The sequence below is a fragment of the Streptomyces sp. NPDC044003 genome, from assembly GCF_056435185.1.
Genome location: NZ_JBWKFA010000001.1, coordinates 1,240,099 through 1,297,769 on the forward strand (window position 1 = coordinate 1,240,099; position 57,671 = coordinate 1,297,769).

46 protein-coding genes (1 of these 46 running past the window's edge) are annotated in these 57,671 nt (G+C 72.3%); 25 read left to right on the forward strand and 21 right to left on the reverse strand.

Features of this window, described 5'->3' with window-relative positions; translation table 11 throughout:
• The 4 genes from AC07AW_RS05755 to AC07AW_RS05770 all read left to right on the forward strand — a co-directional run.
• Positions 1-2,209: FG-GAP repeat domain-containing protein (locus AC07AW_RS05755; protein WP_478814186.1), on the forward strand; the 2,209-nt coding region annotated here is incomplete at its 5' end.
• Positions 2,210-2,319: 110 nt separating this feature from the next.
• Complete coding sequence (locus AC07AW_RS05760) at positions 2,320-4,605, forward strand: FG-GAP repeat domain-containing protein (protein ID WP_478814187.1); 2,286 nt, start codon at positions 2,320-2,322, stop codon at positions 4,603-4,605.
• A 94-nt stretch (positions 4,606-4,699) separates the two neighbouring features.
• Positions 4,700-6,931: an FG-GAP repeat domain-containing protein gene (locus AC07AW_RS05765; RefSeq protein ID WP_478814188.1), complete on the forward strand. Its 2,232-nt coding sequence runs from the start codon at positions 4,700-4,702 to the stop codon at positions 6,929-6,931.
• A 36-nt stretch (positions 6,932-6,967) separates the two neighbouring features.
• Entirely contained in the window at positions 6,968-9,208 is a 2,241-nt protein-coding gene (locus AC07AW_RS05770) for an FG-GAP-like repeat-containing protein (RefSeq protein ID WP_478814189.1), read from the forward strand.
• A gap of 9 nt (positions 9,209-9,217) precedes the next feature.
• Here the strand turns inward: AC07AW_RS05770 and AC07AW_RS05775 are convergent, their stop codons facing one another.
• Positions 9,218-9,628, reverse strand: a complete 411-nt coding sequence (locus AC07AW_RS05775) for an ATP-binding protein (protein ID WP_478814190.1) — start codon at positions 9,626-9,628, stop codon at positions 9,218-9,220.
• 91 nt (positions 9,629-9,719) lie between these two features.
• Here AC07AW_RS05775 and AC07AW_RS05780 point away from each other — a divergent pair, with 91 nt between their 5' ends.
• From AC07AW_RS05780 to AC07AW_RS05795, 4 genes are read left to right on the forward strand one after another with little or no spacing between them, the layout of a single operon-like run.
• The gene (locus AC07AW_RS05780) at positions 9,720-10,583 is read left to right on the forward strand and encodes a helix-turn-helix domain-containing protein (protein ID WP_478814191.1); all 864 of its coding nucleotides are present in this window, start codon (positions 9,720-9,722) and stop codon (positions 10,581-10,583) included.
• The gene (locus AC07AW_RS05785; protein ID WP_478814192.1) at positions 10,580-10,825 is read left to right on the forward strand and encodes a DUF397 domain-containing protein; all 246 of its coding nucleotides are present in this window, start codon (positions 10,580-10,582) and stop codon (positions 10,823-10,825) included. The genes AC07AW_RS05780 and AC07AW_RS05785 overlap by 4 nt, the downstream gene beginning before the upstream one ends.
• The gene (locus AC07AW_RS05790; RefSeq protein WP_478814193.1) at positions 10,822-11,454 is read left to right on the forward strand and encodes an HAD family hydrolase; all 633 of its coding nucleotides are present in this window, start codon (positions 10,822-10,824) and stop codon (positions 11,452-11,454) included. The genes AC07AW_RS05785 and AC07AW_RS05790 overlap by 4 nt, the downstream gene beginning before the upstream one ends.
• A 37-nt stretch (positions 11,455-11,491) precedes the next feature.
• Positions 11,492-12,025, forward strand: coding sequence for a VOC family protein (locus tag AC07AW_RS05795; protein WP_478814194.1), 534 nt, complete (start codon positions 11,492-11,494; stop codon positions 12,023-12,025).
• A 1,219-nt stretch (positions 12,026-13,244) separates the two neighbouring features.
• Here the strand turns inward: AC07AW_RS05795 and sigJ are convergent.
• Positions 13,245-14,129, reverse strand: coding sequence for an RNA polymerase sigma factor SigJ (gene sigJ / locus AC07AW_RS05800; protein ID WP_478814195.1), 885 nt, complete (start codon positions 14,127-14,129; stop codon positions 13,245-13,247).
• Between the two features lie 160 nt (positions 14,130-14,289).
• Between sigJ and AC07AW_RS05805 the strand changes: the two genes are divergently transcribed.
• Complete coding sequence (locus tag AC07AW_RS05805; protein ID WP_478814196.1) at positions 14,290-15,348, forward strand: LUD domain-containing protein; 1,059 nt, start codon at positions 14,290-14,292, stop codon at positions 15,346-15,348.
• 54 nt (positions 15,349-15,402) lie between these two features.
• The gene (locus tag AC07AW_RS05810) at positions 15,403-15,960 is read left to right on the forward strand and encodes a nitroreductase family protein (protein ID WP_478814197.1); all 558 of its coding nucleotides are present in this window, start codon (positions 15,403-15,405) and stop codon (positions 15,958-15,960) included.
• A gap of 72 nt (positions 15,961-16,032) precedes the next feature.
• On the opposite strand, the gene AC07AW_RS05815 is transcribed toward AC07AW_RS05810, so the two are convergent.
• Together AC07AW_RS05815 and AC07AW_RS05820 are read right to left on the reverse strand one after the other, a co-directional pair.
• The gene (locus AC07AW_RS05815) at positions 16,033-17,166 is read right to left on the reverse strand and encodes an FG-GAP-like repeat-containing protein (protein WP_478814198.1); all 1,134 of its coding nucleotides are present in this window, start codon (positions 17,164-17,166) and stop codon (positions 16,033-16,035) included.
• A gap of 107 nt (positions 17,167-17,273) precedes the next feature.
• Positions 17,274-18,620 carry an FG-GAP-like repeat-containing protein gene (locus AC07AW_RS05820; protein WP_478814199.1) on the reverse strand — a complete coding sequence of 449 codons (1,347 nt, stop codon included), beginning with the start codon at positions 18,618-18,620 and terminating at the stop codon, positions 17,274-17,276.
• A gap of 514 nt (positions 18,621-19,134) precedes the next feature.
• Between AC07AW_RS05820 and AC07AW_RS05825 the strand changes: the two genes are divergently transcribed.
• Positions 19,135-21,057: a protein kinase domain-containing protein gene (locus AC07AW_RS05825; RefSeq protein ID WP_478814200.1), complete on the forward strand. Its 1,923-nt coding sequence runs from the start codon at positions 19,135-19,137 to the stop codon at positions 21,055-21,057.
• A gap of 146 nt (positions 21,058-21,203) precedes the next feature.
• Here the strand turns inward: AC07AW_RS05825 and AC07AW_RS05830 are convergent, their stop codons facing one another.
• Positions 21,204-21,602, reverse strand: coding sequence for a Zn-ribbon domain-containing OB-fold protein (locus tag AC07AW_RS05830; RefSeq protein ID WP_478814201.1), 399 nt, complete (start codon positions 21,600-21,602; stop codon positions 21,204-21,206).
• The gene (locus tag AC07AW_RS05835) at positions 21,602-22,051 is read right to left on the reverse strand and encodes a DoxX family membrane protein (RefSeq protein WP_478814202.1); all 450 of its coding nucleotides are present in this window, start codon (positions 22,049-22,051) and stop codon (positions 21,602-21,604) included. Before AC07AW_RS05835 ends, AC07AW_RS05830 begins: the two co-directional genes overlap by 1 nt.
• Positions 22,052-22,220: 169 nt before the next feature.
• Here AC07AW_RS05835 and AC07AW_RS05840 point away from each other — a divergent pair, with 169 nt between their 5' ends.
• The 5 genes from AC07AW_RS05840 to AC07AW_RS05860 all read left to right on the forward strand — a co-directional run bounded on the left by AC07AW_RS05840 (position 22,221) and on the right by AC07AW_RS05860 (position 31,026).
• Positions 22,221-23,366, forward strand: a complete 1,146-nt coding sequence (locus AC07AW_RS05840; RefSeq protein WP_478814203.1) for a flavin-containing monooxygenase — start codon at positions 22,221-22,223, stop codon at positions 23,364-23,366.
• 238 nt (positions 23,367-23,604) lie between these two features.
• Positions 23,605-25,827: an acetate--CoA ligase family protein gene (locus tag AC07AW_RS05845; RefSeq protein ID WP_478814204.1), complete on the forward strand. Its 2,223-nt coding sequence runs from the start codon at positions 23,605-23,607 to the stop codon at positions 25,825-25,827.
• 74 nt (positions 25,828-25,901) lie between these two features.
• On the forward strand, positions 25,902-26,660 hold the full coding sequence (locus AC07AW_RS05850) for an enoyl-CoA hydratase/isomerase family protein (RefSeq protein WP_478814396.1): 759 nt from the start codon (positions 25,902-25,904) through the stop codon (positions 26,658-26,660).
• Positions 26,661-26,954: 294 nt separating this feature from the next.
• Entirely contained in the window at positions 26,955-30,365 is a 3,411-nt protein-coding gene (locus tag AC07AW_RS05855; protein WP_478814205.1) for a hypothetical protein, read from the forward strand.
• A gap of 52 nt (positions 30,366-30,417) precedes the next feature.
• A complete protein-coding gene (locus AC07AW_RS05860) occupies positions 30,418-31,026 on the forward strand; it encodes a flavin reductase family protein (protein ID WP_478814206.1) in 609 nt (202 codons plus the stop codon).
• A 418-nt stretch (positions 31,027-31,444) separates the two neighbouring features.
• On the opposite strand, the gene AC07AW_RS05865 is transcribed toward AC07AW_RS05860, so the two are convergent.
• Both AC07AW_RS05865 and AC07AW_RS05870 read right to left on the reverse strand, forming a co-directional pair.
• Positions 31,445-32,761: an MFS transporter gene (locus AC07AW_RS05865; RefSeq protein ID WP_478814207.1), complete on the reverse strand. Its 1,317-nt coding sequence runs from the start codon at positions 32,759-32,761 to the stop codon at positions 31,445-31,447.
• A gap of 125 nt (positions 32,762-32,886) precedes the next feature.
• Positions 32,887-34,140, reverse strand: a complete 1,254-nt coding sequence (locus AC07AW_RS05870; RefSeq protein ID WP_478814208.1) for an MFS transporter — start codon at positions 34,138-34,140, stop codon at positions 32,887-32,889.
• A gap of 58 nt (positions 34,141-34,198) precedes the next feature.
• Here AC07AW_RS05870 and AC07AW_RS05875 point away from each other — a divergent pair, with 58 nt between their 5' ends.
• Entirely contained in the window at positions 34,199-35,182 is a 984-nt protein-coding gene (locus tag AC07AW_RS05875) for a GlxA family transcriptional regulator (protein WP_478814209.1), read from the forward strand.
• Here the strand turns inward: AC07AW_RS05875 and AC07AW_RS05880 are convergent.
• Genes AC07AW_RS05880 through AC07AW_RS05890 form a run of 3 tightly spaced genes read right to left on the reverse strand, consistent with a single transcriptional unit; the run spans position 35,143 to position 38,390 of the window.
• Positions 35,143-36,369, reverse strand: coding sequence for an MFS transporter (locus AC07AW_RS05880; RefSeq protein WP_478814210.1), 1,227 nt, complete (start codon positions 36,367-36,369; stop codon positions 35,143-35,145). The genes AC07AW_RS05875 and AC07AW_RS05880 overlap by 40 nt on opposite strands.
• Positions 36,370-36,411: 42 nt before the next feature.
• The gene (locus AC07AW_RS05885; protein ID WP_478814211.1) at positions 36,412-37,461 is read right to left on the reverse strand and encodes a Zn-dependent alcohol dehydrogenase; all 1,050 of its coding nucleotides are present in this window, start codon (positions 37,459-37,461) and stop codon (positions 36,412-36,414) included.
• Positions 37,458-38,390, reverse strand: a complete 933-nt coding sequence (locus AC07AW_RS05890) for an SDR family NAD(P)-dependent oxidoreductase (protein ID WP_478814212.1) — start codon at positions 38,388-38,390, stop codon at positions 37,458-37,460. The genes AC07AW_RS05885 and AC07AW_RS05890 overlap by 4 nt, the downstream gene beginning before the upstream one ends.
• Positions 38,391-38,491: 101 nt before the next feature.
• Between AC07AW_RS05890 and AC07AW_RS05895 the strand changes: the two genes are divergently transcribed.
• Positions 38,492-39,418, forward strand: a complete 927-nt coding sequence (locus tag AC07AW_RS05895; RefSeq protein WP_478814213.1) for a cyclase family protein — start codon at positions 38,492-38,494, stop codon at positions 39,416-39,418.
• Between the two features lie 152 nt (positions 39,419-39,570).
• Here the strand turns inward: AC07AW_RS05895 and AC07AW_RS05900 are convergent, their stop codons facing one another.
• The 4 genes from AC07AW_RS05900 to AC07AW_RS05915 form a co-directional block, all read right to left on the reverse strand.
• Positions 39,571-40,014: an ATP-binding protein gene (locus tag AC07AW_RS05900; protein ID WP_478814214.1), complete on the reverse strand. Its 444-nt coding sequence runs from the start codon at positions 40,012-40,014 to the stop codon at positions 39,571-39,573.
• 352 nt (positions 40,015-40,366) lie between these two features.
• Entirely contained in the window at positions 40,367-41,254 is an 888-nt protein-coding gene (locus AC07AW_RS05905) for an acyl-CoA dehydrogenase family protein (protein ID WP_478814215.1), read from the reverse strand.
• A 7-nt stretch (positions 41,255-41,261) separates the two neighbouring features.
• On the reverse strand, positions 41,262-42,398 hold the full coding sequence (locus tag AC07AW_RS05910; protein WP_478814216.1) for an acyl-CoA dehydrogenase family protein: 1,137 nt from the start codon (positions 42,396-42,398) through the stop codon (positions 41,262-41,264).
• Entirely contained in the window at positions 42,398-43,588 is a 1,191-nt protein-coding gene (locus AC07AW_RS05915) for an amidohydrolase family protein (protein WP_478814217.1), read from the reverse strand. The genes AC07AW_RS05910 and AC07AW_RS05915 overlap by 1 nt, the downstream gene beginning before the upstream one ends.
• A gap of 174 nt (positions 43,589-43,762) precedes the next feature.
• Between AC07AW_RS05915 and AC07AW_RS05920 the strand changes: the two genes are divergently transcribed.
• On the forward strand, positions 43,763-45,274 hold the full coding sequence (locus AC07AW_RS05920) for a class I adenylate-forming enzyme family protein (RefSeq protein ID WP_478814218.1): 1,512 nt from the start codon (positions 43,763-43,765) through the stop codon (positions 45,272-45,274).
• Here the strand turns inward: AC07AW_RS05920 and AC07AW_RS05925 are convergent.
• Entirely contained in the window at positions 45,243-45,632 is a 390-nt protein-coding gene (locus AC07AW_RS05925) for an STAS domain-containing protein (RefSeq protein ID WP_478814219.1), read from the reverse strand. The genes AC07AW_RS05920 and AC07AW_RS05925 overlap by 32 nt on opposite strands.
• A 159-nt stretch (positions 45,633-45,791) precedes the next feature.
• On the opposite strand from AC07AW_RS05925, the gene AC07AW_RS05930 reads away from it, so the two are divergent.
• Together AC07AW_RS05930 and AC07AW_RS05935 are read left to right on the forward strand one after the other, a co-directional pair.
• Positions 45,792-46,373: a sigma-70 family RNA polymerase sigma factor gene (locus AC07AW_RS05930; RefSeq protein ID WP_351185086.1), complete on the forward strand. Its 582-nt coding sequence runs from the start codon at positions 45,792-45,794 to the stop codon at positions 46,371-46,373.
• A complete protein-coding gene (locus tag AC07AW_RS05935) occupies positions 46,370-47,614 on the forward strand; it encodes a maleylpyruvate isomerase N-terminal domain-containing protein (RefSeq protein WP_478814220.1) in 1,245 nt (414 codons plus the stop codon). The genes AC07AW_RS05930 and AC07AW_RS05935 overlap by 4 nt, the downstream gene beginning before the upstream one ends.
• A 373-nt stretch (positions 47,615-47,987) precedes the next feature.
• Here the strand turns inward: AC07AW_RS05935 and purU are convergent, their stop codons facing one another.
• Positions 47,988-48,839 carry a formyltetrahydrofolate deformylase gene (gene purU / locus AC07AW_RS05940; protein WP_478814221.1) on the reverse strand — a complete coding sequence of 284 codons (852 nt, stop codon included), beginning with the start codon at positions 48,837-48,839 and terminating at the stop codon, positions 47,988-47,990.
• Positions 48,840-48,898: 59 nt separating this feature from the next.
• On the reverse strand, positions 48,899-49,342 hold the full coding sequence (locus AC07AW_RS05945) for an SCO4402 family protein (RefSeq protein ID WP_478814222.1): 444 nt from the start codon (positions 49,340-49,342) through the stop codon (positions 48,899-48,901).
• Positions 49,343-49,533: 191 nt separating this feature from the next.
• On the opposite strand from AC07AW_RS05945, the gene AC07AW_RS05950 reads away from it, so the two are divergent.
• Entirely contained in the window at positions 49,534-50,814 is a 1,281-nt protein-coding gene (locus AC07AW_RS05950) for an ABC transporter substrate-binding protein (protein WP_478814223.1), read from the forward strand.
• Between the two features lie 54 nt (positions 50,815-50,868).
• Here the strand turns inward: AC07AW_RS05950 and AC07AW_RS05955 are convergent, their stop codons facing one another.
• Positions 50,869-52,287 (reverse strand): hypothetical protein, encoded by a 1,419-nt coding sequence (locus tag AC07AW_RS05955; protein ID WP_478814224.1) that lies wholly within the window; start codon positions 52,285-52,287, stop codon positions 50,869-50,871.
• A 130-nt stretch (positions 52,288-52,417) separates the two neighbouring features.
• The gene (locus AC07AW_RS05960) at positions 52,418-53,800 is read right to left on the reverse strand and encodes a transcriptional regulator (protein WP_478814225.1); all 1,383 of its coding nucleotides are present in this window, start codon (positions 53,798-53,800) and stop codon (positions 52,418-52,420) included.
• Positions 53,801-54,081: 281 nt separating this feature from the next.
• On the opposite strand from AC07AW_RS05960, the gene AC07AW_RS05965 reads away from it, so the two are divergent.
• The 3 genes from AC07AW_RS05965 to AC07AW_RS05975 all read left to right on the forward strand — a co-directional run bounded on the left by AC07AW_RS05965 (position 54,082) and on the right by AC07AW_RS05975 (position 57,318).
• Positions 54,082-54,747 (forward strand): bifunctional DNA primase/polymerase, encoded by a 666-nt coding sequence (locus AC07AW_RS05965; protein ID WP_478814226.1) that lies wholly within the window; start codon positions 54,082-54,084, stop codon positions 54,745-54,747.
• Positions 54,748-54,823: 76 nt separating this feature from the next.
• Positions 54,824-55,684, forward strand: coding sequence for an ABC transporter ATP-binding protein (locus AC07AW_RS05970; RefSeq protein WP_478814227.1), 861 nt, complete (start codon positions 54,824-54,826; stop codon positions 55,682-55,684).
• Positions 55,681-57,318 (forward strand): transporter, encoded by a 1,638-nt coding sequence (locus AC07AW_RS05975; RefSeq protein ID WP_478814228.1) that lies wholly within the window; start codon positions 55,681-55,683, stop codon positions 57,316-57,318. The genes AC07AW_RS05970 and AC07AW_RS05975 overlap by 4 nt, the downstream gene beginning before the upstream one ends.
• Here AC07AW_RS05975 and AC07AW_RS05980 read toward each other — a convergent pair.
• Positions 57,305-57,671, reverse strand: partial view of an aminoglycoside phosphotransferase family protein gene (locus tag AC07AW_RS05980; protein WP_478814229.1) — the 3' portion only. It continues 698 nt past the right edge of the window; the window shows 367 of its 1,065 coding nt (coding positions 699-1,065); the start codon falls outside the window, past its right edge; it ends in the stop codon at positions 57,305-57,307. The genes AC07AW_RS05975 and AC07AW_RS05980 overlap by 14 nt on opposite strands.

The following is a 57,671-nucleotide window of genomic DNA, read 5'->3' on the forward strand; positions in this document are numbered from 1 at the left end:
GGTCGCCGCCGCACCGCAGACCGTCGCCACCGTCGCGGCCGCGTCGGAGGCCGGTGATCCGATCGTCCTCACCCCGGGTGCCGAGGTGACGCAGCTCGGCACCACCGGATATCTGGCGGTCACGGGGCACGATGTCGAGGCGGAGTCCGGACCGTGGTACGAAAAGGTCTGGTACCGGTACTCCGGCGGCAGCTCGGTCCTCCAGGACAGGTCGAGCTACGGCAGCGTGCTCGACGCGGCGGCCCCGTCCGACATCGTCGCGACGTACCGGTACGACAGAGGGCAGATCACGCTGCGTGACATGGCCGCGCCCGCGGGCACTCCTCCGGTTCTGATCGACCTGACCGCCATCCAGCCCACGTCCATCACCGCGGTCGCCGCGGTCGGCGCCACCGTCGTCGCCCGGCGCTATGACGGCGACGGGAAGCAGACCCCCCTCCTCGTGAGCAAGACCGGCGGCACGCAGACCGCCCGGACGATCAACGGCCTTCCGACGGGGCTGACCGATTTCCGCGTGGAGACCGCCGACAAGGACGGCATCGCGCTCATCTCCTACACGTCCGCCGCGGGCAGCGGCCTGGCCCTGGTGGACACCCGCACCGCGGCCGCGACCGAGACGTACGCCCGGCCGACCGGCCAGAACGGCTGGGACAAGCCCTCCTTCTCGGCCACGCGCGTCTCCTGGTGGGAGCACACCGCCACCACCTCGGCCCTCGTCGTCGCCGACCGCGCGACGAAGGAGACACAGCGCTTCGACTTCCCCGACCAGTCGCGGAGGACCACGCTGTCGGCGCCCCTCGGCGACTGGGTCCTCTACGGCACCTACAACGCGCCGGGATTCAGTTCCCCGTCCGACCGGCTGGCGCCGCTCACCGCGCGGTCCCTGAAGGGCGGGGAGACCGTCAAGCTCCTCGACCGCGTGACGAGCGCCCCCGTGACCGGGCCCGACGGCACCCTGTACGTGCAGGGCGGGACCGTCGAGCACGGCGAGGGGCTGTACCGGATCACGCTCGGGCCGGACGGTGTCCCCTCGGTCCGGCAGGCGTTCGACAGCGGCCGGTCGACCGCCCTCACCCTCACCAAGACCGGGTTCGGCTCGTCCGTCGTGCTGGACCCGCAGGTGGACGGTCCCCAGTTCACCTGGACCTTCTCGCACCCGAACTTCGCCTACGACGTGACGCTCACGAACAAGGCGAACGGACAGAAGAAGGTCTTCCGGGGCACCTGGGGGCGGCTCGAAACACTCCAGATCATCTGGTACGGCAACTTCGACCCCGCCGAGGGGGGACTGACCGGCCCCTGGACCCCCGGCGCGTACACCTGGGAGCTCAACGCCGTCCCCTCGGACGGCATCGGCCCGAACGTGCACGCCACCGGCGACTTCACGCTCTCGTACACCCACCGGGCGCACGACTACAGCGGCAACGGCACCCCGGACCTGTTCGCGCGGGACGCCGCCGGCAAACTGTGGCGCGCCGACAGCCAACTCGCGTACACCACGTGGGGGTACGAGCCCCTGCCGAACGGTGCCCCCGTGGCCGTCGGTACGGGTTGGAACATCTACGACCAGATCGAATCGGTCGGCGACGTCGCGGGCACGGGCGTGGCGGACACCATCGCCCGTGACAAGACCGGCGTCCTCTGGCTCCACCAGGGCACGGGCGTCGGCGAGAAGCCCTTCCGCGACCGGGTGAAGGTCGGCGGCGGCTGGCAGATATACAACCAGCTCGCGGGCGGCGGCGACCTGACCGGGGACGGCCGCGCCGACCTCGTCGCCCGCGACAAGGCCGGCGACCTCTACCTCTACAAGGGCACCGGCAACGCCGCCGCGCCCTTCGCGCCCCGCAAGAAGATCGGCTACGGCTGGGGCATCTACAACCAGCTCACCGCCGTCGGGAACACCGCCGGAGGCCCGGCCGGAGACCTGCTCGCCCGCGACTCCGCCGGCGTCCTCTGGCTCTACCTCGGCAAGGGCGACGGCACCTTCGCGTCCCGCGTGAAGGTCGGCGCCGGCTGGAACGCGTACAGCCAAATCGTCGGCATCGGCGACGTCGACAAGGACGGGCATGCCGACCTGTACGTCTACGGCCCGAACAAGACCGCGTACTACTACGCCGGTACGGGCCTCTGGAGCATGCCCTTCGTGGCCCGCCGGGCCTCCGGCCTGCTCCTGAACGCGGGCACCACGACCTACAACCACGTGTCCTGACGGAACCGGCCGGGTGAACCGGAGGCAATGCAACCCTTCGGCCTGCTCGCGTGTCTCACAGAACGGTACGCACGCATGTGCGTGCCGTTCGATGCTGAGGAGAAACACTCGTGACTTCACGCACGGCACGGCGCCGGCTCTCCACCGCGATCACCGCAGTACTCGCCGTCACGGCGGGTACTGCGCTGGTGTCCGCGCCCTCCGCGGGCGCGGCCACGGCAGTCGCCCCGGCCGCCGTCAGAGCGGCCGGGGACACGGCGAACGCGGAGGCCGTGGCCGAGCTGCCGGTCGGATCGGAGATCACGAGCGCGGGACCGGGCGGGTATCTCACGTCCACCGAGCAGTACAACTCCGAGGGCTATATCTCGTACGACTACTACTGGCGCCGCCCGGACGGCACTTCCACGCTCGTGGTGGCCGCCTGGGGCAACGGGGGCGCGCTGCCCAACACCGCCGTGTCCGACATCGTGCCGGTCCCCCAGAACTACGACAACCGCATCATCCGGCTCCGCGACATGTCCGCGCCGGCCGGGACCGCGCCCGTCGTCTTCGACCTGAACGCACTGTCGACCCCGACCGCCCGGTACTCGTACGTCGCCACGATCGGCTCGAAGCTCCTGGTCCAGGTGACGCCCACGAGCGGCGCGAAGGAGCTCCGCCTCCTCACCAAGCCCGGCGAGACCGGCACGAAGATCACCGGCCTGCCCGCCGACATCGACACCGTCGACAACGTGCGCGCCACCGACGGCACCGCGCTCCTCGCCTACCGGAGCACCACCAGCGGCACGTACGGCGTCGTCACCGTCGACCTGGCGACGGCCACCGCCGGTACCGCCCACACGGCGGTCCCGTCCGGCTGGAACAGCTCGGTCGCCGTCGTCGACGCGACGCACACGGCCTGGTGGCAGGACAACACCACCCTCGTGGTCGCCGACACCACCGGCGGCTCCCCGAAGCCGATCGCCCTCGACCGGGCCGAGGCCCCGACCGTCGGCCTCCTCGGCGACTGGGTCGCCTACGGCACGGCGACCGGCGTCGGCGGCGGCACGGCCGGCGACCCGCAGCTTCCGCTCACCGCGCGCCCGATCGCCGGCGGCGACCCGGTGAAGCTGCTCGACCGCGTGTCGACCGTCGTCCCGGGCCCCAACAACACCCTGCTCGCCCGCGGCGGGACCGTCGAACACGGCGAGGGCATCTACAAGGTCGCCCCGGGCGCCGACGGCAAGCCGACCGCCACGCTCGTCTCCTCCACCGGCGAGGACACCGCGCTCACGTTCAAGAAGACCAACGTCGGCCCCGTCGTCGACCTCGACCCGATGAACAACCGGGTCCGGCTGTCGTGGGAGCTCTCGCACAAGGGCTACACGTTCGACGTGAGCCTGATCCACAAGGCGACCGGCAAGCGGTACCGCTACAGCATGGAGTCGAGCTACGGCAAGGACTTCAACTTCCTCTGGCGCGGGAACTTCTCCTACTCGGAGGCCGACCCCGGCGAGAACGCCTACAACGGCGACTATCGCTGGGAGCTCAACGCCAAGCCGACGAACGGCATCGGCGGCGACCTCCACGAGACCGGCGACTTCACCGTCACCCGCTCCCCCAAGGTCCACGACTACACGAACAACGGCTCGCCGGACCTCCTCGGCCGCGACTCCCACGGCACCCTGTTCCGGCTCGACACCGTCTACGACGCGTGGAAGGCGAAGGTCGCCCCGGCGGAGTACCCGACCTACATCGGCTCGGGCTGGAACTACCCGCAGATGGAGTCCGTCGGCGACGTCGCGGGCACCAACGCGCCCGACGTCATCGGCGTCGACTCGGCCGGTGTCCTGTGGCTGCACCCCGGGACCGGCGACTGGCGGAACCCGCTCGGCACCCGCGTCAAGGTCGGCGGCGGCTGGCAGATCTACAACAAGCTCGCCGGAGGCTCCGACCTGACCGGCGACGGCCGCGCGGACCTCGTCGCCACCGACAAGGCGGGCGACCTGTACCTCTACAAGGGCACGGGCAACACCGCCGCCCCCTTCGCGGCCCGCAAGAAGATCGGCTACGGCTGGGGCATCTACAACCAGCTCACCGCCACCGGCAACCTCGCCGGAGGCACCGCCGGAGACCTCGTCGCCCGCGACTCCGCCGGCGTCCTCTGGCTCTACCTCGGCAAGGGCGACGGCACCTTCGCCTCCCGCGTGAAGGTCGGCGCCGGCTGGAACCAGTACAGCCAGATCGTCGGCGTCGGCGACGCGAACATGGACGGCCGCAACGACCTTTACGTCTTCGGCCCCGACAACACCTCCTACGTCTACAACGGCACCGGCGGCTGGAGCGCACCCTTCGCCACCCGCGTCCCCACGGACGCCTTCACCAACACCAGCATCAAGTACACCAACATCCTCTGACGCACCCTCCGTACAACCATTCGGGCCCCCCACGGGTCAGGTACGGGCACGGTGGATCATCCACCGTGCCCGTACCGCCGAGGAGGGTCACACCTTGAGCACCGCCCGCACGTCCCGGCTGCGCCTCGCCGCAGCCGTCGCCGCCGCGCTCGCCGTCACCACCGCCGGACTGACCGCACCGGCCTTCGCGGCGCCCTCGAACACCCCCGCCGCCGTGGCCGCCGAGCAGCAGGACGTCCTCACCGTCCCGGCCGGCACGAGCGTCGTCACCAGTGGCCCCACCGGCTACCTGACGGTCCACATAGAGGGCGAGACGCCCGTCTTCACTTGGACGCGGCACGAGGACGGCGCCCGGACCAGGCTTCCCGGGCAGCGGTACGGGGGCAGCCCCGGCACGGACATCGTCGTCCGGATCGAGGGGACCACTTACACGTACGTCGACATGTCCACGGGCGCCGAGGTGGCGTCCTACGACACCAGCACACTCGGCCCCGGGACCTTCAGCCCGCTCCGCTACATGGGGACCACGTTCGTCGCGTCCACCTACGTGAACAACGCCCGCGAGGTGCACCTGTTCAGCAAGGAGCAGGGCGTCACGGTCGACCGAAAGCTCACCGACATACCCGCCGGTGCCACCTACATGCGGTTCGACACCAGCGGCCCGGGCACCCTCGTCGTCCGCTACCGCACCACGACGAACGGCGTGTACGACAACCACATCGCGCTCGTGGACGTCGCCACCGCGAAGGTCTTCGAGACGTACGACACGCAGGCGACGGACGCCGCCTCCGCCTCGGCCCTGTCGGCGACGCACCTGGCCTGGATCGAATGGCCTTCCTCCACCATGGCGACGCTCGCGGTGGCCCGCCGGGGCACCACGGAGATCACGCGCACCCCGCTGGGCGAGGCGAACTCCAGCTCCATGTCCGTCAAACTCGTCGGCGACTGGGTCGCCTACGCCCGGCTCAACGGCGCCACTGCCACCTCCCCCAGCCCGCTCTACTCCCTCACCGCCCGCTCGCTCACCGACCCGCAGCGCACGGTCAAGCTCCTGGACGACGTCGCGAACGCCACCAAGAGCGCCGACGGCAGTGTGTACGCCACCGGCGGCACCGTCGAGCAGGGCGAGGGTGTCTACCGGATCGCCCCCGGGGCCGACGGCGTCCCGGCCGCCACGATGGTGGCGAGCACGGGTGTGCCGACCGCGCTCGACGCGAAGGTCCGCACAGCCTCCTCGGCGGTCGACTTCGCCGCCGGCGCAGACGCTTACGTCGTGGGGGAGTTCAGCAGGGCTGCGAACGCAACCGTCGTCTGGACCCACAACACCACGGGCAGGTCCTTCACCGCGGAGTTCGGGCGGGGCTCGAAGGGTGGCTCGGTGTTCTTCACCGGGATGCTCGACGACAAGACCTCCGCGCCGCTCGGCGACTACACCTGGAAGCTGACCGCCAAGCCCACCAACGGCATCGGGCCGTCGCAGGAACTGACCGGCACGCTCAAGGTCACGGCCAAGCCCGCCCCGCACGACTTCTCGGACAGCGGCGTCCCGGACATCCTCGTCCGGGACAGCGCGGGCCGGATCATCAACTACGACGCCCGCCAGACGCTGTACGAGACCGGGCAGCACGGCGACCCCGCGAAGCGGTCCACGGTGGTCATGGGCACCGGCTGGCAGATCTACGACCGCGTCCTCGCCCCCGGGAACTTCGACGCCTCCCCGCAGGCCGACGTCGTCACCCGGGACCGCGACGGCCGCCTCTGGCTGCACTCGGGCACCGGCCAGGCCCTCGCCCCCCGCAAGCAGATCGGCACCGGCTGGGGCATCTACCGCCACCTCACCGGCGGCAGCGACCTCACCGGCGACGGCCGGGTCGACCTCCTCGCCACCGACAACGCCGGCGTCCTGTGGCTCTACCAGGGCACGGGCGATTCCAGCGCCCCCTACAAGGCCCGCAAGAAGATCGGCACCAACTGGGGCATCTACAACCGCATCACGGGCACCGGCGACATCGCCGGAGGCCCCGCCGGAGACCTCGTCGCCCGCGACACGGCTGGTGTCCTCTGGCTCTACCTCGGCAAGGGCGACGGCACCTTCGCGCCCCGCGTCAAGATCAGCTCCGGCTGGGACCAGTACATCGACATCGTCGGAGTCGGCGACGTCAACCGGGACGGCCGCCCCGACCTGGTCGTCCAGGGCGGCACGGGCGGCACGCCCGAGACCCTCGCCTTCTACCGGGGCACTGGCAATTGGCGAGCCCCCTTCGGCTCCCGTAAGGGGGTCTACAACCCCGAGCCGCTCGGCACGGGCGCCGTGACCCTGTTCTGACCGTCCGAACCGTTCGCACCTCAGGAAGGCACCACCTTGCTTCACCCACGTACGACCCGGTTCGGACTCGCCGCGGCCGTCACCGCCGTACTCGCCGTCACCACCACCGCCGGGCTCGCGACCCCGGCCTTCGCCGCCGCGCCGACCGCCCCCGTACAGGCCGTCATGGGTGAGCAAGACACCCTGCTCACGCTCCCGGCCGGCTCGAAGCTCATCAGCGCCGGCCGTTCCGGCATGCTGAGCGTCACCGACGGGCAGGCCCTCACCTACCGCTGGACGCGCTTCTCCGACGGCGTCACCACCACACTGTCCGGCAGTCGTGCGGGGGCACAGGGCACGGACACCGTCGTCACGCAGAACGGGAGCGCGTACACGCTCACCGACATGAGCGGGGCCTCGGAGCCCGTCGCGATCGACACCTCCGCCTTCAACACGGCCGCCACCCCGTACACCCTCAACAGGGTCGTCGGTTCCACCCTCGTCATGACGACGAGCGTGGCCGGTGTCCTGGAGTTCCACCTGGTCTCCAAGGAGGACGGCCAGGTCGTCAACCGCAAGGTCGTCCTGCCCGGGGGCGCACAACCGTACAAGGCGTACACCAACGGCCCCGGCACCCTCACGCTCCACTACACGGTCAACGGGGTCGGGCCGGAGCACGTGTGTGTGGTGGACCCGGCCACCGGGGCGGTCACCGAGACGTACGACACGCCGACATCCACGGCCTCCGTATGGTCCACCGTCGTGGCCCCGACACACGTGGCCTGGATGGAGACGCCCTATGGCGGGGGCTCGATCCTCGCCGTCGTCCGCCGGGGCACCACGGAGGTCGAACGGACGCTGCTGGATCCCTACGGCAGCACGGACGAAGTCCTGCTCCGGCAGGTCGGCGACTGGGTGACGTACGACCGGGACGGCGGCGGCACCGCCACCTGGACCGACACGCTCCACCCCCTCACCGCCCGCTCCCTGAAGACCGGCGAGACGGTCAGGCTCCTCGACCACGTCCAGTCCAGCACCGTCGACGCCGACGGCAACCTGCTCGTCCTCGGCGGCACGGTCGAGCACGGCGAGGGCCTCTACCGCATCGCCCCCGGCGGCGACGCCACCCCGGCCGCGACCCTGGTGACGAGCGCCGGGCGGCCCACCGTCCTCACGGTGGAGAAGGAAACCCTCCCGCCGAGCGGCGTCGTCGACTTCGACAGCAACGGCGGTGTGATGAAGGCGTCGTGGTCGTTCAGCCGGTTCAACGCGACCGTGAGCCTGAACATCACCCACACCGCGTCCGGCCAGACCGGCGGCCGCGTCTACCTCTTCCCGAGTCCGGGGGTGACCGACTTCCCGTTCGCATGGAAGGGAACCTTCTACAACGGCCTCCCGGCGTACAACGGCGACTACACCTGGAAGATGACGGCGAAGCCCGCCAACGGCATCGGCCCGAGCATCGTCCGTACCGGCGCCTTCACCCTCACCCGCGCGCCGAGGCCGCACGACTTCGACGACAACGGCTCGCCGGATCTCCTCGCCCGGGACGAGACCGGCCATCTGCGCTCGTACGACGTCCAGCAGATCGAGAGCTCCCCCACGACCGGGAGGAAGCCGGACCCGGTGGACCTCGGTACGGGCTGGTCCACGTTCGACCGGATCACGGCCACCGGCGACATCGCCGGCACGACCGCCGGAGACGTCGTCACCCGCGACAAGACCGGCGTGCTCTGGCTCCACCAGGGCAACGGCAAGGGTCTCGGCCCGCGTACGAAGATCGGCGGCGGCTGGCAGATCTACAACAAGCTCACCGCCGGCTCCGACCTCACCGGCGACGGCCGCCCGGACCTCCTCGCCACCGACAAGGCCGGCGACCTGTACCTCTACAAGGCCACGGGCAACACCGCTGCGCCCTTCGCCCCGCGCAAGAAGATCGGCTTCGGCTGGGGCATCTACAACCAGCTGACCGCCACGGGCAACCTCGCGGGCGGCGCCGCCGGAGACCTCGTCGCCCGCGACAGCGCAGGCGTCCTCTGGCTGTACCTCGGCAAGGGCGACGGCACCTTCGCGTCCCGCGTGAAGGTCGGCGCCGGCTGGAACCCGTACAACAGCCTCGTCCGCGTCGGCGACGTCGACCAGGACGGCAAGAACGACCTCATCGCGTACGAGACGGACGGCAGCTTCTACAGCACCCTGTACGTGTACAACGGCACGGGCGACTGGCGGGCCCCCTTCAAGCCCCGCCGGGCGCTGTACAACCCCGGTCTGGGCGACGGCGCGGTCGAACTCTTCTGACCCGACGGTCTACGGCCGGTCCGTCGGCACGGTCGCCCAGACCGTCTTGCCGACGGACCGGTCCCTCACACCCCACGCCGTGGCGAGGGCGGCGACGAGCAGCAGCCCGTAGCCGCCCTCGTCCGGTTCCCGGGCCGGCACCGGCCGCCGCTCCCCGCGCGCGTCGGACAGCTCGACCCGTACGTGGTCGTCGCCCCGCTCCATCCGCACCTCGAAGTCCCGCCCCGGCACCCACCCGTGCTGGACGGCGTTGTTGGCGAGCTCGGCGACGACCAGGGCGGTGGCATCGGCCGCCGTTCCCGTGACGCCCCAGTCGTGGAGCTGCTGCACGGCGAGTAACCGCGCCAGGCGTGCGCCCCGGCGCGTTGCCGAGAGCCGGAGCGTGAACTCACCGGTTGGGGTGGCGGTTTCGGATTTCATGCCCCCGAGCCTGGGCCCCCGGCCGTACGCTGACCAGCAGCGACGCCACGACGCTGGGTAACTGTACGGGTACGCCAAGAGGGCGGTACGGATGTCGGGGAACGAGGAGGAGCGGCCGGAACGGCCCTCCGAGGTGGACGGTACGGCGCACCTTTTCCGGGCGCTGGGCAAACAGATGAAGGCCCTGCGCAGGAACGCGGGCCTGAGCCAGGCGGAGCTGGCCTCGATCACACATTGCAGTGAAGATTTGATCTCCTCGATCGAGCGGGGTGTACGAGTCCCCCAGCCGGACTTTCTGGTCATGGTCGACCCGCTGCTGGGGGCGGGCGGGGTGCTGGCGGCTGCGGCGGATGATGTTCGGGAGGCGTTGGCGCGGGCGCGGGTACGGCACCCGGACTGGTTCCGGAGTTTCGCCAAGGCGGAGGCGGAGGCGGTGGCCTTGCATTACTACGAGGTGCAGGCCGTCCCAGGCTTGTTGCAGACACACGCGTACGCGCGGGCCGTCATGCGACACCGTCGACCCGTCTGGGACGAGGAGACGATCGACAAGTGGGTAGCAGACCGCATGGCTCGGCAGACACTCCTCGACAAGTGGCCGCCGACGACGGTCAGCTTCGTCCTTGAGGAGGTCGTCCTGCGCCGTCCCACCGGGGGCCTGCGGATCCATCGCGAACAGCTCCGACACATCGCTGACGTCGCGGGCCGCCGCACGGTTCATCTCCAGGTAATGCCACTGACGAAGGATGACCACCCCTCCCTCGACGGCGCCTTCACACTCCTGACCCCCAAGGGGCGACGAGAGGTCGCGTATACCGAGATCTACGGGCACCCTCGGCTGATCACCGACCCAGAAGAGGTGCGCGTGTACACCGAGCGCTATGGGATCCTGCGGTCACAGGCACTCTCGCCCCACGAGTCCCTGGAGTTGATCGAAAAGATGCTGGGAGAGCTATGAGCACCGCGGATCTGGCCTGGTTCAAAAGCAGCTACAGCAGCGGCGAAGGCGGCAACTGCATCGAGGTCGCCTACAACTGGCGCAAGTCCAGCTACAGCAGCAGCGAAGGTGGCGAGTGCGTCGAGGTCGCCGCCCACCCCACCCTCGTCCACATCCGCGACTCCAAGAACCCCCACGGCCCCCAGCTCGCCGTATCCCCCTCCTCCTGGGCCGCGTTCCTGGACGTAGCATCCCGGGCGTGACCTCCATAAAGTTCGTTCTCTTCGACGTCGACGGCACCCTCATGGACGCCGTCGAGAATCAGCGCCGTGTCTGGCACAAGTGGGCCGCGCGGTACGGGCTCGACGGCGCCGAGGTGTACGCCACGGCGCTGCGGACGCGGCCCGTGGAGACCTTCGCGGCCGTCGTGCCGGGCGAGGACCCGGACGAGTGCCTCGCCCTGCTGCACGCGCTGGAGGACGAGGACGTCCGTACGGGTTCGTACACGGCCTTCGAGGGGGCGGCGGAACTGCTCGCCGGCCTCCCCGCCGACCGGTGGGCGCTCGTCACGTCGAACTACGAGCACCGGGTGCGGGGACGGTTCGAGCGGACCGGTCTCCGCTTCCCGGGGCTCATCATCGACGCGGCCTCCGTCGCCGAGGGGAAGCCGTCGCCCGTCCCGTACCTCACCGCCGCCAGGAAGCTGGGCGCGGACCCGGCGGAGTGCCTGGTGATCGAGGACGCGCCGTCCGGGGTCCGGTCGGGTCTGGACGCCGGGATGACGGTCTGGACCGTCAACACCCCGGCCCCGCACCCGGACGCCCACCGCCACTTCCCGACCCTCGCGGAGGCGGCGCCGCACATCGCGGGCGCCCTCGCCCAGGGCGTGTAGGTCGGGAACTGGCCTACACGCCGCCTAGTTTCGCTCCATGAACGCCAACGAACCGGTCAAGGCCGTCCCGGACGGCTACACCACCGTCACGCCCTGGATCATCGGAAGCGACACCGCGGGGCTCATCGACTACGTGGAGCGGGCCTTCGGCGCCGAGGATCTGGGGCGGTTCGTCCTGGAGGACGGCACCATCGGCCACGCCGAGCTGAGGATCGGGAACGGGCGGCTGATGGCCTTCGACAGCCCGCCCGGCTGGGCACCGACGCCCGCATTCATCCGACTGTACGTGGAGGACGCGGAGGCCGTTCACCGGCGTGCGGTCGAGGCCGGCGGGACCTCCGTCACGGAGGTCACTCACCTGTTCTTCGGTGACAAGGTCGGGCGCGTGCGCGACCCCTTCGGCAACCTGTGGTGGATCCAGACCCACATCGAGGACGTCGACGCGGAGGAGATGGGCCGACGGATGACGGACCCCGTGTTCACCCGTGCCATGGAGTACGTGTCGGGGGCGCTGTACGACCCGGAGCGGCGGGAGCCGCCGGCGGCCCCCAGCAGGCCATCGCCCGCATGACCGTCCAGGCCGAGGCGCTCGGGCGCAGCGTCGCCGATCTGCTGTCCGCCCCCTGGTCACAGTCGACATAGGGCCATGCGCGGTGCGGGTCGGGTTCTCGGGGTGGGCCTGCTTCGTGGGCCTCGGGTGGGACCGCCCTCTTTCCGAGAGTCGCTCCTTCCGGCGGCGCGTCAAGGGCGCCTACGGCGTCGCTTCGCGATGGGCTGCGCCCACCCTTGACCCGCCACCTCCAGGAGCGAAAGACCTCTCGGAGGGCGGTCCGGGGGCCGGGGTCCCCGGAGAGGCCCGGGCAGTATCCGGGGCCGGTGCCCGGCCGCCGGGCCGGTGGGTGGGGGCTGGGTTCGCGGCAGGGGTGGACGGGACCAGTTCCCTCGGCTCTTGGTGCGCGGTCGTTGAATGGGGCGACCCGGCCGGGCTCAGCGGCTGACGGCCGTCTCTCGGCCGGGATTCAGGCCCCGCCGGTCACTCCCGGTGGGGGTTGGGCGGGTCTCGGGCGAGGAAACGCTCGACAACTCCCGCCAAGGAGGCCGAGATGCCCGATATGCCGCTTCTTCCTTTCCGGTTACCGCGAGTAGGCAGACGTTATTCACGTACCAACCCTCCCCACCCCCGACTACGCTCCCCCTACCCCGGGTGCTGACAAGCTCGGGGAACAGACCGGCGGCCGTGTCTGCCTAGCTCCTGCTCGGAGCGGGGTCCGTCTCATGGCGGGCGGCCGCCGGCACCCTTCCCCCCCACCGGGAATGACCAGCGGGGCCTGAAGCCCGGCCCCAAGACGGCCGCCGGCCGCAGAGCCCGGCCGGGCCGCCCCATTCAACTGCCGCGCACCCACAGACGAGGCAAACGGTCCCACCCACCCCCGCCACAAACCCAGCCCCACCCCACCGGCCCGCCGGCCGCCCTCCGGCCCCGGACACTGCCCGGCCCCCCGCGCGGCCCCGCCCCCGGCCGCCCTCCGAGTGTGAAAAGGCGGCCTCCGCCGCCGGGTCAAGGGTGGAGCGCAGCGGAATCGGCGAAGCCGACGCGACGAAGGAGCGCCCTTGACGCGGTGGTGGAGGCCGCCACACTCGGAAAGAGGGCGGCCGCACCAGAAGCCCGCGAAGCCGGGGCACTCCGAGAGCCTCAAGACCCACACCCTCGCCGCCGGGCACTCCGAGAGCCTCAAGACCCACACCCTCGCCGCCGGATCACACCGAGGGCGGCCTCAAGACCCGCACCCTCAGCCGACCCTCCACGGCCGCAGCTTCTCCGGGTTCCGTACCGCCCAGATGCGCCTGATCCGCTCCCCCGCGATCTCGAACGCGAACACGGTCACGAGGTCGCCGTCCTGCCACGCCACCAGGCCGGGCACGCCGTTGACCGTGCGCTCCTGGAAGGTCGTACGGCCGTCCCACAGGCGGGCGATCTCGGCGTAGGCGTGGGCGATCCTCTCGCCGCCCACGATCGGGCGCGGGTGGGTGACGGCGAGTCCGCCGCCGTCGGCGGTCGCGACGGCGGCGGGGTCGAGCAGGCCGACCAGGGCCTCGATGTCCTTCGCCTCCCACGCCGTCCTGAACCGCCTCACGACGCCCTCCTGTCCGGCGCTCGGGCCCGCCGGGCTCTGTGCCGTGCGGACGCGGCGGCGGGCGGAGGAGGCCAGTTGGCGGCAGGCGGCCGGGGTGCGGCCGACGATCTCGGCGACCTCGCCGAAGGGGTAGCGGAAGACGTCGTGGAGGACGAACGCGACGCGCTCGGCCGGGGTCATGGCGTCCAGGATGACGAGGAAGGCCATCGTCACGGACTCGTCGAGGGTGATCCGGTCGGCGGGGTCGTTCCCGCCGGCGCCCGCGGTGGGTTCGGGCAGCGGTTCGGGGATCCAGTCGCCCACGTACGTCTCGCGCCTGACCCGCGCCGAGCCGAGCAGGTTCAGGCAGATGCGGCCGGCGACGGTCATCAGCCAGGCGCCGGGCTGCTCGATGGCCTGCTGTTCGCGGGCGGACAGGGCGTACCAGCGGGCGTACGTCTCCTGCACGACGTCCTCGGCGTCCGCGAGGGAGCCGAGGAGTCGATAGCCGAGGTTGATCAGCCGACGCCGCTCGCTCATGATCTCGGCTCCCGTGGTCATGGTCGGCCGTCTCCCTCGCTCGTGTGTGTGCCTCCACCCATACGACAGGACAGCGCACCGGAATGTGAGGCCGTCGCGTCGCCTCACATTCCGGGGGGCTGCGTTGTCTTCCCGGTGTCGCCCTGCCGAGGGCGGCAACCGGACGGAGAGGGGAACCCCGATGAACGACTTCCAGGCCATCGCGGACCGCGTCGAGATCGAGGCGCTGCGCGGCGAGTTCACCGACGCGGCGATGATGCGCGACCGGCCCCGGCTGGCCGCGCTGTTCACGCCGGACGGTGCCCTGCGCATGCCGAACATCCCCGTCGAGCAGATCGGCCGCGAGGAGATCCTCGCCGGGGGCGAGCGGCTGCAGGCCCAGTGGGACTTCTTCGTGCAGAACACCCACCCCGGCACGATCACGCTCGACGGCGACACGGCGACCGGCCGCGCGTACATCCAGGAGATCGCGCGCGCCCTCGACGGGCGTCAGGGGCTGAACTACGCGGTCTACCACGACCGTTACCGGCGGACGGAGGAAGGCTGGAGGTTTGCGGAGCGGGTGTACGAGGTGAGGTATCTGGACACCTCCCCGCTGACGGGCGCGGCGCCGCAGGGCTCCGCTCCGGCCGTGTCCTTCGCCGACGCGGCGGCGGACGAGCGGCTGGAGCGGGTGGCCGCCGCGCTGCGTGCCAACGGCTTCGCGGCCGAGGTACTCGACGACGTCGCGGAGGCACGGGCCCGTATCAAGGGTCTGATCCCGGAGGGCTCCAGTGTGCTCACCGGAGCCAGTGAGACCCTCCGGCTCTCCGGCATCGACGAGGACCTCAACGACGGCGGCCGGTACGACGCCGTCAGGCCGCGCATCCGGTCGATCGACCGTGCGACCGGCGCCGACGAGATCCGCAGGCTGGCCGCCTGCCCCGACTTCGTCGTCAACAGCGTCGCCGCCGTCACCGAGAGCGGGTCGCTCGTTCTCGCCTCAGGCAGCGGCAGCCAGCTCCCGGCCAACGCGGGCGGCGCCGCGCACGCGGTGTGGATCGTGGGCGCGCAGAAGGTGGTGCCGGACCTGAGCGCGGCCCTGCGCCGGATCGAGGAGTACGTACTCCCGCTGGAGAACTCCCGTTGCCAGGCGGTGTACGGGATGGACAGCGCGGTCAACCGGCTGCTCGTCCTCAACGCGGAACCGCGCCCGGGGCGGGGCACGGTGCTGCTCCTGCGGGAGGCGATCGGGTACTAGGACGGCTGGTGCGGCGCTGGAATAGGCCTGTACGGCGCCCGGTTGCAGCGGAACATGCGACGTGATCAGGAACCGTCCGGCGGCGGCATACATCCTCTGCTGGCCGGACGGTTCAGCCCCTACCGGTTCGACCCGTCGGCCGTCGTCGACGACGAGTCCCTGCGTCTGCTGCTCGAAGCGGCGCGGTGGGCGCCGTCCGCCGGGAACTCCCAGCCGTGGGGCTTCTTCGCGAGCCGGCCGGGCGAGCCGGACCACGAGCGGGTGGTCCGGCACCTGGCGCCCAGCTCGGCCCGGTGGGCGACGGACGCGGGGCTGCTGGTCGTCACGCTGACGCGCCGGTACGTCGACGACACGGAGCTGCTGTACTCCGAGTTCGCGGACTACGACCTGGGCCAGGCGATCGCCCACATGACCCTCCAGGCGGAGGCCCTGGGCCTGGCCTCCCACCAGTTCCGGGCCTTCGACATGGAGGCCCTCACCAAGGAGCTGAGTCCGAACCCGGGATGGGCGATCGTCTCGATGATCGCCCTGGGGAAGGCCGCCGGGGAGGCACCGGAGGGCCGGGACCGGCGCAGCGTGGCGGAGCTGCTGTCGGGTCCTTGGTCGCTGTAGGCGCAGGGGGCACAGGGGTGCCGAGCGCGAGAAGCCGCCCGAGTGGGCGGCTTCTCGTGGGTGGGCGGCCGGTCAGACGAGGTGGCTCATGCCGCCCCAGCCCTGGCCGATCTTGACGCCCGCCTTGAGGCTGTTGCTCATGCTGGCGTAGTGGTACAGGTCGCCGCTGCTCGTGAGGGTGGCGACCACGTCGGCGCGGCCGTCGCTGTCGATGTCCGCGAGGGTGAGCTTGTCGATGCCGCCCCAGTTCTGGCCGATCTGGATCGCGGAGGCGATGCCCGTGCTGGTGCCGACGTAGAGGTTCAGATCGGCGGTCGAGTTGACCTGCGCCACCAGGTCGGCGCGGCCGTCGCCGTTGAAGTCGCCGGCGGCCAGCTTGGACATGCCGGACCAGCCGGAACCGATCTGCTTGGTGTACGTCACGTCCGTGCCCGTACCCGAGTACAGGCGCAGGGTGGCGTCGTCCTTGCGGACCGCCGCGATGTCCGCCTTGCCGTCACCGGTGAAGTCGCCCGCCACGAAGTCCGACATCGCGTTCCAGCCGGTACCGATCACGGTGTGGGACTTGAAGCCGCCACCGCCGTTGCCGAGGTAGAGGTGCAGCTCGCCGGTCGCGGCGGCACGGGCGATCAGGTCGCTGTCGCCGTCGTTGTTGAAGTCCGCGGCCCTGACCTTGTCCATGCCGCCCCAGCCCGGGCCGACCTCGGACGAGGCGAAGCCGCCTTCGCCGTTGCCGGCGTACAGGCGCAGCTTGTCGTCGGCCGCGCTCACGCCGAGAAGGTCGTCGTTGCCGTCGCCGGTGAAGTCGTGGTCGCGCTGGACGGCCGGCTGGGTCGGGTACGGGTCCTGGTGGTCGGAGCCGAGGCCGGCGGCCGGGCCGCACGTGGGCCAGGCGCTTTCTCCCCGGGCGGCGAGGACCTTCTCGCCGATGAGGATCTGCTCCGTCTTGGAGGCCTGGTGGGGGTACGCGGCGTAGGCGCCGCCGCCGTAGGCGTCCCAGGTGGACTTCAGGAACTGCAGTCCGCCGTAGTAGCCGTTGCCGGTGTTGATGGCCCAGTTGCCGCCGGCCTCGCACTGGGCGACCTTGTCCCAGGTGGCGACGGACGCGGCGGAGGCGGGGGCCGCGGCGGCGAGGGGGATCAGGGTGCCGAGGGCGGAGGCGGCGAGGAGCGTCAGGGCGGAGCGGCGCAGGGCGTGCGAGGTCATGGCGGGGCGGTCCTTGGTCTCGGAGTGGGAGGGCGGGGCGGGGCGGGGGTGGGGGGCCTGGGGCCGTTCCTGGAAGGACGGGCCCCGGGCCCCCGCTCGGATGCCGCTCAGATGAGGTGGCTCATGCCGCCCCAGCCCTGGCCGACCTTCACGCCCGCCTTGAGGCTGTTGCTCTGGCTCTTGTAGAGGTAGAGGTCGCCGGTGCTCTCGATGGTGGCGACGACGTCGGCGCGGCCGTCGCTGTCGATGTCGGCGAGGGTGAGCTTGTCGATGCCGCCCCAGTTCTGGCCGATCTGGATGGCGGAGCCGACACCGGTGCTGGTGCCGACGTACAGCTGCAGGTTGGCGGCGGCGTCCTGGGCCACCAGGTCGGCGCGGCCGTCGCCGTTGAAGTCGCCGGCGGCCAGCTTGGACATGCCGGACCAGCCCGAGCCGATCTGCTTGGTGTACGTCACGTCCGTGCCCGTACCCGAGTACAGGCGCAGGGTGGCGTCGTCCTTGCGGACCGCCGCGATGTCCGCCTTGCCGTCACCGGTGAAGTCGCCCGCCACGAAGTCCGACATGGCGTTCCAGCCGGTACCGATCTGGGTCGGGCTCTTGAAGCCGCCGTTGCCGTTGCCGAGGTAGAGGTACAGGTTGCCGGTCGAGGTCTGCCGGGCGACCAGGTCGCCGTCACCGTCGTTGTTGAAGTCCGCGGCCTTGATCTTGTCCATGCCGCCCCAGCCCGGGCCGACCTCGTGCGAGGCGAAATCACCGTCGCCGTTGCCGGCGTACATGCGCAGCTTGTCGTCGCTCGCGCTCACGCCGAGAAGGTCGTCGTTGAGGTCACCGGTGAAGTCGCGCTCGCCCTTGCTGTACGAGGCCGGGGTCGCGCCGAGCGGCGAGACGTAGGCGCTGATGCGCTGGCTGATGCCGCTGGGCGTGGAACCCACCTGCTTCTGGGAGGCGCTCACCGTGACGTCGGCGACCTTGCCGCCCCAGTTGCCGTGGGTGGTCAGGATCGAGCCGTCCGCGTTGACGGCGGTGACCATGCCGACGTGCTGGGCCCAGCCGCCCGAGTACTCGAAGACCACGGCGTCGCCGACCTGGGGCTGGTACGAGGCCGAGGTGTGCAGCGTGCCGTTCGCCTGACCGTAGGAGTAGAAGGAGGAAGCCGCCGCGGACGTCCCGTTGACGTTGAAGTCCGAGTTCTTCCAGACCCACTTGACGAAGTCCGCGCACCAGGCCTCCGCCTGGGTGCCGCTGGAGGTGTTGCAGCTCGTCAGGAAGCCCGTGCCGCCCAGGGAGTTGGTCGAGCAGGCGTTGTCGCCGACCTGGGCCCGGGCCAGGGCGGCGGCCTCCGCGGTGGTGTCGGCGAAGGCGGGGACCGTGGCGAGGCTCAGGGTGCAGCCCATGGCGGCGAGGGTGACACCGGTGGCGGAGAGGGTACGGCGAGCGCGAAGCGACATGGACATGACAGATCCTCGGGGGTCAGGTGTTACCGGGAAGACGGAGGTCGTGAGACCGGCGCGGTTCGCATGACTGCTGCCCTGCAGGAGCAGCGGTCAGGGCGAACCCGGACGGAAGGAGATGGGGCGCCGAACGGAGCCGAACGGAGTCGGAGCGTTCGGGTGGCCCGAACCGGTCTGCATCCCGCGGTGGCGCGTTCCCGGTCCTTGCCCGCCGGTCGGTGTTCCCTGCCGGCGATCACTACTTTCGTCGCTGGTCAGAGGCATGGGAAGAGCTTCCGGGTGGACCGAAGGAGCCTTGGACCTTTCCGTCCACCACCCGACCGAGCGAGCCCTTCAGGCCATCGCCCGGAAGGTGCCACGCGTCGCGAGGTCCCGGCGCTCTCTCCGCCTCAACCACCGTTACACAACAAGAACTTGAGCTCCATTCAGGTTGCAAACCCGCTCGGCTACTGTGTGGCCCATGCAGGGGGAATCGGAAGACCAGTCCGCTCCGGACAGTTTGAGCGGCAGTGGGGCAATGCCCCTCGAGCCGGGCGACCCGCGGCAGATCGGGGCGTTCAGACTGCTCGGCGTGCTCGGGTCCGGCGGGATGGGGCGGGTGTATCTCGGCGCCGTGCCCGGGAAGTTCGCGGCGGTGAAGCGCGTCCTTCCCGTGCTCGCCGAGGACGCCGACTTCCTCAGCCACTTCGGGCACGAGCTCGACAACCTGGCCCGGCTGCCCGCCGGCGCCAACACCAAGCTCCTCGCGAGCGACCGCACGGCGAAGCCGCCGTGGTTCGCGACCGAGTTCATCCCCGGGATCACCCTCAACGAGGCCATCCGGCTCAACGGCGGCCCGCTGGCCGGCGGCGCCCTGTGGCGGCTGCTGCGGGAGGCGGCGGCCGGGCTGCGGGTGGTGCACGGCTCCGACATGGTGCACCGCGACCTCAAGCCGTCGAACGTGATGCTGACCGGCGACGGCCTCTCGCTCATCGACTTCGGCGTGGCCCGCGCGGCCGACCAGAGCCGGCTGACGAAGACCGGCATGGTCATCGGCACCCCCGCCTACATGGCGCCCGAGCAGGCCGTCGCCGACCGCGACCTGACGGGTGCCGCCGATGTGTTCGGCCTCGGCAGCCTCCTGCTGTACGCGGCGAACGGACGGCCTCCGTTCGGGGACGGTTCCGGGCCCGACCTGCTCTACCGGGTCGTCCACGGCGAGCCCGACTTCGGGCGCCTCACCGAGGGCGACCCCGAGCTGGCGGAGCTCGTACGGAAGTGTCTCGCCAAGGATCCGGCGGACCGGCCGACGGCCGACGAGCTCGTCGCGCTCGCCGAGGAGGGCGCGGCGGGCGCCGTCTGGCCGGCGGCCGTCGCCGAGCGGATCGCCGAGCGGGCCGTCTTCGCCGCCGGTGCTCCCACCGCCGAGCAGCTCGCGGAGCTGGAGCGGACCGACCCGACGCAGGACGTGGCGACGGCCTCGCTGACCCCGCAGGTCCCGAAGGAGCCCGTGACGGCCGGGCCCGACGCGGTCGCCCTCACGGGCGCGGCCGCCCCTGACAAGCGGCGCCGCAACCGGCTCGTCATGATCGCCGTGCCCGTCGTCGTCGCGACCGGCACCACCCTGACCGTCGCCCTGAGCCCGTACGTCGGCCGGCTGGGCGCGACCCCGGAGGCGTCGCCGTCCACGGTGGCCTCGCAGCCCGCCTCCGTACCGACGTCGAGCGGGACGGGGACGCCGTCCGCCAAGCCCTCCGCCAAGCCGTCGGCCAAGCCGCCGGCCGGGTCGACGGCCCCGCCCGCGGACGGCTCCGGCGGCGGCGCGGGCGGCACCGGCACCCTGCCCGGCGGCTCCGGCTCCGGCGGGGGCGGGTCCGTGACGGGGGGCGCTTCCGTGACGGGCGGCGGGTCGAACTCCTCCACGTCCTCGGGCGGTTCCGGCTCCGGCTCGGGTTCCGGTTCCGGTTCCTCCGGCGGTTCGACGACCGGGCCGGCCCCGAAGCCGACGACGAACGCGCCCGCGCCCCCGCCGCCCACCGGTGGCTCGACGCCCTCGGGGACGTACTCCCTGAAGAACGCGTCCGACGGCAAGTGTCTGGGCGAGTACAACGCGGGCTTCGGTGTCTTCGCCAACACGTACGACTGCGGTTCAGCGGACAGCAGCGGCAAGCCCATCTGGTACAGCTGGACGTACCAGGCCGGCGCGAACGGCACCTTCCGGCTGGTCAACCGGCAGAGCGGCCACTGCCTCCAGCCGAACGGGAACCCCGGCGCCACCGCAGCCCCCTGCGACGGCTCCAGCGGGCAGTCGTGGCGCATCCAGGCGACGACGGCCAACGGGCGGACGTTCAAGAACATGGGCAACGGCCAGTGCATGGTGGCCGGGCCCCCGTTCATGATGTCGGCCACCTGCGACCCGGGCGACCTCCGTCAGCTCTGGCGGAACGTCTCGCCCATCTGAGTCCGGACCGAGGAAGGGTCCGGACCGAGGAAGGGTCCGGGCGGAGGAAGGGTCCGGGCGGAGGAAGGGTCCGGACCCGAGACGGGTCCGGACCTGAGACGGGTCCGGACCTGAGACGGGTCCGGACCTGAGACGGGTCCGGGAGCCTAAGACCGGTCCGGGCCGAAGACGGGGACGGTGACGTCCCCGTCCCTCCGGAATCCCACCCGCACGTCCATCCCGATCCGGAGGTCCTCCTCCGCCACCCCCACGATCTCCGTCATCATCCGCGGCCCCTCGGCGAGGTCGACGACGGCCGCGACGTACGGGACGCGGTCGCCGAAGGGCGGGAGGTCGTTCCGGTGGACGATCGACCAGGTGTAGAGGGTGGCGCGGCCGCTCGCCGGCTCCCAGCGGACGTCCTCGCTCCAGCAGTACGGGCAGAACTCGCGCGGGTAGTGGTGGGCTCGGTCGCAGGCGGCGCAGTGGCGCAGCAGCAGCCGGCCTTCGGCGGTGGCGTCCCAGTAGGGGCGGGTGAAGGCGTCGATGTCGGGCGTCGCGGTCATCAGAAGAGTCCGATCGCGGAGTCGAGGGACCAGGTCTGCCAGGAGACGGCGAGGAGGGCGACGAGGGAGATGAGCGCCATCATCGCGTTCTGCCCCTGTTCGGCCCAGTCGTGGATCATCAGGACGAGGTAGAGGAGGTTGAGGAGGAGGCCGCCGACGAGGGCTATCGGGGTGAGGAAGCCGGTGATCAGGCCGAGGCCGAGGGCGAGTTCGGCGTAGACGACGACATACGCCATGAGCCGGGGGCGGGGGGCGACGACGGTGTCGAAGCCGTTCTTCACGGCCGGCCACTTGTGCTTGCCGGCCACGTCCGCGGCCCAGGCGATGCCGGTGCCGCGTTCGAACCAGCCCTTCTTGTCCTTGTGGCGCCAGCTCTCCAGCCACCACAGGCCGAGGCCGATGCGGAGGACGGCGAGCCATTCGGCGCCGGTGAGCCAGACGGTCTGCATACGGACCCTCCCCATGAACTGGATCTGACGGTACGTCAGTTCAGCGCAGACCGGCCCCGGCCGCAAGGGGTGAGCTGCACGCCCGAGCGGGTCCGCGTGACCGATTCGCAACCGAAATCCCCTCTCGCCCGAGACCCACTGCGTGTACACGTCATTACGCTCAGCATTCATGGCCATCACACCCCCCGCACCTCCCGTCCACCCCGTGTACGTCATCGGCGGCGGACCCGGCGGGCTCGCCGTCGCCGCCGCGCTGCGCGCGCGGGGCGTCCGGGCCGTCGTCCTGGAGAAGTCCGACGCCGTCGGCGCCTCCTGGCGCGCGCACTACGACCGGCTGCGGCTGCACACCACCCGGCGCCTCTCCGCCCTCCCCGGCCTGAAGATGCCCCGTTCCTTCGGCCGCTGGGTCGCCCGCGCGGACGTCGTCCGGTACCTGGAGACGTACGCGGAGAAGCACGAGCTGGAGGTCGTGACCGGGGTCGAGGTCCACCGCGTCGAGCGGGCGGGCGCGGAGTGGGTCCTGCACGCCACCGGCGGGCGCCGGCTCACCGGGCGCGCGGTGGTGGTGGCCACCGGGTACAACCACACCCCGCACCTGCCCGAGTGGCCCGGCCGCGATACGTACGGGGGCGAGCTGAGCCACGCCCGGACCTACCGCAACCCGGAGCCGTACGCCGGGAAGGACGTCCTCGTCGTCGGCATCGGCAACACCGGCGCGGAGATAGCCGCCGACCTCGCCGGGGGCGGCGCCGCGCGGGTGCGGCTCGCGGTCAGGACGGTCCCGCACATCGTGCGCCGTACGACCCTCGGCTGGCCCGCCCAGCGCAACGGCATCCTGGTGCGGCGGCTGCCGGTGGCGCTGGTCGACCGGCTGGGCGCGCTGTCCGCCCGGTTCGCCGTGCCGGACCTCACGGCGTACGGGCTGCCCCGCCCCGACAAGGGGCTCGCCACCCGGCAGCGGGAGGGCGCGATCCCGGTCCAGGACGTCGGCCTGATCGACGCGGTACGGGCCGGGAAGGTCGAGATCGTCGCCGCGGTGAAGGCCTTCGAGGACGGCGAGGTGGTCCTCGCGGACGGCAGCCGGATCGCCCCGGACGCGGTGATCGCGGCGACCGGCTACCGCCGCGCCCTGGAACCGCTCCTCGGCCACCTGGACGTACTCGACGGCCGCGGGCTGCCGGTGGTGCACGGGTCCCGGAGCCCGCGCGAGACGCCCGGCCTGTACTTCACGGGCTTCACGAACCCGATCAGCGGGATGTTCCGGGAGCTGGCGCTGGACGCGGAGCGGATCGCGCGGCGGATCGCGCGCCGCTGACCACGCGGCGCATCGCCCGCCGCTGACCGCGCGGCGGATCGCGAAGCAGGACGCCGGAAGGCGGAGAACGGCGATGCGGGAAGCCGGGCCACGGCGAGGCCGGGGCCGGGGCCGGATCAGGACGGTTGACCTGCACGGCTCGTACTACCTTCCGCACACCCATTCCTGACTAGGCGTCAGTTCTGTAATCTGACTGAGCGTCAGGTGTATACGGATGGGTGAAGGGCGGGCGACACACATGCTTGGATCGACACACGGCACCTTCACCACCGATCTCCGCGCCCGCGTGGTCGCCTGCGGAGAGACGCCCGGGGGTGCCGTGCACGGCGTCACCGCCGTCGCCGGCGACCTGGACGTCAGCGGGCGGCCGCTGCACCTGCCCGTCCCCGACCTCGACCGGTTCTTCCGGCCCGAGTCCGTCGCGGTGATCGGCGCCTCCGACGCCGAGGGGCGGCCCAACACCGGCATCACCCGGCAGCTGCTCGCCTGGGCCGAGCGGGTCGGCGCCCGGCTCGTGCCCGTGCACCCGACCCGTACGAGCGTGTTCGGGATCGACTGCGTACCGTCCGTCGGCGCGCTCGCCGAACCCGTCGACCTCGCCGTCCTCCTCGTCGCCGACCCGCTGCCCGTGATCGAGGAACTCGCCGAGACCAAGGTGCGGTTCGCCGTCGCCTTCGCCTCCGGCTTCGCCGAGACCGGAGAGGCCGGCGCCGCCGCGCAGGAACGCCTCGCCGCCGCCGTACGCCGCTCCGGGCTCCGGCTCCTCGGCCCCAACACCAACCTCAACGCCTTCGAGCGCTTCCGCGACGACCTCGAAGGCCCCGCCGTCGCCCTCATCACCCAGTCCGGCCACCAGGGGCGGCCCGTCTTCACCCTCCAGGAGCTCGGCGTCCGCCTCTCCCACTGGGCACCCACCGGCAACGAGGCCGACCTGGAGACCGCCGACTTCCTCTCGTACTTCGCCGGGCGGCCCGAGGTCGGGGCCATCGCCTGTTACGTGGAGGGGCTGAAGGACGGCAGGTCCTTCCTCCTCGCCGCCGACCGGGCCGCGCGCCAGGGCGTCCCGGTCGTCGCCGTGAAGGTCGGCCGCACCGAGACCGGCGCCAGGACCGCCGCCTCCCACACCGGCAAACTCACCGGCGCGGACCGGGTCGTCGACGCGGCGATGCGGCAGTACGGGGTGATCCGGGTCGACGGGCTCGACCAGCTCCAGGACACCTCGGCCCTCCTCGCCCGCGCACGCCGGCCGCTCGCCGACGGCGTCGTCGTCTACTCCATCTCCGGCGGTACGGGGGCCCACTTCGCCGACCTGGCCACAGCGGCGGGACTCGAACTCCCCACCCTCCACCAGGCCAAGCAGGACGAACTCCACCAGTGGATCCCGGAGTACCTGAACGTCGCCAACCCCGTCGACAACGGCGGGCACCCGGTCGGCGACTGGCGCGGCCGGAAGATCATCGACGCGATCCTCGCCGACCCGTCGGTGGGGGTCCTGATCTGTCCCATCACCGGGCCCTTCCCCCCGATGAGCGACAAGCTCGCCCAGGACCTCGTCGACGCGGCCGAGGCCAGCGACAAGCTGGTGTGCGTGGTCTGGGGGTCCCCGGTCGGCACCGAGGCGGCCTACCGCGAGACCCTCCTCGGCTCCTCCCGCGTCGCCACCTTCCGTACGTTCTCCAACTGCATCGGGGCCGTGAAGGCCTACCTCGACCACCACCGCTTCACCGCCGCCTACCGCTCCCCCTTCGACGAGGCCCCCCGCACCCCCTCCCCCTCCCTCCGCAAGGCCCAGGCCCTCATGCGGCCCGGCCGGCGGCTCAGCGAGCACGCGGCGAAGCAGCTGCTCCGGGCGTACGGGATACGGGTGCCGCGCGAGCAGCTCGTCACCAGCGCGGCGGCCGCCGTGCGGGCCGCGGGGCTCGTCGGCTACCCGGTGGTGATGAAGGCCTCCGGCGCCCAGCTCGCGCACAAGACGGAACTGGGCCTGGTGAAGGTCGGCCTGACCTCGGCCAGCCAGGTACGGGACGCCTACCGCGAGCTCACCGACATCGCCCGCTTCGAGGAGATCGACCTCGACGGCATCCTCGTCTGCCAGATGGTCGGGCGCGGGGTCGAGATGGTGGTGGGCGTGACCCACGACGAACTCTTCGGCCCGACGGTCACGGTGGGCCTCGGCGGGGTCCTGGTGGAGGTCCTGAACGACACCGCCGTCCGCGTCCCGCCCTTCGGCGAGCGCGAGGCCCGCTCGATGCTCGCCGAACTGCGCGGCCGGGCCCTGCTCGACGGCGTACGGGGCGCCCCGCCGGCCGACGTCGACGCGCTCGTCGAGGTCGTGCTCCGGGTCCAGCGGATGGCCCTCGAACTCGACGGCGACCTCGCCGAACTGGACATCAACCCGCTGATGGTGCTGCCGCGCGGGCAGGGGGCGGTGGCCCTGGACGCGCTGGCGGTCTGCCGATAGGAGAGCCCGTGCCGGATGTGCTGCACACCGTCGAGAACGGTGTCTCGTGGATCACCCTCAACCGCCCGGAAGCCATGAACGCGGTCACCTGGGACCAGCGGGAACGGATCATCGCCCTCCTCGCGGAGGCCTCCGCCGACCCGGACGTGCGCTGCGTGGTGGTCACGGCCACCGGACGCGGCTTCTGCGCGGGCGCGGACCTGCGGGGCGCGCCGTCCGCCGGCGAGCGAAGCGAGATGGGGGTCCCCCCGGCCGGAGGCCGGGGGAGGGTGGCGGGGGACGTGTCCCGGATGATCCGGCTCGGCGCACAGCGCTTCATCGGAGCCGTACTGGACTGCGAGAAGCCGGTGATCGCGGCGGTGAACGGCACGGCGGCCGGGATCGGGGCGCACCTCGCGTTCGCCTGCGACCTGGTGCTCGCGGCGGACTCGGCGCGCTTCATCGAGGTGTTCGTACGACGGGGCCTGGTGCCCGACGGCGGCGGCGCGTATCTGCTGCCCCGGCTGATCGGGCCGCAGCGGGCGAAGGAGTTGATGTTCTTCGGCGACGCGCTGCCGGCGGCGGAGGCGCTCGGGATGGGCCTGGTGAACCGGGTCGTCCCCGCGGACGAGCTGTCGAAGACGGCCAGGGAATGGGCCGAACGCCTCGCCAAGGGACCGACCCGGGCCTTGGCCCTGACGAAGCAGCTGGTGAACACGTCGCTCGACGTGGACCGTTCGGTCGCCTTCGCGGCGGAGGCGACGGCCCAGGAGATCAACATGACGACGAGGGACGCGCAGGAGGGGGTGGCGAGCTTCGTGGAGCGTCGGGAGGCGCGGTACGAGGGGCGGTAGGTACGAGGGGCGGTAGGTACGAGGGGCGGTAGGTACGAGGGGCGGTAGCGGAGGCTGTCGTACCGGAGCCCTAGGGTGTGCCGTGCATATGCCAAACACCGCTCCGGGGGGAACGGAATGCCCAACCCCGCGCGCTCGCGCAACAGATCACGAAGATCCGGAAGATCCCTTCTTCTGGTTCCCACCCTGCTGACGGCCCTCCTGGGCCCCCTGCTCCCGACGGGCACGGCGCTCGCGGCATCGGCGGCGCCCCCGTCGGGGTCCTCGGCGGCGCCCCCGTCGGTGTCCTCGTCGGTGTCCGAGCCCACGACGGCTCCGGCGCCGGAACCCACGGCGGACCCGACACCCACGCCGACACCGACCCCGACACCGGACCCGACGGCCGATCCCTGCCCCGCCCTGCCCCTCGCCCCGCTGAACGGCCCCGGCGACGCGGCCCGCCCGATCGTGGTGGACCCGAGCGGCCACGCCTGCTTCACGGTCACCGTGGAGAAGCCGGGCCTGCACCAGGTGCTCGTGGAAGGCGGGATCTCGTCCATCGCGTTCCTCTCCGGCGGGACGCGGGTCGCCTGCCCCGAGCTGACCAGCAGCCCCTGCGAGCTCGCCGCCGGGACGTACACGCTCGACCTCCGTGGCGGCTCGACGAGCGCCCAGGTCGCGGTCGTCCCGCTGATGGCGGGCCCCGGCTGCTCCGACCCCGCCGACACCGCTTTCGGTACGGCCCCGGTGACCGGCACCTCCTCCGGTGACCTCGGCATGGTCTGCCACCCCTTCACCGCCACTCAGGGCGAGCTGATCCACGCGACCCTCGGGCCGCGCGCGTCGGCCAACGTCAACGGGTGGATCACCGACGGCACGGGCAAGCCGCTCTGCGGCGTCAACCACGACTGCGTCCTGCCCGCCGGGGTCGGCGGCTACCGCGTCCTCGCGCACCTCGACCCCAACGCCGGCATCTACCCCGTCCCGTACACCCTGACGGTCCGGCAGCTCTCCCACCCGGCGGGATGCGCGGTCGTGGGCGTGACGCCCTACGGTTCCGCGCCCGCCGAGGTCTCGCCCCCGGCCGAGTGCAAGACCTTCACGCCGGCCGCGACGGGCGCGTACGTACTGGAGAGCCTCCCGGCGTCCGGCGGCACCGGCGGGATCGGCATCTACGGGCCGACCGAACGGATCTGCCAGTACCTGGTCTCCTGCGCGCTCACCGCGGGCGTCACGTACACCCTGGTCACCGGCGACACCGTGCGGATCCTCGACCGGACCTCCGCCGCGGAGGGCTGCGAGGACGTGTCGCTCGGCCAGACCCATCGAGGCGCTTTCACCGCGCCCACCGAGATCGACTGCGTGCGCCTGCCCGTGCCGCAGGGCGCCCACGTGGCGATCCTGGCGAGCACCTCCGCCGACGGCGTGAAGCCCGACTTCGAGGTCATCGACGCCACCGGCACCCCCCTCTGCTGGGCCCAGACGGTGCTGACCTCGGGCACCTGCGCCCTCAGCGGCACGGCCCCCTACCACGCCATCGTGGACAGGGCATACGCGAGCGCGCGCACCGGCTCCTACGAACTCGTCGTCCGCCGCACGGACACGCCGAGCGACTGCCGGGCCTTCCCCGCGGGCGACTTCGGCGCGGACTCGGGCCGAGCGGCCTTGAGCACCGGCGCCGACGCCTTCGCCGACTGCCTGACGATCCCCGCGGACGACCACTCCGCGCGCGAGCTGATGACCCTCGCCCGCGTGTCGGGCAGCGGGGCCCTCGACGTCAGCGTCCTCGACGAGCACGGCGAGCAGGCCTGCGCCCACCAGGCGTACGGGGACGACCAGCTCGACTGCGTCCTGGCTCCCGGCCTCTCGTACACGGTCCTCGTCCGGGGCGATGGCAGGCCCGCCGAGTACACCCTCACCCGCCGGGACGTCACCGGCACCGCACGCGGCTGTGTCGAGACCCCCGCCACGGCGGTGGGCACCCCCGCCACGGCCGGTGTCCCGGCCGAGCCCGGCACGCTCCTGTGCCACCGGGTGACCACGGCCGACGCGCGGGACACCCTGCACCTGAACGCCCGGTACACGGCGGCGGGGCGCGCGACCGGGTTCGGGGTGTACGACGCGAACGGCGAGGCCGCATGCGAGGACTTCGCCTCGGGCTGCTCCGTCACCGGGTCCACCGGCTACCAGGCGATCGTCGAGGTCGGCGCGGGCGACACCACCGCCCCCGCCTACGGCCTCGACGCGCTGCGCATCGGCACCGCCGCGGGGCCCGCGCCCGAGTGCGTCAGGGTCCTGGACGTCACCTACGGCTTCGGCCCGCTCGCCGGCACGCTGAGCGAGCAGAAGCCGGCGCTCTGCGTGGTGCTCCCGACGGCGTCGAACGACTGGCTCAAGCTGTCGTTCACGCCCGCGCTCGAACTCTCGAAGTCGCCGACGCCGTGGCTGTACGACGGGACGGCCGGCCAGAGCGTCTGCGACCGGGCCAGTAGCTACTACAGCTGCGGCGTGCCGTCCGAGGACGGCTACGGCGGCGTGGCCCGGCCGACCACGCTCGTGATCGGGCTGCCGTCGGTTCCCTCGCAGGCCCCGACCGACGTACGGGCGACGGCGTACTGCCCGTACGGCTGCGGCACCGTGACCCGCGCGGTCACCGCCGTCACCCCCGGCACCGTCGGCGCCGGGAAGATCACGATGAAGGTGACCGGAGCCGCGCTGCACGAGAAGGACGTGGTCGAGGTCTCCGGCGGCGGCTACCTCGCCCGGTCGACGACGGTCTCCGTCGCGCCCGACCGGCGGAGCATGGACGTCTCCCTGGACCTGACGAGCGCCCCGCGCACCGCGCTGAGCCTGAGCGTGCTCACGCACGACGGCGTGCGGTACTCCCGCGGCACCGTCACCGTCGTCGCGCCCCTCCGCGCCACCGCCGCCCCCGTCGTGAGCGGCACCGCCGTCATCGGCGGGAAGGTGACGGCGCAGGCCGGGACGTGGTCGCCGACGCCGGAGTCGTACGCGTACCAGTGGCGGGCCGACGGCGTCGCCATCGCCGGAGCCACCGCCTCCACGTACACGATCCCCTCCACGCTCCAGGGCAAGCAGCTGTCCGTGGCCGTGACCGCGGGCAAGGCCGGGCACCCGGCCTTCACCGCGACCAGTGCCGCCGTGGTGGTGAAGGGCGTCGCGCCCAAGCCCACCCAGGTGCCGTCCGTCTCCGGGACCGTGCGGGTCGGGAACAAGGTGACGGCGGTCGTCGGGACCTGGTCGCCGGCACCGACCTCGTACGCCTACCAGTGGCGTGCCGACGGTGTGGCGATCGCGGGTGCGACGGGGGCCTCGTACGTGCCCACCGCGTCCGTCCTCGGCAAGAAGCTGACCCTGACGGTGACGGCGCTGCGGACCGGGCACCTGAACGGGGCGTACACGACGGGCTGGTACGTCGTCGGCGTGGGTCTCGCGCCGAAGGCGACGGTCGCTCCGTACGTCACGGGCACGGTCCGGGTCGGGCGGACGCTCACCCTGAACCGGGGTACGTGGACGCCGGCGCCGACCTCGTACGCCTACCAGTGGTACGCGAACGGGCGGGCGATCAGCGGGGCGACGAAGTCGTGGTTCACGCTGACGAAGTACCAGCGCGGGATGAAGATCACCGTCCGGGTGACGGCCTACCGGACCGGGCACACGGCGGGTGTGGCCTGGACCCGGGCGACGGTGGCGGTCGCCGGATAGGCCGATGGCCGTCGTTCCCGAGGGCTTCCCATCTGACGCACCGTCAGTTTCAATGGACGGTGTGATGGGACACGCGGGGATGGCGGCCACCGTCGTCCGACACCTGAGAGCGGCCGGTTCGCCGACGGCCGTCGAACCACTGCCCCGGCCGGCCCTGCGCGCGGTACGGGAAGACGAGCGAGCCCCCGTCGACCCCGGCGAGTTCCGCCGCGTCCTCGGGCACTTCGCCAGCGGCGTCACGATCGTGACGGCCCTCGACGCGAACGGGCCGGCGGGCTTCGCCTGCCAGTCCTTCGCCTCGCTCTCCCTCGACCCGCCCCTGGTCGCCTTCATGGTCGCCCGGACGTCGACGACCTGGCCCCGGATCGCGGCTGCCGGGACCTTCTGCGTCAACGTGCTGGGTGCCGACCAGGGCGAACTGTGCCGGTCGTTCGCGGTGAGCGGCGCCGACAAGTTCGCGGGGGTGGAGTGGACCCCGGCCCCGGCCACGGGCTCCCCACGCCTGTCGGGGGCGCCCGCGTGGATCGACTGCGCGATCACGGCGGTGCACACGGGCGGCGACCACCTGATCGTGGTGGGCCGGGTCGAGTCCCTGGGGGCGGAGCAGGAGAGCGACCCGCTCCTCTTCCACCGGGGGCGGTTCGGCCGCTTCAGCGCGTAGCGGGCTCCGCCCGTTGTGGGCACGCGCTCCGCCGGGTCGGCGCCCACCCCCACCCCGTTGTGGGCAATCGTTCCGCTGGGGCGGAACGGGTGGGCACAACGGACCCGCGCCCTGCCGGCGCCAGAGGCTTCCGCGCCCCGACCCGCACCACGATGTGCGCCGCCCCAGGGGTGCGGGTCCAGGCTCGGAACGCGGAGGCGCCGCTGAAGGGCGCCGTCCCGTGTGCCCACCCGTCCCGCCCCAGCGGGACGATTGCCCACACGGCGGGTGGGCAGGGCGCCGCCCAGCCGGGCGCGGCCCACACGGCGGGGGGCGGAGGGCACCGCCCCGCAGACGCGCAGCCACACGGGGGTGGGCTACGGGGCGATGGCCCGCACGGGGCTGAGGCCCGAAGCGCGGGCCCGCACGGGCGCGGAGGTCACGTCGTCGGCAAGAGGCTCGGCTCCGTGCGGGGGCGGCTGATGACCAGCGCCATCAGCGCCGCCGCCGCGCACAGCGCGCCCGAGGCGTACCAGACGACGTCGTACGTGCCGAAGACGTCGCGGGCCACGCCGCCCGCGAAGGCGACGGCCGCCGCCCCGACCTGGTGGGACGCGAGGACCCAGCCGAAGACGATCGCCGAGTCCTCGCCGTAGTGCTCGCGGCACAGGGCGATCGTCGGCGGCACCGTCGCCACCCAGTCCAGGCCGTAGAAGACGATGAAGAAGAGCATCGGCGGGTGCACCGAGGGCGCCAGGAGCATGGGGAGGAACAGCAGCGAGACTCCCCTCAGCGCGTAGTAGACCGCCAGCAGGCGCCGCGGCGAGAAGCGGTCCGTGAACCAGCCCGACGCGATCGTGCCGACGACGTCGAAGACGCCGATCACCGCCAGGAGGCCCGCCGCCGCCGTGACCGGCATGCCGTGGTCGTGCGCCGCCGGGACGAAGTGCGTCTTGACCAGGCCGTTCGTCGACGCTCCGCAGATCGCGAACGAGCCCGCCAGGAGCCAGAAAGGGCCCGTGCGCGCCGCGCGGAGGAGGACCGTGACCGCGCGCCGCGCCGCGCCCGTGACCGGGGCCGGCTTCGCCGCGTACTCCCCGCCGTACGGGGCAAGCCCGACGTCCGCCGGGTGGTCCCGGAGCAGCAGCCAGACGAAGGGGACCACCGCGAGGGCCGCCAAGGCCACCGTGACGGCGGCCGGGCGCCAGCCGTGGTGCTCCACCAGCCAGGAGAGCAGGGGGAGGAAGATGAGCTGGCCCGAGGCGCCGGCCGCCGTGAGGATGCCCGTGACCAGGCCCTTCCGCGCCACGAACCAGCGGTTCGTGACCGTCGCCGCGAAGGCCAGCGCCATCGAGCCGCTGCCGAGGCCGACGAGGACGCCCCAGTAGAGGACGAGTTGCCAGGCCGCCGTCATCCAGACGGTGAGGAGCGAGCCCACCGAGATGATCGTCAGGGCAACCGCCACCACTCTGCGGATGCCGAAGCGGTCCATCAGCGCGGCAGCGAACGGCGCCGTCAGGCCGTACAGGGCGAGGTTCACCGAGACGGCGAAGCCGATCGTGCCCCGCGACCAGTGGAACTCCTCGTGCAGCGGCTCGATCAGCAGGCCCGGCAGGGAGGCGAAGGCCGCGGCGCCGATGATCGTGACGAACGTGACCGCCGCGACGAACCACGCACGGTGGACGCGGCGGCGGGGTGACTTCTCGGGCGTACGGGTCTCGGGCGTACGGGCTGGGGGCTCGGTTGTCTGGGCCATGCCATCGAGCATCCCGGTCCGTCCCCTCCCCCGACCATTGGCCCGAATGACAAGTTTCCAAAGGATCGGGACACAAGGATCGGGACACAGGGATCGGGACACAAGGATCGGGACACGCACTCTCGCTAGGCGCGCGGCAGCGTTCTGATCGGTTTCGCCAGCAGCAGCGCCGTCACCACGAGCACCGCGATCCCCGCCCCCGTCAGCAGCACCTCCTCCGTGCCGACCACCGCCGCCACCGGCCCCGACAGGGTGCGGCCCACGCCCATCATCAGGAGCGAGCCGGCCACGTCGTACGCGTGCATCCGGTTCAGGGCCTCCTGCGGCACATGCGTCTGGACCGAGGTGGACCACATCACCAGCCAGAAGGCGAAGGCCGCCCCGCCGATGAACTGGCCCGCGCCGAGGGCCGCCACCGGCGCGCCCGTGCCGAGCAGGACGAGGTTCACCGGGAGGCCGAGGAGCGCCACCGCGCCCGCCGCGAGGGGGCGGGGCGGGCGCAGCCGGATCGCGAGGAGGCCGCCGACGGCGCTGCCGGCGCCGTTGACGGCCATGAGCACGCCGTACGCGGCCGAGCCGTGGTCCTCAGTGACCAGGCTCGCCGTGAGCGGCACCATCGGTCCGGCCACGGTCAGTCCGTACACCGTCCAGATGGAGATGACACCCCACAGCCAGTTCCGGGCGCGGAACTCCCGCCAGCCGCCGACGAGTTCGGCGGCGAGGGAGTCGCGCCGGGCGGTGTCGGACGGGATCGGGGTGAGGCGTATCAGCAGGAAGCAGACGGCGCTGACGGCGAAGGTGACGCCGTTGACGGCGAAGGCCGCGCCCGCGCTCCACACGGCGACCAGCAGGCCCGCGGCGGCCGGTCCCGCCATGGTCATGAGGGCCTCGACGACCCGCAGGACGGCGTTGGCGCGCTGCACGTCGGGGGCGATGCGCGGGATGGTGGAGGCGACGCCCGGCTGGAAGAGCGCGGCGCCGATCCCGCTGAGCACGGACAGGGCGTACACGGCCCAGAGCGGTGGACCGCCGAGCGTGAAGGAGACGGCGAGGACGGCCGCGCCGGGCAGCCGGAGCAGGTCGGCGATGATCATCATGCGGCGGGCGGTGAACCGGTCGGCGAGGACGCCGCCGAAGAGCACGAAGACCGCGAAGGCGGCGGTCCAGCCGCCGAGCGCGTAGCCGACGGTGGAGCCGGGGTGGCCGGCTCCGAGGAGTCCGGCGGCGAAGGCGACCGGGACCATGCCCTCGCCGAAGACGGCGACGCCCCGGGCGACGAAGAAGAGCCGGAAGTTACGGTTCCACAGCGCGGGCGGCGCGACCGGGTCGGGAATCCGCTCCGGGGCCTCAGACTTGTACGTGTTGTCCGTCACGGACACGTACTCGTACCAGTCATATGGTCTGGACCACCACCGAATTACGGAGGGAGCACCGCCCGTGCCGTCGTCGCCGCACCGCGTCGCCGTTCTCGCCCTGCCCGGCATCCTCCCCTTCGAGCTGGGCATTCCGCACCGCATCTTCGGCCGCGCCAAGGATCCCGGGGGACGCCCGCTGTACGAGATCGTGACCTGCGCCCCGGCCGCCGGTCCCGTGCGGACGGACGCCGACTTCTCGATCCACGTCGAGCACGGCCCGGAGGCGCTCGCCACCGCCGACACGGTCGTCGTTCCCGCCTCGTACGAGCTCGGTCCGGTCTACGACGAGGGCAGGCTCCCCGAGGAGCTGGCGGCGGCGCTCGCGCACATCCGGCCGGGTACGCGTCTCGTCTCCATCTGCACCGGCGGGTACGTGCTGGCCGCGGCCGGCTTCCTCGACGGGCGCCCGGCCACCACCCACTGGGCGCACGCCGAGCACTTCCAGCGCCTCTTCCCGAGCATCCTCGTCGACGCGGACGTCCTCTTCATCGACGACGGCGACGTCCTCACCTCGGCCGGCGTGGCCGCCGGGATCGACCTGTGCCTTCACATCGTGCGCCGCGACCACGGGACGGCCGTCGCCAACGACGTCGCCCGCAAGACCGTCGTACCGCCGCACCGGGACGGCGGCCAGGCCCAGTACATCGAGCGGCCCCTGCCGGACGCCGGCACCCACACCACGACCTCCGCACGGGCCTGGGCGCTGGCCCACCTCCACGAGCCGATCCAGCTGCGGGACCTGGCGGAGAAGGAGGCGATGAGCGTACGGACGTTCACGCGCCGCTTCCGCGACGAGGTCGGCATCAGCCCCGGCCAGTGGCTCACCCAGCAGCGCGTCGAACGCGCCCGGCACCTCCTGGAGTCCACCGGCCTGCCCGTCGACCGGGTCGCCCAGGACGCGGGCTTCGGCACGGCGCAGTCGCTGCGGGTGCATCTGATGACGGCGATCGGGGTGACGCCGACGTCCTACCGGCGGACCTTCCGCACGGGGGCGGCCTCGGCCTGAACGCCCGCGTCCGGTACGCCGGGGGTACGCAGGGGCAGCCGCCGCTCCCCCACCGCGCCGATCGCCGTGAGCAGCACGGTCAGGCCCACCCCCCAGAGGATCGCCGTCGACGGGGCCACCACCTTGAGCAGCCCGCCGGCGAGGGTGCCGCTGGCCGCGTAACCGGCGCCCACCGCCGCGTACATGACCGAGTATCCGGCGGCGAGCGCGGACGGCGGCAGGGTCTGCCGAAGGGCCAGGTTCCGGGTGAGGCTCGCGGGGGCCTGCAGCAGCCCGGCGGCGACCAGGGCGACCGCGATCGCCGCCGTCCAGGGCAGTACGGCGACCAGCGCGACGCCCGCGGCGACCGCGAGTATCAGGACCAGGGACTGGAGGGCCAGCGGGCCGGGCCAGCTCCCCCGGAGGCCGTACACGAAGGCGCCGACCGCCGAGCCGATCGAGAACCCGGCGAGCAGCGGGCCCGCCCAGCCGATGCCGATCCCGCGCTGTTCCAGCAGCGCGGGCAGGATCAGTTCGGCGAGTGCGAGCAGGGTGAGACCGGCGGCCCCGAGGACGTACACCGGCCAGGCCCGCAGCAGCGCCCGCCGCAGGGAGGCCTCCTTCTCCTGCGGCCCGGCGGCCCAGCCGGCCGGCAGCAGCCACATCCCGCCCACCGCGAGCCCCATCAGGGCGCCTTGCAGCAGCAGCGGCACGGCAGGGTCGACGCCGAGCGCAAGCCCCGTGGTGAGCGCGGGCGCAGCCGCCCAGAGGCCGAAGGTCAGCATCGACTCCATGCTCATCGCCTGGGTGACGGCCCGCTCCGGGACGAGGCTGGTGAGCATGGCCCGCAGTGCGCCGGGCACTGCGGCGGGCCCCGCGCCGGCGAGCAGCGCGAGGGCGGCGAGGACGACGGGGTGGGCGCCGGGCGCGAGCCCGAGCCCGGCGAACCCGGCGGCGCCGGCCGCGATCCCGACGACGAGCTGCGGCCGTGCCCGTTCGGGCTTCAGCCGCATGCCGAGGACGGGCGCGGCGACGATCTCCCCGAGGACGTACACGGCGGCGAGGACGGCCCCGAGCGTGTAGCCCCCGGGGCGCTCGCGCACGAGGAACACGAGCGCGAGCGGCGCCATGGCGACGGGCAGCCGGCCGGTGACCATGACGGCGGACCAGGCGAGGACGGGACGGGTGGCGAGCTCGCGGTAGGGCATGGCCACGACCGTAGCCCGCCGCCGGTCCTGGTTCCGTACAGCTCAGAACGTGAGCACCCCCCGCGCCACCTTCCCCCGTTCCGCGTCCTCCACGGCCCGCGCGAACTCCTCCACCGGGTACGTCGCCGTCACCAGCTCGTCGAGGAGCAGGGTCCCCGAGCGGTAGAGCTCCGCGTACAGGGCGATGTCCTTCTGCGGCCGTGAGGAGCCGTACCGGCAGCCCAGGATCGACTTGTCCAGGAACATCGCGGCCGGCAGGAAGCTCGCCTCCGCCTTCGGCGCGGTCATGCCGAGCAGGACCGCCTGGCCGTGCCGGTCGAGGAGGTCGATCGCGGTCCGGACGAGGCCCGTGTGGCCGACGCACTCGAAGACGTGGTCGGCGCCGGTGGGCAGGATGTCGCGTACGCCCTCGGCGGAGGCGAGGAAGTGCGTCGCCCCGAACTGCCGGGCCACCGCCTCCTTCTCCGGGTTCGTGTCCACGGCGACGATCGTCAGCGCGCCCGCGATCCGGGCGCCCTGGAGGACGTTGAGGCCGATGCCGCCGGTGCCGATGACGACGACGGTGTCGCCGCGGCCGACCTTCGCCCGGTTGAGTACGGCTCCGACGCCGGTGAGGACTCCGCAGCCCATGAGGGCGGCTGAGGTCAGCGGGATGTCCTGCGGAATCTTCACGGCCTGGACGGCCTTGACGACGGTCCGCTCGGCGAAGGACGAGTTCGAGGCGAACTGGAACAGCGGCTGCCCGTCGCGGGAGAACGGCTGCCCCGGCATCCCGATGGCCTTCCGGCACATGGTCGGCCGGCCCCGGTCGCAGTCGGCGCAGGCGCCGCAGTTCGCGAGCGTGGACAGGGCGACGTGGTCGCCGGGGACGACATGGGTGACCCCCGGGCCCACGGCCTCGACGACTCCGGCGCCCTCGTGGCCGAGGACGACGGGCGGGGGGAACGGGATGGTCCCGTCGATGACGGACAGGTCGCTGTGGCAGAGCCCGGCGGCGGCGATCGCCACGAGCACCTCGCCGGGACCGGGGTCCCGCACCTCCAGGTCGTCGACGACCCGGACCTGCTTCCCGTCGAAGACGACGCCTCTCATGATCCGTTCTCCTTACGGGAGTTCGGGCGGTCGCCGGCGGCCGCCGCCCTGGCCATCTCCTCCAGCTGCGCCAGCATCGGCATCGGGTCCGTCCCGACCGTCCCCGGCAGGAAGTCCGCGATGCGTTCGGGGGTCCAGCCGCCGCCCTCCGCGTACCCGGCGCGCAGCTCCCTCGGCTGTGCCCAGACCGCGATCTTGGGCCCGGCGATCGTGTACACCTGGCCGGTGATCCTCTCCTCGCGGGCCCGCTCGCTCAGCAGGTAGACGACGAGCGCCGCCACGTCCTCCGGTTCCCCGATCTCCTTGAGCTCCATGGGGACGTTCGCGGACATCCGGGTGCGGGCCACCGGTGCGACGGCGTTCGCGGTGACGCCGTACTTGTGGAGGCCGAGGGCCGCGCTCCGTACGAGCGAGATGATCCCGCCCTTCGCCGCCGAGTAGTTGGCCTGGGCGACGGAGCCCTGGTGGTTGCCGCTGGTGAAGCCGATGAGCGTCCCCGTGCCCTGCTTGCGCATGACGGCCGACGCGGCCCGGAAGACGGTGAAGGTGCCCTTCAGGTGGGTGGCGACGACGGGGTCCCACTCCTCCTCGGACATGTTGAAGAGCATCCGCTCGCGCAGGATGCCGGCGACGCAGACGACCCCGTCGATCCGCCCGTACGCGGTGAGGGCGGTCTCGACGACCCTCGCCCCGCCCGCCATGGTGGAGATGTCGTCCGCGACGGCGATCGCCGTCCCGCCCGCGGCCTCGATCTCCTTCACCACCTCCGCCACGACCTCCGAGGTCGGCTCGCCGCCCTCGATCGACACCCCGTAGTCGTTGACGACGACCTTCGCGCCCTCCGCCGCGCACGCGAGGGCGACGGCGCGGCCGATGCCGCGCCCCGCCCCCGTCACGGCGACGACCTTGCCAGCCAAGAAGTTCCCCACGCCCGGCCCCTTCCCGCACTTTCTGACGGTCCGTTAGATTCGTTCGTCGTCAGGATTCTACGGTCCGTCAGATACCGGAAAACAAGACCCCGGAGGCCCCGATGTCTCTCCCCGCCGCCTTCCACGAGATCGCCAAGCGCGTCAACAACTGGGGCCGTTGGGGCCAGGACGACGAGATCGGCACGCTCAACCTGGTCACCGACGAGGTCGTGCGCAAGGCCGTCGCCACCGTCCGCGCCGGCCTGCGCGTCCCGCTCGCCGTCGACCTCGAGCAGGACGGCGTACAGACCGGCATGATCCCCGGCCGGGTCAATCCGCTCCACGTCATGGTCCAGGTCAACCAGGAGCTCTTCGGCCCCGGCACGGTCGCCACCAGCGACGACGCCGTGACCCTCGGCCTCCAGGCCGGCACCCACTGGGACGCCCTGACGCACGTCTCCCACTCGGGCCGCATCTACAACGGCCGCCCCGCCGCCACCATCACCCCGCACGGCCGCTCCGAGTTCAGCGGCATCCACACGGCCCGCCACATCGTCAGCCGCGGGGTGCTCCTGGACGTGGCGGCGGCGAAGGGGGTGGACCGGCTGCCGGGGGACCACGCCGTCACCCCCGAAGACCTCGACGAGGCAGCGGAATTCGGCGGGGTGATCGTACGGTCCGGGGACATCGTCCTCGTACGGACCGGGCAGATCCAGGCGTACCTGGCCGGGGACAAGCACGGCTACGCGTTCCCGTCACCGGGCCTCTCGGTCCGTACGCCGGAGTGGTTCCACGCCCACGATGTCGCGGCCGTCGCCAACGACACGCTCACCTTCGAGATCTTCCCGCCCGAGATCGAGGACCTCTGGCTGCCCGTGCACGCCCTCGACCTCGTCGAGATGGGCATGCTCCAGGGGCAGAACTGGAATCTGGAGGCTCTGTCCACAGCCTGTGCACAGGAAAGGCGCTACGCCTTCCTGCTCTCCGCCATGCCGGAACCCTTCGTCGGCGGCACAGGCACGCCGGTGGCCCCGGTCGCGATCCTCTGAACCCCCCGCGGGCGGCGGCGCGCTCGCACGCGCCCCGAGCACGGCACGGACCGCCGCCGCCCGAACGCGACCCGCACACGCCGAGGGCCACGGCCCTCGGCTCCCCTCGCCACGAATCGCTCACCCCAGGGTGGGCAAAACGGAACGAATCGTCAACAGCGCACCCGACCGGGCGACAGCGTCGACACCGCCGTCGACACGGGCGCGACCCGGTCCACCTCGCACCAGATGCTCTTGCCGACACCCTCCGGCTGCCAGCCCCAGCGGTCCGCGAGGCCGTCCACCAGCTCCAGGCCGCGCCCGTTGGTGTCGTCGCCCTCCGCGTGCCGGGGCTGCGGCGGGCGGTCGCTCGTGTCGGCGACCTCGACCCGCACCCCGCCGCCCTCCACGGCGAACAGCATCCGCAGCACGGCCGGGCAGCCCGTGTGCACCACGGCGTTGGTCACGAGCTCGGAGATGAGCAGCACCAGCGTCTCGGCGAGCGGCTCGTCATCCCCTATGCCCGACCCGGCGAGCCGCGACCGGGCCCACCTCCGGGCTCGTCCCACCTCTGCCGGGTCCGGCCCGACCTCCAACTGAACCTGAAGCACCTGCACCGCTCACACCATCCGAACCGGCGGACACACCTTTACGGAACGTGATTCCCTTGTGGGACAGCATGGTTGACGTACAGTCACCGCAACAAGCGCTTCGGGCATATTCCAGCGCGAAGGAGTACGCATGGTCCATACTGTGCGACGCACGCTGCGGGTAGTCGAACGCCGGGCGCGAGCGGCGGGCATTCCCGGCCACGGAGCCGCCGCAGGGGCGACACCGGGACGATCCGGGCCAACGAGCACTCGCATCCCACGGAGCGTACCGGAGGCGGAGGCCGACTCCGGGCCGTGACGGCCCCGCCGAAGGACACAACCCGATATCAACATTCCGTGACGTGTCGCACGCGCAGCGCTACAGTCCCCCGGCCACCGTCTCCTCGGCCTGAGCGGCGGTCATCCCCAGCTCGGCCCGCACCCAGGCACGCTTCAGATGCAGATGAACGTCGGCCTCCCAGGTGAACCCCATCCCCCCGTGCACCTGAAGACAGTCCCGCGCGTTGCCGACGGCCGCGTCGTCGGCGAGCAGCTTGGCCCCGGCGATCTCGACGGGGTCGCCGGTGACGGCGGCGGCCCACACGGCGGCCCGAGCGAGCTCGACCCGCACGAGCATCCCGGCACAGAGATGCTTGACGGCCTGAAACCCCCCGACGACCTGCCCGAACTGCTCCCGGGTGCGTGCGTAGGAGACCGCCATGTCGATGGTGGCCTGAGCGCTGCCGACCTGCTCGGCGGCGGTGAGAAGGACTTCGGTTGTGGGCAGGCGTTCCGCAGGGCGGAACAGGTGGGCACAACCCCCGGTGCCGGGCACCCGATGGAGCGGCGTCAGCGGATCGACCGACCGCACCGGCACGGCACCGCCCACATCGCCCAGCACCACATCGGCCTCGTCCAGCCAGGGAACCAGCCCCTCCGACACCTGGGTCACCACGACAGCCCCCTCCGCCGCGCCCCGCACGGACCCCGCCGCCAGATGCGTGGAGACCAGCGGCCCCGGCAGCAGCACCCTCCCCGCCTCCTCGAAGACGAGGACCGCCTCGGGCAGCCCGAGCCCGACACCTCCCTCCGCCTCCGGGAGGCACAACGCGAAGAACCCGGCGTCGCCGAGCTCCCGCCACAGCTCCCGGTCGACACGAGGCGCGGAGACCGCCGCCCGCAGCGCCTCCCGGTCGAAGAGCCGCGCGAGCAGTTCCCGTACCCCGCGCCGCAGCGCCCGCTGGTCCTCCGTGAGTCGGAAGTCCACGACAGATTCACCGCCCCTTCGGCAGGCCGAGGATGCGCTCGGCGACGATGTTGCGCTGGATCTGGGAGGTGCCGGCCGCGATGGTGTACGAGAGCGAGGACAGCCGGTCGAGGGTCCAGTCGCGGCCGAGGTCGAGCGCGTCGGGACCGAGGACGGCGGCGGCCGCGTCGTACAGCTCCTGGCGGGCGTGCGAGTAGTGCAGTTTGAAGACGGAGCCGCCGGCGCCGGGGACCCCGCCGGTCGCCTGGGCCTCGCTGACGTTGGCCTGCGTGAGCCGCCACAGTGCCCGGAACTCGGCGGAGAGCCTGCCGAGCCGGCGCCGCAGGACGGGGTCGTCCCAGGTGCCGTTCTTGCGGGCGGTGCGGGCGAGTTCGCCGAGGAGGCGGCGGCAGGCGACGACCTCGCCGACGAAGGCGGTGCCGCGCTCGAAGGACAGGGTCACCATGGTGACCCGCCAGCCGTCGTTCTCCTCGCCCACCCGGTTGGCCACCGGCACCCGCACCTCGTCGAGGAAGACCTCGGCGAACTCGGTGGACCCGGCGAGGGTGCGCAGCGGCCGTACGGTGATGCCGGGGGCGTCCATGGGCATGGCGAGCCAGGTGATGCCGCGGTGCTTCGAGGCGGCCTCGGGGTCGGTGCGTACGAGCAGCTCGCACCAGTCGGCGACCTCGGCGTGCGAGGTCCAGATCTTCTGGCCGGTGACGACGTACGCGTCTCCGTCCCGTACGGCCCGGGTGCGGAGGGAGGCGAGGTCGGACCCGGCGTCGGGTTCGCTGAAGCCCTGGCACCAGACCTCGTCGCCGCGCAGGATCGGCGGCAGCCACCGCTCGCGCTGCGCGGCCGTGCCCTCGGCGGCGATGGTGGGTCCGGCGTGGAGGAGGCCGACGAAGTTGGCGCCGACGTAGGGCGCGCCGGCGAGTTCGGTCTCCTCCAGGAAGATGAGGCGCTGGGTCGGGGAGGCGTCCCCGTGGGTGTCGGCGTACCCGGCGTCGTACAGGCGGCGCTGCCAGCCGCAGTCGTAGGCGCGGCGGGCGGGCCAGTCGAGCGGGTCGGGGCGTTCGGGGAGGCCTGGCAGGGTGGCGGCGAGCCATTCCCGCAGGCGGGCGCGGTATTCCTCCTCCTCGTCGGTGCAGGAGAGGTCCATCAGACGATCCCGAGATCCAGCATGCGGATGGCGTTGCCGCGCATGAGTTTGTAGATCGTCTCGTCGTCGAGGCCCTGGACGTGGTCGAGGGCGACGTCCTTGGTGTGGGGGAAGGTCGAGTCGACGTGCGGGTAGTCGGTCTCGAAGGTGGCGTTGTCGCGGCCGACGACGTCGAGCGAGGCGATGCCGTGCTTGTCGCGGAAGAAGCAGCAGAAGATCTGCCGGTAGTAGTACGTGGACGGGGGTTCGGGGATCAGGTCGCGCACCCCGCCCCAGGCCCGGTGCTCCTCCCAGACGTCGTCGGCGCGTTCGAGGGCGTACGGGATCCAGCCCATCTGGCCTTCGCTGTAGGCGAGCTTGAGCCGGGGGAACTTGACGAGGACGCCGGAGAACAGGAAGTCCATCATCGAGGCCATGGCGTTGTTGAAGCTCAGCGAGGCCTGGACGGCGGGCGGGGCGTCGGGGGACGCGGCCGGCATTTGGCTACTGGATCCAATATGCATGTTCACCACCGTCCCGGTCTCCTGGCAGACGGCGAAGAAGGGGTCCCAGTAGCCGGAGTGGATCGACGGCAGCCCGAGGTGGGTGGGGATCTCGGAGAAGGTCACGGCCTTCACCCCCCGCGCGGCGTTGCGCCGGATCTCGGCGACGGCGAGGTCGATGTCCCAGAGCGGGATGATGCAGAGCGGGATGAGCCGGCCGCCGCTGTCGCCGCACCACTCCTCGACCATCCAGTCGTTGTAGGCGCGCACGCAGGCGAGGGCGACCTCCTTGTCGTGGGCCTCGGCGAAGGTCTGCCCGCAGAAGCGGGGGAAGGTGGGGAAGCAGAGGGAGGCCTCGACGTGGTTGAGGTCCATGTCGGCGAGGCGGGCCTTCGGATCCCAGCAGCCGCGGCGCATCTCCTCCCTCGTGATCCCCTCCAGCGTCATGTCGTCACGGTCGAAGCCGACGGCGGCGATGTTCCGCTTGTACGGGAACTTGAGGTCCTCGTAGATCCACCAGTCGGTGGGCGGGCCTTCGGGGTCCATCGTGATCTGGTACTTGCCGGCGACGTAGGCGAGCTCGCCGATGCCGGCCGTGAGGGGCTGCGGCCCGCGGTCGCGGTACTTCTTCGGGAGCCAGGTCTCGAAGAGGTGGGCAGGCTCGATCACGTGGTCGTCGACGCTGATGATGCGGGGCAGTTCCGTCATGGAGCCTCTCCCGGATTCGGCGGACCGTTCCCGGCCCGTTTCTGATGACCCGTCAGATCTGACGGCATAAGGCTATCCGCGCACCCCTGGACCGACAAGCGCCGGACCTCTACGCTCACCGCACGATCTGACGGAACGTCAGCCAGGCGGAGTACGGACGAGAGGAGTACGGTCATGAACGAGACCGCGCACACGCTCGGCGGGTCCCGGACGCTCTGGGAGCTCGTCGAGCGCCGCGCCGCCCTCACCCCCGACCGGCCCGTCCTCCTCCAGGGCGACCGCGTCCTCACCTTCGGCGGACTCCGCGAGCGCGCCGAGCGCTGCGCCGCCGGTCTCTACGGGAGGGGCGTGCGTCCCGGCACCGTCGTCGCCTGGCAGCTGCCCACCCGCATCGAGACCGCCGTGCTCTCCTTCGCGCTCGCCCGCATCGGCGCCGTGCAGTCCCCGGTGATCCCCTTCTACCGGGACAAGGAGGTCGGCTTCGCGCTCCGCGAGTCGAAGGCGGAGTTCTTCGCGGTCCCCGGAATCTGGCGTGGATTCGACCATGCGGAGATGGCGCGGAGACTCGGCGCGCGCGGGATCCTCGAAGCCTACGAGGACCTGCCGGACGGCGACCCGGCCGTCCTGCCGCCGCCGCCCTCCTCCGGCACCGACGTCCGCTGGATCTACTGGACCTCCGGCACCACCTCCGACCCCAAGGGCGTCCTGCACACCGACCGCTCGCTCCTCGCCGGCGGCTCCTGCCTCGCCCACGCCCTGCAGCTCACGGCCGAGGACATCGGCTCGATGGCCTTCCCGTACGCGCACATCGCCGGGCCCGACTACACGGTGATGCTCCTGCTGTACGGGTTCCCCGCCGTGATGTTCGAGCACTTCGCGCTGCCGGAGGCCCTCGACGAGTACAACCGGCACGGCGTCACCGTCGCCGGCGGCTCCACCGCCTTCTACTCGATGTTCCTCGCCGAGCAGCGCAAACAGCCCGGGAAGCCCGTCATCCCCACCCTCCGCCTGCTCGCGGGCGGCGGGGCGCCCAAGCCGCCCGAGATCTACCACGCGGTACGGAAGGAGCTGGGCTGCCAGCTCACCCACGGATACGGCATGACCGAGGTCCCCATGATCACGATGGGCGCCCCCGACGACACCGTCGAGAACCTCGCCTCCACCGAAGGCCGCCCGCCCGCCGGCATGGAGATCCGGATCACCGGCGACGGCGAGGTCCGGCTCCGCGGCGAGGCCGTCTGCCGAGGCTATCTCGACCCGGCGCAGACGGCCGCCGCCTTCGACGAGGACGGCTTCCTCATCACCGGCGACGTCGGGCACCTCACGGCCGGCGGCCACCTCGTCCTGACGGGCCGCATCAAGGACATCATCATCCGAAAGGGAGAGAACATCTCGGCCAAGGAGATCGAGGACCTCCTCCACACGCACCCGGACGTGGGCGACGCCGCCGTCATAGGCCTCCCCGACGCCGAGCGCGGCGAACGCGTCTGCGCCGTCGTCGAACAGCCCCCGGACGCCGCCCCGCTCGCCCTTCCGCAGGTCACGGCCTTTCTGCGGGAGGCCGGACTCTCCGTCCACAAGCTGCCCGAACAGCTGGAGGTGGTGGACGCCCTCCCCCGGAACGAGACCCTGCGCAAGGTGCTGAAGTACAAGCTCAGGGAGCGCTTCGGCGCGGCGCCCCGGTGACCTCCGCCAGGGCCTCCGGCACGTCCTCGTACACGTCGAACAGGCGCCGCACGCCCAGCGCGGAGAGCACCCGGCCGACGTGACCGCCGTCCCGGTCCTCCGCGTCCACGGGCAGGATCAGGCGGAGCCGGCCGCCGCAGGAACGGAGCAGACGGCGGGACGCGATGAGCACGCCGACACCGCTGGAGTCGCAGAAGCGCACGGCCGACAGGTCGATCACCAGGTCGTGGCGGCCGCCCGCGACGGCGTCGTGGACGCGGCGGCGTATCAGGGGGGAGGTGACCAGGTCCAGTTCCCCCCGGACGCGGAATACCGTCCAGGGGCCGTGCTCGTCCTCGTCGACCTCGATCGTCGTCACGGACGCCGCCTGCCCCACGAGCAGGCGCCGAAACCCCCGTCGTCAGGGATGACGCTTTCCTTACCATCCGCGTCCGCGTCAAGGGCGCACTTGCGGCAAACAGGAGTGCGTTGTCCGAGCGGCGCATTACTTTGGAGGAGAACCGGGACGGAGGCCCTCATGGCGATGGACACACCACCGCGCTGGGACCGCAGAATGCAGCAGCGGCTGGCGCGCGGGGAGGCCGCCGCCCTCGGCGAGTTCTACGACCGGTTCGCCGCCCTCGTCCACAGCCTCGCCCACCGGGTCCTCGACGACGACGCGGCGGCCGACCAGGTCACCCGCGAGGTCTTCGGCTACATCTGGGAGAACCCCGACTCCTACGACCCGAAGCAGGGCAACATGCGCTCGTGGGTCGCCAAGCTGACCCAGCGGCAGGCCGTGCACCGGCTGCGGCAGGCCGAGACCCTGGCGTACGCGGAGACGGGCCTCGGCTCCGCCGAGGAGCTGGAGCAGAAGGTCCACCGGGCCTCGGTCGCCGCCCGCGCCGACTACATCGTGACCTCCATGCCCGCCCCGCTGCGAGCCGCACTCGAACTGGCGTACTTCCAGCGGCGCGACTACCGGCAGACCGCCGCCGACCTCGGCGTCACCGAGGACGAGGCCCGCCGGCGCCTCCGGCTCGGACTCCAGCTGCTCTCCTCCGCGAACACCCGACCGCTCGAAGGGTCCTCGCCGCCCGGCTACGGACGGACGCCGTGACCGGGGCGAACGACGACGCGGACGACGTCGCACGCGCCCCCTGGATACCGGGACCGCGCCTGTCGGCCGACGACCACGCGGACCTGACGGCACGGCTGCCGGAGGCGGCGGAGCCGGAGGTGGAGGAACCGGAGGTACCGGTCCTCACCCACAACGTGCTCAAGTCCCTGCTCGGGGCCTGGGCGCTTTCGGCGTGCTCCACCGGCGAGACCAAGGCCGTCGAGAACCACCTCACCGCATGCGCGCCCTGCGCCGACGAGGCCCTCCGGCTCCGCGACGCCGTCGCGCTCCTCCACGAGGACCGGGACCTGGACCTCGACCCGCTGCTCCGCTCCCGGGTCCTGGAGAACTGCCTGGGCCGCCGCCCCGCCCGTATCCCCGTCCCCGACTGGGTCACGCCGTACGACGCGGAGACCGCCCGGCTCGACGCGCTCCTCCGGGACATCGGCGAGTCCGAGTGGCACACGCCGGTACGGCTCAAGTGGTACGAGGAGGACCACGTGGTGCGCCGCAAGGCGACCGTCGCGTCGGTCATCGGCCACCTCCTGGCGGTGGACGGCCTGGTGTCGGCGGCGCTCGGCCTGGACGACCCGCTGGGCGCGGGGGTCCCGGAGCTCTCCCCGACGGAGCGCACGGAAGCGTTCTGGTCGGCACTGGACCGGCCTCCGAACCGGTCCCTGCGGGGGCCGTGGCGGGACCAGTCGCACACGCTGATCCGGACGGTCGCCTTCGCGGGGAGGGGCGTGGCGGACCTGACGGTGAGCTACAAGGACTTCGCCCTCCCCCTCCGCGACTCCCTCCTGGAGCGGGCCTTCGAGTGCTGGCTGCACGCGGACGACATCGCGACGGCGGTGGCCTACCCGTACGCGCCGCCCAGCGGGGCGCACCTGCACGGGATGATCGACCTCGCGGCGCGGCAGCTGCCGGCGGCCCTCGCCGACCGCCGCCGCACGGGCCTGGCCGGCCCCGCCAAGGAGCTCGTCGCGGCGGGCGCGCCGGGCCGCTCGCTCCACCTGGAGGTGGAGGGCGCGGGCGGCGGCCACTGGTACATCTCCCTGGACTCGCCGGCGGCGCTCGGCTCACCGGAACGGGCGGTGGCGCAGGTGGCGATGGACGGGGTCGAGTTCTGCCAGCTGGTGGCGGGGCACATCACGCCGGAGGAGGCGGCGGCGGGTCAGGACGGCGACCGGGAGGCGATCCGGGACGTGCTGTCGGCGGCGGCGTCCTTGAGCAGGCTGTAGGCCGCCGGGCTGGGCGGCGCCCACCGCCGTGCGGGCCCGCGCCCGCGCTGGGCGGTGCCCCCGCCCACCCCCGTGTGGGGCCCGCGCCCGCGCTGGGCGGTGCCCCCGCCCACCTCCGTGTGGGCAATCGTCCCGCAGGGCGGGACGGGTGGGCACACGGGACGGCGCCCTCAGCGGCGCCTCCGCCTTCCGCGCCTGGACCCGCACCACCAGCGACGGTGCACATCGTGGTGCGGGTCAGGGCGCGGAAGCCTCTGGCGCCGGCAGGGCGCGGGTCCGTTGTGCCCACCCGTTCCGCCCCAGCGGAACGAATGCCCACAACGGGGGTGGGCACCGCCCCGGCGGAACGCATGCCCACAACGGGGGCGGACCCTTACGCGAAGACCACCGTGCGGCGGCCGTTCAGGAGGATTCGGCGTTCCGCGTGCCACTTGACCGCCCGTGCGAGCGCCTGGCATTCGACGTCGCGACCGATCGCCACCAGCTGGTCCGGGGTCACCTCGTGCCCCACCCGCTCGACCTCCTGCTCGATGATCGGGCCCTCGTCGAGGTCGGCCGTCACGTAGTGCGCGGTCGCGCCGATGAGCTTCACGCCGCGCGCGTGCGCCTGGTGGTAGGGCTTGGCGCCCTTGAAGCTGGGGAGGAAGGAGTGGTGGATGTTGATGATCCGGCCGGAGAGCTGCTTGCACAGGTCGTCCGACAGGACCTGCATGTAGCGGGCGAGGACGACCAGCTCGACGTTCTCCGAGTGGACGAGGTCCAGGAGTTCCGCCTCGGCGTCGGCCTTCGTCTCCTTCGTCACGGGGATGTGCCGGAACGGGATCCCGTACGAGCCCACCAGCTCCTCGAAGTCCCGGTGGTTGGAGACGACCGCGACGATCTCGACCGGCAGCGCCCCGATCCGGGACCGGAACAGCAGGTCGTTCAGGCAGTGGCCGAACTTCGAGACCATGAGCACGACCCGCATCGGCTGGTCGGCGCGGTTGATCTGCCAGTCCATCGCGTAGGCGTCGCCGACGGCGGCGAAGCTCGCCCGGAGTTTGTCGACCGTCACCGGGGCCTCGGCCGAGAAGTGGACCCGCATGAAGAAGAGGCCGGTGTCGCGGTCTCCGAACTGCTGGCTGTCCTCGATGTTGCAGCCGGTGATGAAGAGATAGCTCGACACGGCGTGCACGATGCCCTGCTTGTCGGGGCACGAGAGGGTGAGGACGTACTGGTCGGTCATCCCGTCAGCCTGCCACAAGCGCCCCGCCGGGAGGATCGCCGTCCGGCAGGCGGAACGCCTCAGGACCGCGTCATGATACGGAGCACGTCGAGGGAGCGCGGGGGCGTGTCGGGGTCCTCGCCGTCGGCCTGGGCGAGGCGGACGTGGGCCTCGCGGGCGGCGCGTACGGCCTCCGGCCAGCCCGGGTGCTGCATGTACACGGAGACGGGGGCGTCCGGGCCCACCTGGTGCATGATCCGCAGCACCCGGAGGACGGCGACGTCGACGAGGGTGGCCTCGCCGGAGTCCCGGAAGATCGAGCCCACGTACTTCTCGGCGGACCAGCTGTCGAGCCAGGTGTCCTCGACGAGGCGGTAGACGGCGTCGGTGACGTCGCCGTACCCGTCCTGGCCGGCCAGCCAGGTCGTCTCGTGGAATCCGGGGTCGGAGAGCATGTGCAGCGCCGAGCGCACGTTGCTGCGCCAGCGCCACCAGGGCATGTCGTTGAGCGGCATGCCGCCCATGGTGGAGGAGCGACGGCCGCGACGGGAAGAGTTAACCGAACCGGAGACTGGACTGGACACGTTTCGATCGTACGTTCCCTTGTCCGGTAAGCGGACTCGCCCCCTCCTCATGCGGCCGCCGCCCCCGTAATTCACCTTCGCGTCACCCACCGTTGAACCGCGCTCACTCCCGCGTTACCCGTGGGGCGGAAATGTGCATGCCCATGACCGGTAGGCGACTGACCTCACTCCTCGCGTACGTCACGACCGCGGCGACCGGAGCGTCGCTGCTCACCGGGTGTGGCGTGCTCCCTGGGGCCACGGGGGGCTCCAGGGAGCCCGTCACGGTGATGACCTGGGCTCCCGACCAGACCCGAGCGACCAACATGCCCGGAATGCCCGCAATGGCACAGACCTTCGCCCGTTGGGTCAACTCCCAGGGCGGCATCAACGGGCACGAACTGCGCGTCCTCACCTGCAACGAGCAGAACACCAGCGCCGGCGCCGCCGCCTGCGCCCGCCGGGCCGTCCACGAGAAGGCGGTCGCCGTCGTCGGCTCGTACAGCCAGAACGGCCGCGCCTTCATGGCCCCCCTGGAAGCCGCGGACATCCCGTACATCGGCGGCTACGGCATCGCGGAGGACGAGTTCACGAGCACGCTCTCGTACCCCGTCAACGGCGGGGTGGCCTCGCTCGTCGCCGGGCACGGCATGCAGCTCGCCGACTCCTGCGAGAAGGTCTCCCTCGTCCGCCCCGACACCACCGCCGGGGACAAGCTCCCCGACTTCCTCAACTCCGGCCTGCGCAACGCGAGTCACCGGAGCGCCGTCGACATCCCGGCCCTGGAGGACGCCGCCGAGTACACCGAGCAGGCGGGCCGCGCCCGCACCCGGGCCGGCGGCGAGAAGGGCTGCGTGACCGCCGTCCTCGGCGAGCGCACCCAGACCTTCTTCGACTCCTTCCGCCGGCTCCCCGCGCAGCAGGAGGAGGCGAAGAAGCGCGACGCCGTCCGCATCTCCTCGGTCCTCGGCAGCGTCGACCAGCCCGTCATCGACCGCACCGGCGGCCCCCACAGCCCCTTCGAGGGCGCGTTCGTCACCGGCTGGTACCCGGCGGCGGGCGACAAGAGCTGGGCGCCGATGCGCAAGGTCATCCAGGAGCACGCCTTCGCCGACAACCGGGTCGACCCGGCCGACACCGGCGTGCAGACCACCTGGATCGCGTACACGGTCCTCAAGGAGGTGATCGAGTCCCTCGACGAGGACACGATCACGGCCGGCCAGATCACCCGCGCCCTCGACCGGGGCGAGCGGATCGACACCGGCGGCCTCACGCCCAGCCTGCGCTGGAAGTACGAGGACCTGCTCGGCGCCCCCGGCTTCACCCGGATCGTCAACCACGAGGTGACGTTCCAGGTGGTGCGCGAGGGACGGCTCGTGGCGCAGAAGCCCGGTTTCGTCGACGTCGGCGAGACCGTCCTCAGCGCCCCGTAAGCCGGCTCAGGCCTGAGTCTGCTCAGGCCTGGTTCTGCTCAGGCCGAAGCCTGCTCAGAGCTGCGTCCAGCTCCGCTTCTCGAGTCCGTACTTCACGGCGGTCGGGTTCCACAGCCCGGCCGCCGTCTTCTTGGCGGCGCTCGCCTCACCGCTCTTCGCGTCGCCCGCGGCCTTCTGGCTGGTCGAGCGGGCGTGGCCGCCCTTGCAGGCCTTCTTGTTCTTCATCTGGTCGGCCCAGGCCGCGTAGTGGTCGTCGGCGGCGGCCGAGGCCTGCCAGGCCTTGGTGAGCGCCGCCGTCAGCGCCGCGTTGTCCGGGATCTTGTCGACCGACAGCGCCTCGAGCTTGGTGATCAGCCCGCGGCGCTGCTCGGCGGCGCCCCGCAGATCGGTCGCGGCCTTGTCGAGGTTCTTGCACTGGTTGATGGACGCGACCGAGCTGATCACCGTCTCACGGCTGCTGCTGCTGGTCGCGAGCAGCTTGCTGAGCTCCTGCGCCTGCGGCTCCGCCGGGTCGGCCGGCTTCTCCGAGGGCTCCGCCGAGGCGGACGGCGCGGCGGAGCTCGCCGCCACGTTCTGGCCGCCCCCCTTGGGGTCCTTCTCCTCGTCCCCGCCGCTGAGCAGCGCCCCGGCGCCGAGGCCGACGACCGCGCAGCCGATCACGACGGCGGCGATCAGCGCGAGCGGCGACTTGCGGCGCGGCGCGGGCTCGTCGTCGTAGTAGGCGTCCTCGTAGCCGTACTGCTGCTGCGGGGGCTGCGGCGGCTGGTGGTGGTGGTGCTGGGTCTGCTGCTGGTACGGGGCGGGGCCGGGCTGCTGGAAGCCCTGGGGCGGCCGCGGGGCCTCCGTACGGAACAGGTTGTCGAACTCGGCGGGCGGCTGCCGCTCACCGGGCGTCTCCGCCGGTACGGGGGCCATGTACTGGGTCGCGTCCGAGGCGCCGGCGGGACCGGGCCCCTGGTGCGCGAGCGGGCCCGTGCCGAGGAACTGGGTGTCGGAGCCCCCGCCCTGCTGCGGCGGCATCGGGGCGATGAACTGGGTCGCGTCGGAGGCGCCGGCCGGCGGCGGGTAGCCGTACCCCTGCTGCTGCGGGGCGGCCGGAGCGCCGGGGCCGGGGTAGCCGTACCCCGGCTGCGGGGCGGCCTGCGCGGGCGGCATCCCGCCCGGCTGCGGCGGCATCCCCTGCACCGGCGGCATCCCGCCGGGGACCGGCGCGATGTGCTGGGTCGCCTGCATGTCGGCGGCGGCCGGGGCACCGGGGCCCGGGTAGCCGTAGCCGGGCTGCGGCGCGGCCTGCTGCGGCGGTATCGGCGGCAGGTACTGGGTGGACTGCATGTCGGCGGCGCCCTGCGGCGCCTCCGGGGGCAGCGGCTGCGCGGGCGGCAGCGGCTGCCCGCCCTGCTGACCAGCGGGACCCCAGGCGCCGCCCCACGGCTGACCGCCGCCATGCTCCGGACCCTGTCCGTTCTGCGTCACCGGGACTCCCACTGATGGACCAACCTACGGAATCGTCGGCTCACGCTACCGGGTGCCGACTGGGCTCCGCACACACGTGTGAGACCGGTTACACAACCCGTTGACGAAACGCCCCCGGGCGTCCACGTCCCTAGGCGGCATACAGCTCCATCCGCGCGCCGAACTCCCGCACCACCGGCTCCCCCGCGTACGGCTCCAGGCGCTCCCTCAGATCGTCCAGGTACTCCGCGCCCCGCGACGACCGCAGCGTGCCGAGCAGTTCGAGCGCCTGCGTGCCCGTCCGGCAGGCCTGCTCCACCTCCCGCTGCTGGACCTGCGCCGAGGCGAGCAGCGCGAGGCCGATCGCGCGCCGCCGCGCCCGTGTCTCCGGGTGCCCGGCGATGGACTCCTCGGCCGCCCGCGCCGCCGCCTCCGCCTGCCCCAGGTCCCGGTGGCAGTGCGCGAGTTCGTCGGCGAGGTAGGCCGCGTCGAAGTGGGCGATCCACGCCGGGTCGTCGCCCGCCTCCGGATCGGCCTGGTCGAGCGCTCGTACGGCGCGGCCCGCCGCCGCCTCGAAGGCCCGCGCGTCGCCCATCAGCGCGTGGCCGCGCGCCTCCGCCGCGAGGAACATCGCCTCCGCGCGCGGCGGCACCTTCCCGCGCGCGCCCTCCTGGGCCGCCCGCGCCAACTGGGCGATCTCCCGCGGGTTGCCGAGCTGCGCGGCGAGGTGGCTCATCGAGGCGGCGAGGACATAGCCGCCGTACCCCCGGTCCCCCGCCGCCTGCGCGAGCCGCAGCGCCTGGATGTAGTACCGCTGCGCGAGCCCCGGTTCGCCGGTGTCCACCGCCATGTACCCGGCGAGCTCGGTCAGTCGGGAGACCGCCGCGAACAGCTGCCGGCCGACCGCCTCCCGGTACGAGCCCGACAGCATCCCCGACACCACGCTGTTGAGGTAGTGCACGACCACCGGCCGCACATGGCCGCTGCCGAAGCGCCGGTCGAGGTCGACGAGCGCGGCCGTCATCTCCCGTACGGCCGCCACGTCCGCGACCCCGACACGGGCCCCCGCCATCCGCGCCACGTGCGCGTCGGGCCCTGTGATCAGCCAGTCCCTGCTGGGCTCGACGAGCGCGGAGGCCGCGACGGTCGAACCGTTCAGGAAGTCCCGGCGCCCCACGTCGCTGCGCCACAGCTCGCAGACCTGCTCGATCGCCCCGGGCACGGTCGGCGCGAACTGGAGCCCCACCCCGGCGGCGAGGTTCCGGCCGTTGGCCATGCCGACCTCGTCGATCGTGACCGTACGGCCCAGCTTGCGGCCCAGCGCCTCCGCGATGATCCCGGGCGCCCGGCCGCGCGGCTGCTGACCGCGCAGCCAGCGCGCCACGGACGTCTTGTCGTAGCGCAGGTCGAGGCCGCGCTCCGCGCCGACCATGTTGACCCTGCGGGCGAGGCCGGCGTTGGAGCAGCCGGCCTCCTGGATGAGCGCCTGGAGCCGTTCGTTGAGCTGACGCGGAACGAGTGGCCTGGCTGCCATGAGTACCCCCTGAGGCCGTGCGGTGATCACAAGAGAACTGATCAATGCCCGGCGAATATGCGGTCAATGCAGATGTGAACACGCGAAACCGGACACGTCGGCCGCGACCCTGCCGCCGGCGCCCCCCACCTGTCCGTACCCACCCCCCGCTCCCCGGCCCTCCGCGCGCCCCCGCCAGTGCACCCATGCGCCCCGCGTGCAGGATCGATGCGTCAACACACCCTCCGTCACGCCCGTAACCCCAGGTGGCGGGGGAAGTTGTGCTCACCGTGGAAGAGACCATGGGAGTCACGGAAGCCGCACAGATCCCCAAGCAGCGGGGCGAGCAGCTGCTGGACAGCGCCGTGCGGTACGCGGAAGAGCGGCACTGGGACGTGTTTCCCGGGACCTGGCTGGAAGTCGTCGAGGGCAAGGAGCGCTGCTCCTGCGGCGCGGACGCGTGCGCCGTGCCCGGCGGTCACGCGGTCAGGCCGGACTGGTCGACCCAGGCGACCGGCAGCGGCGTCGGGGCGCGGCGGATGTGGTCGAAGACCCCGAAGGCCTCGATCCTGCTGCCGACCGGCCGTACCTTCGACGCGATCGAGGTGCCGGAGACGGCCGGCTTCCTGGCGCTCGCCCGCATGGAGCGCATGGAGCTGACGCTCGGCCCCGTGACCTGCACCCCGGACCGCCGGATGTACTTCTTCGTGCTGCCCGGCGCCGCCACCAAGGTGCCGGACCTGGTCCGCAAGCTCGGCTGGGCCCCGGCCTCCATCGACCTCGTCACGCGCGGCGAGGGCCACTACGTGGCGGCCCCGCCCACCCGGATCGGCGGCTTCGGCGCGGTGCAGTGGGCGCGGCGCCCCACCCCGGCGAACCGCTGGCTGCCGGACGCGGAGGAGCTGGTCAGCGCCCTCGCGTACGCGTGTGGCCGGGAAGCGGCGGAGGCGAGGGGCCGCGCGCAATGACCCGGCGGCCTGGCGCGGCCCGGTCGTAGGGTGGCCCCCGTAAGTAGTACGGGGACCATCGAAGGGTTGACGGACCATGCCTGACCAGGCATTTGACGGAGCGTTCGACACGGCGGGCGCCGCACCGGGGGACGGTGCGGTGCCCGCCGTGCGTGTCGAGGGGCTGTGGAAGCGTTTCGGACAGCAGATCGCGGTGAACGGGATCGATCTCGTCCTGCCCGCCGGACGGTTCATCGGGCTCGTGGGGCCCAACGGCGCGGGCAAGACCACGACCCTGTCCATGATCACCGGCCTGCTGCGGCCCGACCACGGGCGGATCCTCGTCGCCGGGCACGACGTGTGGGCCGACCCGGAGTCGGTCGCGCAGGTCAAGGCACGCATCGGCATCCTGCCGGAGGGCCTGCGGCTCTTCGAGCGCCTCTCGGGCCGTGAACTCCTCGCCTACAGCGGCCGGCTCCGCGGTCTGCCCGGCGCCGAGGTCGACAAGCGGGCCGCGCAGCTCCTCGACGTCCTCGACCTGACCGGCTCGCAGAACAAGCTGGTCGTCGACTACTCGACCGGCATGCGGAAGAAGATCGGCCTCGCCGCCGCGCTCCTCCACAACCCCGAGGTCCTCTTCCTCGACGAACCCTTCGAGGGCGTCGACCCGGTCTCCGCGCAGACCATCCGCGGCGTCCTGGAGCGGTACACCTCCTCCGGCGCGACCGTCGTCTTCTCCAGCCACGTCATGGAGCTCGTCGAGTCGCTCTGCGACTGGGTCGCCGTCATGGCGGGCGGCCAGATCCGGGCGCAGGGCCCGCTGGCCGAGGTGCGGGGCTCGGCGTCCTCGCTCCAGGAGGCGTTCCTGGAGCTCGTCGGCGCGAACGGCCGGGCGGCGGCCGGGGACTCGCTGGACTGGCTGGGCGGCGGGGCGGGCACGGGCGGTACGCAGCGATGAGCGCCGTCACCTCCGCCGTACCGGCGACCAGCGCGCCCGTACCGTCCCTCACGTCCGTCTTCGTACGGCTCAAGCTGTCGCTGCTGCGGAACGGGCTGCGGCAGTCCAGCGGGCGGACCGCCGCGTACATCGCCTCGATCGTCTTCGGCAGCTTCCTCGTCATCGCCCTGCTCCTGGCCTTCGTGCTGCTGCGGGGCAACGCGGACGCCGACACCGTCGCGGTCCTCGTCACCGGGGTCCTCGCGCTGGCCTGGACGTTCATGCCGCTGTTCATCCCGAGCGGCGACGAGACCCTCGACCCCTCGCGGCTCGTGATGCTGCCGCTGCGGCCCCGGCCGCTGGTCCGGGCGCTGCTCGTGGCCTCCCTCGTGGGCGTCGGGCCCGTCCTCACCTTCCTGCTGGTCCTGGGCGCGGCCCTGGCCGTCGCCCACGGCGCGGCCGGCACCGTCCTCGCCGTCCTCGCCGTCCCGCTCGCGGCGGTGACGTGCGTGGCCCTGTCCCGGGCCGTCGCCGCCGCCAACGTCCGGCTCCTCACCTCCCGCAAGGGCCGCGACCTGGCCCTGCTGAGCGGCCTGGTCATCGCGGTCGGCATGCAGTTCGTGAACTTCGGCGCCCAGCGCCTCAGCCAGGCCGGCGGCCTGGAGTCCCTCGAACCGGCCACGGCCGTCGTCGGCTGGCTGCCGCCGGCCGCCGCGATCGGCGCGGTCGACGCCGCGAGCCAGGGCGACTACGCGGTGGCCGCAGCCCGTCTGCTGCTCACGGCGGCCACCCTCGCGGGCCTCCTGTACTGGTGGCAGCGGAGCCTGGTACGGCTGATGGTCGAGCCGGACGGCTCCACGATCGGCGCGGCCTCCGACGCGAAGGCCGGCGAGAAGGGCGGTACGGGGCTGCTCGCCCGGATCCTGCCGGCCGGGCGCACCGGCACCGTCATGGAGCGCACCCTGCGGTACATCTGGCGCGACCCGAAGACGAAGGCGGCCTGGGTGACCTCGCTCGCCGTCGGTCTGATCGTGCCTCTCTTCAACGCCATCCAGGGCGGAGGCTCCGTCTACTTCGCCTGCTTCGCCGCCGGCATGCTCGGCATGCAGATGTACAACCAGTTCGGCCAGGACGGCTCGGCGTTCTGGATGGTCGCGCAGACCATCTCGTCGCCCGCCGACGCCTACGCCGAACTCCGGGCGCGGGCCCTGGCCATGCTCTCGGTCACCGTCCCCTTCACGATGCTCACCACGGCGGTGACGGCCGGCATCCTCGGCGCGTGGGCGCAGCTCCCGCAGGCCTTCGGGCTCGCGTTCGGCCTGCTCGGCGCGATGGTCGGTACGGGCGCGGTGACCTCGGCGAGCTTCCCGTACTCGATCCCCCAGGACAGCGGCTACAAGAACGTCGCGCCGGGGCAGGGCGGTCTGGCCTGGCTGTCGATCATGGGCGGCATGATCACCGCCGGTGTGCTGTGCTCCCCGCTCATCGCCGCGACGATCTACTTCCACGTCTCCGACCGGCATTCCCTGCTGTGGCTGATCCTCCCCGCCGGCACGCTCTACGGCGCGCTGCTCGTCCTCGCGGGCCTCAAGCTGGCGGCCCCGCGCACGGCGAAGCGGCTGCCGGAGATCCTGGCGTCGGTCAGCAAGGGGTAGCCCGGGGCGCGGCATCCGCGAGCACGCGCGCGAGGGCGGCGCGGCCGGCCGGACCCCAGGTCGGCTTCCCGCCCGGGAGGCCGCGGTCGCCGGCGCGGCCGATGTCGATGAGACCGGCGGCCCGGAGCAGGGCCCAGCCCCGGGCCCGGCGGACGGTGGCCTCGTCCACGCGCGCGTGGGTCTTGTCGGGGCGGTGGGTCTCTTCGGGGCGGTGGGTCTTGTCGGAGCCGTGGGTCTTGTTGGGACCGTGGGTCTCGTCGGAACCGGCTACGCGCGCGTGGGGCTCTTCGGGGCCCTCCACGCGCGCGTGGCCGTCCTCGCCCCCGTACGCCCGGAAGAACCGTCCCGCCGCG

What these genes read in the sequence shown, in the direction of transcription:
- AC07AW_RS05775 (WP_478814190.1), bottom strand. Translation starts at nt 9,628, where the DNA reads ATGAAATCCGAAACCGCCACCCCAACCGGTGAGTTCACGCTCCGGCTC.
- AC07AW_RS05780 (WP_478814191.1), top strand. Translation starts at nt 9,720, where the DNA reads ATGTCGGGGAACGAGGAGGAGCGGCCGGAACGGCCCTCCGAGGTGGAC.
- AC07AW_RS05785 (WP_478814192.1), top strand. Translation starts at nt 10,580, where the DNA reads ATGAGCACCGCGGATCTGGCCTGGTTCAAAAGCAGCTACAGCAGCGGC.
- AC07AW_RS05795 (WP_478814194.1), top strand. Translation starts at nt 11,492, where the DNA reads ATGAACGCCAACGAACCGGTCAAGGCCGTCCCGGACGGCTACACCACC.
- sigJ (WP_478814195.1), bottom strand. Translation starts at nt 14,129, where the DNA reads ATGACCACGGGAGCCGAGATCATGAGCGAGCGGCGTCGGCTGATCAAC.
- AC07AW_RS05805 (WP_478814196.1), top strand. Translation starts at nt 14,290, where the DNA reads ATGAACGACTTCCAGGCCATCGCGGACCGCGTCGAGATCGAGGCGCTG.
- AC07AW_RS05810 (WP_478814197.1), top strand. Translation starts at nt 15,403, where the DNA reads ATGCGACGTGATCAGGAACCGTCCGGCGGCGGCATACATCCTCTGCTG.
- AC07AW_RS05815 (WP_478814198.1), bottom strand. Translation starts at nt 17,166, where the DNA reads ATGACCTCGCACGCCCTGCGCCGCTCCGCCCTGACGCTCCTCGCCGCC.
- AC07AW_RS05820 (WP_478814199.1), bottom strand. Translation starts at nt 18,620, where the DNA reads ATGTCCATGTCGCTTCGCGCTCGCCGTACCCTCTCCGCCACCGGTGTC.
- AC07AW_RS05825 (WP_478814200.1), top strand. Translation starts at nt 19,135, where the DNA reads ATGCCCCTCGAGCCGGGCGACCCGCGGCAGATCGGGGCGTTCAGACTG.
- AC07AW_RS05830 (WP_478814201.1), bottom strand. Translation starts at nt 21,602, where the DNA reads ATGACCGCGACGCCCGACATCGACGCCTTCACCCGCCCCTACTGGGAC.
- AC07AW_RS05835 (WP_478814202.1), bottom strand. Translation starts at nt 22,051, where the DNA reads ATGCAGACCGTCTGGCTCACCGGCGCCGAATGGCTCGCCGTCCTCCGC.
- AC07AW_RS05840 (WP_478814203.1), top strand. Translation starts at nt 22,221, where the DNA reads ATGGCCATCACACCCCCCGCACCTCCCGTCCACCCCGTGTACGTCATC.
- AC07AW_RS05845 (WP_478814204.1), top strand. Translation starts at nt 23,605, where the DNA reads ATGCTTGGATCGACACACGGCACCTTCACCACCGATCTCCGCGCCCGC.
- AC07AW_RS05850 (WP_478814396.1), top strand. Translation starts at nt 25,902, where the DNA reads ATGAACGCGGTCACCTGGGACCAGCGGGAACGGATCATCGCCCTCCTC.
- AC07AW_RS05860 (WP_478814206.1), top strand. Translation starts at nt 30,418, where the DNA reads ATGGACGGTGTGATGGGACACGCGGGGATGGCGGCCACCGTCGTCCGA.
- AC07AW_RS05865 (WP_478814207.1), bottom strand. Translation starts at nt 32,761, where the DNA reads ATGGCCCAGACAACCGAGCCCCCAGCCCGTACGCCCGAGACCCGTACG.
- AC07AW_RS05880 (WP_478814210.1), bottom strand. Translation starts at nt 36,369, where the DNA reads ATGCCCTACCGCGAGCTCGCCACCCGTCCCGTCCTCGCCTGGTCCGCC.
- AC07AW_RS05885 (WP_478814211.1), bottom strand. Translation starts at nt 37,461, where the DNA reads ATGAGAGGCGTCGTCTTCGACGGGAAGCAGGTCCGGGTCGTCGACGAC.
- AC07AW_RS05895 (WP_478814213.1), top strand. Translation starts at nt 38,492, where the DNA reads ATGTCTCTCCCCGCCGCCTTCCACGAGATCGCCAAGCGCGTCAACAAC.
- AC07AW_RS05910 (WP_478814216.1), bottom strand. Translation starts at nt 42,398, where the DNA reads ATGGACCTCTCCTGCACCGACGAGGAGGAGGAATACCGCGCCCGCCTG.
- AC07AW_RS05915 (WP_478814217.1), bottom strand. Translation starts at nt 43,588, where the DNA reads ATGACGGAACTGCCCCGCATCATCAGCGTCGACGACCACGTGATCGAG.
- AC07AW_RS05920 (WP_478814218.1), top strand. Translation starts at nt 43,763, where the DNA reads ATGAACGAGACCGCGCACACGCTCGGCGGGTCCCGGACGCTCTGGGAG.
- AC07AW_RS05930 (WP_351185086.1), top strand. Translation starts at nt 45,792, where the DNA reads ATGGCGATGGACACACCACCGCGCTGGGACCGCAGAATGCAGCAGCGG.
- purU (WP_478814221.1), bottom strand. Translation starts at nt 48,839, where the DNA reads ATGACCGACCAGTACGTCCTCACCCTCTCGTGCCCCGACAAGCAGGGC.
- AC07AW_RS05945 (WP_478814222.1), bottom strand. Translation starts at nt 49,342, where the DNA reads ATGGGCGGCATGCCGCTCAACGACATGCCCTGGTGGCGCTGGCGCAGC.
- AC07AW_RS05950 (WP_478814223.1), top strand. Translation starts at nt 49,534, where the DNA reads ATGTGCATGCCCATGACCGGTAGGCGACTGACCTCACTCCTCGCGTAC.
- AC07AW_RS05960 (WP_478814225.1), bottom strand. Translation starts at nt 53,800, where the DNA reads ATGGCAGCCAGGCCACTCGTTCCGCGTCAGCTCAACGAACGGCTCCAG.
- AC07AW_RS05965 (WP_478814226.1), top strand. Translation starts at nt 54,082, where the DNA reads ATGGGAGTCACGGAAGCCGCACAGATCCCCAAGCAGCGGGGCGAGCAG.
- AC07AW_RS05970 (WP_478814227.1), top strand. Translation starts at nt 54,824, where the DNA reads ATGCCTGACCAGGCATTTGACGGAGCGTTCGACACGGCGGGCGCCGCA.
- AC07AW_RS05975 (WP_478814228.1), top strand. Translation starts at nt 55,681, where the DNA reads ATGAGCGCCGTCACCTCCGCCGTACCGGCGACCAGCGCGCCCGTACCG.